This is a genomic window from Cyclobacteriaceae bacterium, assembly GCA_025808415.1.
GTDB lineage: Bacteria > Bacteroidota > Bacteroidia > Cytophagales > Cyclobacteriaceae > UBA2336.
This window is the reverse complement of sequence record CP075525.1, coordinates 346,030-403,700: the sequence shown is the minus strand read 5'-3', so window position 1 is coordinate 403,700 and position 57,671 is coordinate 346,030. Positions and strand designations below refer to the sequence as shown.

59 protein-coding genes and 2 tRNA genes (1 of these 61 running past the window's edge) are annotated in these 57,671 nt (G+C 44.5%); 30 read left to right on the top strand and 31 right to left on the bottom strand.

Translation table 11 applies throughout. The features are described 5' to 3' along the window. Positions 1-780, top strand: the 3' portion of a protein-coding gene (locus KIT51_01825) for an alanine racemase (GenBank protein UYN87041.1). Its footprint begins 321 nt before the window's first position; 780 of the gene's 1,101 nt are visible here — the last part of the coding sequence; the start codon falls outside the window, past its left edge; the stop codon is at positions 778-780. 3 nt (positions 781-783) lie between these two features. Here KIT51_01825 and KIT51_01820 read toward each other — a convergent pair whose 3' ends face one another. From KIT51_01820 to KIT51_01810, 3 genes are read right to left on the bottom strand one after another with little or no spacing between them, the layout of a single operon-like run. Beyond that, the gene (locus KIT51_01820; protein ID UYN87040.1) at positions 784-1,545 is read right to left on the bottom strand and encodes a creatininase family protein; all 762 of its coding nucleotides are present in this window, start codon (positions 1,543-1,545) and stop codon (positions 784-786) included. A 5-nt stretch (positions 1,546-1,550) separates the two neighbouring features. Next, positions 1,551-2,516, bottom strand: a complete 966-nt coding sequence (locus KIT51_01815; protein ID UYN87039.1) for a transglycosylase SLT domain-containing protein — start codon at positions 2,514-2,516, stop codon at positions 1,551-1,553. A 35-nt stretch (positions 2,517-2,551) separates the two neighbouring features. Then, a complete protein-coding gene (locus tag KIT51_01810) occupies positions 2,552-3,313 on the bottom strand; it encodes a TIGR00730 family Rossman fold protein (GenBank protein ID UYN87038.1) in 762 nt (253 codons plus the stop codon). A 191-nt stretch (positions 3,314-3,504) separates the two neighbouring features. On the opposite strand from KIT51_01810, the gene arsB reads away from it, so the two are divergent. After that, positions 3,505-4,533: an ACR3 family arsenite efflux transporter gene (gene arsB / locus KIT51_01805; GenBank protein UYN88468.1), complete on the top strand. Its 1,029-nt coding sequence runs from the start codon at positions 3,505-3,507 to the stop codon at positions 4,531-4,533. A gap of 157 nt (positions 4,534-4,690) precedes the next feature. Here the strand turns inward: arsB and KIT51_01800 are convergent, their stop codons facing one another. Next, complete coding sequence (locus KIT51_01800; protein ID UYN88467.1) at positions 4,691-5,599, bottom strand: TIGR01777 family oxidoreductase; 909 nt, start codon at positions 5,597-5,599, stop codon at positions 4,691-4,693. 41 nt (positions 5,600-5,640) lie between these two features. On the opposite strand from KIT51_01800, the gene KIT51_01795 reads away from it, so the two are divergent. Beyond that, the gene (locus KIT51_01795; GenBank protein UYN87037.1) at positions 5,641-6,339 is read left to right on the top strand and encodes a hypothetical protein; all 699 of its coding nucleotides are present in this window, start codon (positions 5,641-5,643) and stop codon (positions 6,337-6,339) included. 6 nt (positions 6,340-6,345) lie between these two features. On the opposite strand, the gene KIT51_01790 is transcribed toward KIT51_01795, so the two are convergent. The 5 genes from KIT51_01790 to KIT51_01770 form a co-directional block, all read right to left on the bottom strand. Further along, a complete protein-coding gene (locus tag KIT51_01790) occupies positions 6,346-6,969 on the bottom strand; it encodes a hypothetical protein (protein ID UYN87036.1) in 624 nt (207 codons plus the stop codon). 90 nt (positions 6,970-7,059) lie between these two features. Then, positions 7,060-8,727, bottom strand: coding sequence for a hypothetical protein (locus KIT51_01785; GenBank protein ID UYN87035.1), 1,668 nt, complete (start codon positions 8,725-8,727; stop codon positions 7,060-7,062). 171 nt (positions 8,728-8,898) lie between these two features. Next, entirely contained in the window at positions 8,899-11,697 is a 2,799-nt protein-coding gene (locus KIT51_01780) for a TonB-dependent receptor (protein ID UYN87034.1), read from the bottom strand. Positions 11,698-11,897: 200 nt separating this feature from the next. Next, positions 11,898-12,854, bottom strand: coding sequence for a MoxR family ATPase (locus tag KIT51_01775; GenBank protein UYN88466.1), 957 nt, complete (start codon positions 12,852-12,854; stop codon positions 11,898-11,900). 135 nt (positions 12,855-12,989) lie between these two features. Beyond that, on the bottom strand, positions 12,990-13,247 hold the full coding sequence (locus tag KIT51_01770) for a hypothetical protein (GenBank protein ID UYN87033.1): 258 nt from the start codon (positions 13,245-13,247) through the stop codon (positions 12,990-12,992). 15 nt (positions 13,248-13,262) lie between these two features. On the opposite strand from KIT51_01770, the gene KIT51_01765 reads away from it, so the two are divergent. Continuing rightward, the gene (locus KIT51_01765) at positions 13,263-13,964 is read left to right on the top strand and encodes a metallophosphoesterase (protein ID UYN87032.1); all 702 of its coding nucleotides are present in this window, start codon (positions 13,263-13,265) and stop codon (positions 13,962-13,964) included. A gap of 22 nt (positions 13,965-13,986) precedes the next feature. Here the strand turns inward: KIT51_01765 and KIT51_01760 are convergent, their stop codons facing one another. Further along, complete coding sequence (locus KIT51_01760) at positions 13,987-15,357, bottom strand: GIY-YIG nuclease family protein (GenBank protein ID UYN87031.1); 1,371 nt, start codon at positions 15,355-15,357, stop codon at positions 13,987-13,989. Positions 15,358-15,532: 175 nt separating this feature from the next. On the opposite strand from KIT51_01760, the gene KIT51_01755 reads away from it, so the two are divergent. Together KIT51_01755 and KIT51_01750 are read left to right on the top strand one after the other, a co-directional pair. Beyond that, positions 15,533-15,817 (top strand): hypothetical protein, encoded by a 285-nt coding sequence (locus KIT51_01755; protein ID UYN87030.1) that lies wholly within the window; start codon positions 15,533-15,535, stop codon positions 15,815-15,817. A gap of 168 nt (positions 15,818-15,985) precedes the next feature. After that, positions 15,986-16,333 (top strand): phage holin family protein, encoded by a 348-nt coding sequence (locus KIT51_01750; GenBank protein ID UYN87029.1) that lies wholly within the window; start codon positions 15,986-15,988, stop codon positions 16,331-16,333. Between the two features lie 13 nt (positions 16,334-16,346). Here KIT51_01750 and KIT51_01745 read toward each other — a convergent pair whose 3' ends face one another. The 5 genes from KIT51_01745 to KIT51_01725 all read right to left on the bottom strand — a co-directional run bounded on the left by KIT51_01745 (position 16,347) and on the right by KIT51_01725 (position 19,195). Then, on the bottom strand, positions 16,347-16,766 hold the full coding sequence (locus KIT51_01745; protein ID UYN87028.1) for a hypothetical protein: 420 nt from the start codon (positions 16,764-16,766) through the stop codon (positions 16,347-16,349). Positions 16,767-16,794: 28 nt separating this feature from the next. Further along, complete coding sequence (locus tag KIT51_01740) at positions 16,795-17,718, bottom strand: SRPBCC family protein (protein UYN87027.1); 924 nt, start codon at positions 17,716-17,718, stop codon at positions 16,795-16,797. A gap of 76 nt (positions 17,719-17,794) precedes the next feature. Next, positions 17,795-17,880 (bottom strand) — tRNA-Leu (locus KIT51_01735). A gap of 119 nt (positions 17,881-17,999) precedes the next feature. Next, positions 18,000-18,072 (bottom strand) — tRNA-Gly (locus KIT51_01730). Between the two features lie 184 nt (positions 18,073-18,256). Next, positions 18,257-19,195, bottom strand: coding sequence for an acyl-CoA desaturase (locus KIT51_01725; protein ID UYN87026.1), 939 nt, complete (start codon positions 19,193-19,195; stop codon positions 18,257-18,259). A 166-nt stretch (positions 19,196-19,361) separates the two neighbouring features. On the opposite strand from KIT51_01725, the gene KIT51_01720 reads away from it, so the two are divergent. The 4 genes from KIT51_01720 to KIT51_01705 all read left to right on the top strand — a co-directional run bounded on the left by KIT51_01720 (position 19,362) and on the right by KIT51_01705 (position 22,562). Then, positions 19,362-19,997: a sigma-70 family RNA polymerase sigma factor gene (locus KIT51_01720; GenBank protein UYN87025.1), complete on the top strand. Its 636-nt coding sequence runs from the start codon at positions 19,362-19,364 to the stop codon at positions 19,995-19,997. 151 nt (positions 19,998-20,148) lie between these two features. Then, positions 20,149-20,919, top strand: coding sequence for an acyl-CoA desaturase (locus KIT51_01715; protein ID UYN87024.1), 771 nt, complete (start codon positions 20,149-20,151; stop codon positions 20,917-20,919). Positions 20,920-21,062: 143 nt separating this feature from the next. Then, a complete protein-coding gene (locus tag KIT51_01710; GenBank protein UYN87023.1) occupies positions 21,063-21,260 on the top strand; it encodes a cold shock domain-containing protein in 198 nt (65 codons plus the stop codon). Positions 21,261-21,335: 75 nt separating this feature from the next. Next, positions 21,336-22,562: a DEAD/DEAH box helicase gene (locus tag KIT51_01705; GenBank protein UYN87022.1), complete on the top strand. Its 1,227-nt coding sequence runs from the start codon at positions 21,336-21,338 to the stop codon at positions 22,560-22,562. Here the strand turns inward: KIT51_01705 and KIT51_01700 are convergent. Genes KIT51_01700 through KIT51_01690 form a run of 3 tightly spaced genes read right to left on the bottom strand, consistent with a single transcriptional unit; the run spans position 22,552 to position 24,627 of the window. Further along, on the bottom strand, positions 22,552-23,400 hold the full coding sequence (locus KIT51_01700) for a hypothetical protein (protein ID UYN87021.1): 849 nt from the start codon (positions 23,398-23,400) through the stop codon (positions 22,552-22,554). The two genes, KIT51_01705 and KIT51_01700, sit on opposite strands and share 11 nt — an antisense overlap. A 1-nt stretch (position 23,401) precedes the next feature. Continuing rightward, entirely contained in the window at positions 23,402-23,995 is a 594-nt protein-coding gene (locus KIT51_01695) for a YceI family protein (GenBank protein UYN87020.1), read from the bottom strand. A gap of 20 nt (positions 23,996-24,015) precedes the next feature. Further along, a complete protein-coding gene (locus tag KIT51_01690; protein ID UYN87019.1) occupies positions 24,016-24,627 on the bottom strand; it encodes an intradiol ring-cleavage dioxygenase in 612 nt (203 codons plus the stop codon). 135 nt (positions 24,628-24,762) lie between these two features. Here KIT51_01690 and KIT51_01685 point away from each other — a divergent pair, with 135 nt between their 5' ends. Together KIT51_01685 and KIT51_01680 are read left to right on the top strand one after the other, a co-directional pair. Continuing rightward, positions 24,763-25,806, top strand: coding sequence for a histidine kinase (locus tag KIT51_01685; GenBank protein ID UYN87018.1), 1,044 nt, complete (start codon positions 24,763-24,765; stop codon positions 25,804-25,806). Next, positions 25,803-26,525 carry a response regulator transcription factor gene (locus KIT51_01680; GenBank protein UYN87017.1) on the top strand — a complete coding sequence of 241 codons (723 nt, stop codon included), beginning with the start codon at positions 25,803-25,805 and terminating at the stop codon, positions 26,523-26,525. Before KIT51_01685 ends, KIT51_01680 begins: the two co-directional genes overlap by 4 nt. A 58-nt stretch (positions 26,526-26,583) precedes the next feature. On the opposite strand, the gene mutS is transcribed toward KIT51_01680, so the two are convergent. After that, a complete protein-coding gene (gene mutS, locus KIT51_01675) occupies positions 26,584-29,208 on the bottom strand; it encodes a DNA mismatch repair protein MutS (GenBank protein UYN87016.1) in 2,625 nt (874 codons plus the stop codon). Positions 29,209-29,361: 153 nt separating this feature from the next. Between mutS and KIT51_01670 the strand changes: the two genes are divergently transcribed. From KIT51_01670 to KIT51_01630, 9 genes are all read left to right on the top strand, one after another. Next, positions 29,362-29,844, top strand: coding sequence for a sigma-70 family RNA polymerase sigma factor (locus KIT51_01670; GenBank protein ID UYN87015.1), 483 nt, complete (start codon positions 29,362-29,364; stop codon positions 29,842-29,844). 2 nt (positions 29,845-29,846) lie between these two features. Beyond that, entirely contained in the window at positions 29,847-30,461 is a 615-nt protein-coding gene (locus tag KIT51_01665) for a hypothetical protein (protein ID UYN87014.1), read from the top strand. A gap of 23 nt (positions 30,462-30,484) precedes the next feature. Next, positions 30,485-31,018: an RNA methyltransferase gene (locus KIT51_01660; GenBank protein ID UYN87013.1), complete on the top strand. Its 534-nt coding sequence runs from the start codon at positions 30,485-30,487 to the stop codon at positions 31,016-31,018. Next, complete coding sequence (locus KIT51_01655; protein ID UYN87012.1) at positions 30,985-31,491, top strand: hypothetical protein; 507 nt, start codon at positions 30,985-30,987, stop codon at positions 31,489-31,491. The genes KIT51_01660 and KIT51_01655 overlap by 34 nt, the downstream gene beginning before the upstream one ends. Positions 31,492-31,497: 6 nt before the next feature. Further along, positions 31,498-31,725 carry a DUF2132 domain-containing protein gene (locus KIT51_01650; protein UYN88465.1) on the top strand — a complete coding sequence of 76 codons (228 nt, stop codon included), beginning with the start codon at positions 31,498-31,500 and terminating at the stop codon, positions 31,723-31,725. A 38-nt stretch (positions 31,726-31,763) separates the two neighbouring features. After that, positions 31,764-32,927 carry a phosphoribosylformylglycinamidine cyclo-ligase gene (locus tag KIT51_01645; GenBank protein UYN87011.1) on the top strand — a complete coding sequence of 388 codons (1,164 nt, stop codon included), beginning with the start codon at positions 31,764-31,766 and terminating at the stop codon, positions 32,925-32,927. Between the two features lie 125 nt (positions 32,928-33,052). Further along, complete coding sequence (locus KIT51_01640) at positions 33,053-35,515, top strand: ABC transporter permease (protein UYN87010.1); 2,463 nt, start codon at positions 33,053-33,055, stop codon at positions 35,513-35,515. A gap of 54 nt (positions 35,516-35,569) precedes the next feature. Next, complete coding sequence (locus KIT51_01635; GenBank protein ID UYN87009.1) at positions 35,570-36,034, top strand: hypothetical protein; 465 nt, start codon at positions 35,570-35,572, stop codon at positions 36,032-36,034. A gap of 36 nt (positions 36,035-36,070) precedes the next feature. Further along, the gene (locus KIT51_01630; protein UYN87008.1) at positions 36,071-36,493 is read left to right on the top strand and encodes an acyl-CoA thioesterase; all 423 of its coding nucleotides are present in this window, start codon (positions 36,071-36,073) and stop codon (positions 36,491-36,493) included. On the opposite strand, the gene KIT51_01625 is transcribed toward KIT51_01630, so the two are convergent. After that, a complete protein-coding gene (locus KIT51_01625; GenBank protein UYN87007.1) occupies positions 36,494-37,057 on the bottom strand; it encodes a DUF2911 domain-containing protein in 564 nt (187 codons plus the stop codon). It abuts the gene before it with no gap. A 32-nt stretch (positions 37,058-37,089) separates the two neighbouring features. Then, on the bottom strand, positions 37,090-37,614 hold the full coding sequence (locus KIT51_01620) for a hypothetical protein (protein ID UYN87006.1): 525 nt from the start codon (positions 37,612-37,614) through the stop codon (positions 37,090-37,092). A gap of 98 nt (positions 37,615-37,712) precedes the next feature. Between KIT51_01620 and KIT51_01615 the strand changes: the two genes are divergently transcribed. After that, positions 37,713-40,184, top strand: coding sequence for a zinc-dependent metalloprotease (locus KIT51_01615; GenBank protein UYN87005.1), 2,472 nt, complete (start codon positions 37,713-37,715; stop codon positions 40,182-40,184). Positions 40,185-40,196: 12 nt separating this feature from the next. Here the strand turns inward: KIT51_01615 and KIT51_01610 are convergent, their stop codons facing one another. Beyond that, a complete protein-coding gene (locus tag KIT51_01610) occupies positions 40,197-41,081 on the bottom strand; it encodes a hypothetical protein (protein UYN87004.1) in 885 nt (294 codons plus the stop codon). A gap of 228 nt (positions 41,082-41,309) precedes the next feature. Between KIT51_01610 and tpx the strand changes: the two genes are divergently transcribed. Beyond that, complete coding sequence (gene tpx, locus KIT51_01605) at positions 41,310-41,807, top strand: thiol peroxidase (protein UYN87003.1); 498 nt, start codon at positions 41,310-41,312, stop codon at positions 41,805-41,807. Positions 41,808-41,879: 72 nt separating this feature from the next. Here the strand turns inward: tpx and KIT51_01600 are convergent, their stop codons facing one another. Together KIT51_01600 and KIT51_01595 are read right to left on the bottom strand one after the other, a co-directional pair. After that, complete coding sequence (locus KIT51_01600; protein ID UYN87002.1) at positions 41,880-44,414, bottom strand: zinc carboxypeptidase; 2,535 nt, start codon at positions 44,412-44,414, stop codon at positions 41,880-41,882. Between the two features lie 83 nt (positions 44,415-44,497). After that, a complete protein-coding gene (locus KIT51_01595; protein ID UYN87001.1) occupies positions 44,498-45,019 on the bottom strand; it encodes a DinB family protein in 522 nt (173 codons plus the stop codon). 113 nt (positions 45,020-45,132) lie between these two features. Between KIT51_01595 and KIT51_01590 the strand changes: the two genes are divergently transcribed. Beyond that, on the top strand, positions 45,133-45,507 hold the full coding sequence (locus KIT51_01590) for a signal peptidase I (protein UYN87000.1): 375 nt from the start codon (positions 45,133-45,135) through the stop codon (positions 45,505-45,507). Positions 45,508-45,565: 58 nt separating this feature from the next. Here KIT51_01590 and KIT51_01585 read toward each other — a convergent pair whose 3' ends face one another. Together KIT51_01585 and KIT51_01580 are read right to left on the bottom strand one after the other, a co-directional pair. Continuing rightward, positions 45,566-46,531, bottom strand: coding sequence for a YegS/Rv2252/BmrU family lipid kinase (locus KIT51_01585; GenBank protein UYN86999.1), 966 nt, complete (start codon positions 46,529-46,531; stop codon positions 45,566-45,568). Continuing rightward, positions 46,531-47,643, bottom strand: a complete 1,113-nt coding sequence (locus KIT51_01580; GenBank protein UYN86998.1) for a tetratricopeptide repeat protein — start codon at positions 47,641-47,643, stop codon at positions 46,531-46,533. Before KIT51_01580 ends, KIT51_01585 begins: the two co-directional genes overlap by 1 nt. Positions 47,644-47,932: 289 nt before the next feature. On the opposite strand from KIT51_01580, the gene KIT51_01575 reads away from it, so the two are divergent. Further along, positions 47,933-49,051 carry an amidohydrolase family protein gene (locus tag KIT51_01575; GenBank protein UYN86997.1) on the top strand — a complete coding sequence of 373 codons (1,119 nt, stop codon included), beginning with the start codon at positions 47,933-47,935 and terminating at the stop codon, positions 49,049-49,051. A gap of 53 nt (positions 49,052-49,104) precedes the next feature. Here the strand turns inward: KIT51_01575 and KIT51_01570 are convergent, their stop codons facing one another. After that, on the bottom strand, positions 49,105-49,851 hold the full coding sequence (locus tag KIT51_01570) for a hypothetical protein (protein ID UYN86996.1): 747 nt from the start codon (positions 49,849-49,851) through the stop codon (positions 49,105-49,107). Between the two features lie 362 nt (positions 49,852-50,213). On the opposite strand from KIT51_01570, the gene KIT51_01565 reads away from it, so the two are divergent. From KIT51_01565 to KIT51_01555, 3 genes are all read left to right on the top strand, one after another. After that, positions 50,214-51,326 (top strand): hypothetical protein, encoded by a 1,113-nt coding sequence (locus KIT51_01565; GenBank protein ID UYN86995.1) that lies wholly within the window; start codon positions 50,214-50,216, stop codon positions 51,324-51,326. Positions 51,327-51,384: 58 nt separating this feature from the next. Next, positions 51,385-52,002 carry a nitroreductase gene (locus KIT51_01560; protein ID UYN86994.1) on the top strand — a complete coding sequence of 206 codons (618 nt, stop codon included), beginning with the start codon at positions 51,385-51,387 and terminating at the stop codon, positions 52,000-52,002. A 147-nt stretch (positions 52,003-52,149) separates the two neighbouring features. Continuing rightward, positions 52,150-53,820: a PQQ-dependent sugar dehydrogenase gene (locus tag KIT51_01555; protein UYN86993.1), complete on the top strand. Its 1,671-nt coding sequence runs from the start codon at positions 52,150-52,152 to the stop codon at positions 53,818-53,820. A gap of 68 nt (positions 53,821-53,888) precedes the next feature. Here the strand turns inward: KIT51_01555 and KIT51_01550 are convergent, their stop codons facing one another. Both KIT51_01550 and KIT51_01545 read right to left on the bottom strand, forming a co-directional pair. Beyond that, complete coding sequence (locus tag KIT51_01550; protein UYN86992.1) at positions 53,889-54,503, bottom strand: hypothetical protein; 615 nt, start codon at positions 54,501-54,503, stop codon at positions 53,889-53,891. An 18-nt stretch (positions 54,504-54,521) separates the two neighbouring features. Next, on the bottom strand, positions 54,522-55,319 hold the full coding sequence (locus tag KIT51_01545; protein UYN86991.1) for a hypothetical protein: 798 nt from the start codon (positions 55,317-55,319) through the stop codon (positions 54,522-54,524). Between the two features lie 102 nt (positions 55,320-55,421). Between KIT51_01545 and KIT51_01540 the strand changes: the two genes are divergently transcribed. Then, a complete protein-coding gene (locus KIT51_01540; protein ID UYN86990.1) occupies positions 55,422-55,796 on the top strand; it encodes a hypothetical protein in 375 nt (124 codons plus the stop codon). 1 nt (position 55,797) lies between these two features. Here the strand turns inward: KIT51_01540 and KIT51_01535 are convergent, their stop codons facing one another. Beyond that, positions 55,798-56,505, bottom strand: coding sequence for a hypothetical protein (locus KIT51_01535; protein ID UYN86989.1), 708 nt, complete (start codon positions 56,503-56,505; stop codon positions 55,798-55,800). Between the two features lie 105 nt (positions 56,506-56,610). Between KIT51_01535 and KIT51_01530 the strand changes: the two genes are divergently transcribed. Further along, positions 56,611-57,144 (top strand): hypothetical protein, encoded by a 534-nt coding sequence (locus KIT51_01530; GenBank protein UYN86988.1) that lies wholly within the window; start codon positions 56,611-56,613, stop codon positions 57,142-57,144. A 1-nt stretch (position 57,145) separates the two neighbouring features. Here KIT51_01530 and KIT51_01525 read toward each other — a convergent pair whose 3' ends face one another. Beyond that, complete coding sequence (locus KIT51_01525) at positions 57,146-57,622, bottom strand: hypothetical protein (GenBank protein UYN86987.1); 477 nt, start codon at positions 57,620-57,622, stop codon at positions 57,146-57,148. Positions 57,623-57,671 lie beyond the last annotated feature (49 nt).

The window sequence follows — 57,671 nt, the reverse complement described above, 5'->3', positions numbered from 1 at the left end:
GCAGAAACGGTTGATCTGCTTGGAAAAGAAATTCATCATCCGGTCAACCTGTTTATTGAAATGGATACCGGGTATCACCGCACGGGCGTTGCGGCAGAAGACTTTACGTTACTTGATGCTATTCTGAATCGGATAAATGCTTACCCGCACTTATCGTTTAAAGGTTTTTTAACACACGATGGCCACAGCTATAAAATCCGCAACGACAAAAATGCGATTCGCAACATTTGCCAACATACACTGACGATCGCAAAAACACTCAAACAAAAATATTCAAACCATTATCCAGGCTTGATTTTTTCGCTTGGCGACACACCAACCTGCAGCGTTGCTGAATCTTTCGCTGGAGTTGATGAGATTCGACCTGGAAATTTTGTGTTTTATGATTTTATGCAAGTTGCCATTGGTTCTTGCTCATCAGAACAAATTGCTGTGGCCATGGCCTGCCCGGTAGTAGCTGCGTACCCCGAACGAAATGAGGTTGTTGTTCATGGAGGGGCGGTTCATTTTTCAAAAGACAATCTTGTTCTGCCAGATGGCGCCACCTCCTTTGGAAAAGTGGTGCAATTAACGAACGGTGGTTGGAGCACCGAAGATACAGGCATGTATATTAAATCACTTTCACAGGAACATGGAATCATCCATGCGTATAAGAATCAAGCCGAAAACATTAAGGTTGGTGATTGGTTGGGTGTGTTGCCTATACATTCTTGCCTAACGGCTGATGTGATGAAAGCACTCAGACCATTGGAGGAAGAAGCGATTTCCATGATGCGGTAAAGGTTACACATAAAAATCTCCTGGCTTTGTTTCCGCTACTTCAGTAATAAACTGTGAAACTTTTTCAGTTACAGCTTTAAAGTACTTCTCTCCTTTTTCACGCGTTGCTTTCCGCGGATCGCCTACTCCGGTTGATGTCGTAACCTGGGTCCACCTGCGTTCAGCCCATGCCCCGCCCTCGCGAATGGCCGTGAACCTGAACTTTTTCGCTGCACCGTCAGCAGCCTCAGCAAGTGGTAACACCAAATCGGGACGTAAATTCAGCATCAGACTGGTTTCCATTTCACCCGCATGGTTGTCTTTATGCTCAAAGAATTGTTTTTGATCAAGGGTTTGAAACCAGTTGCACATGGTAAGAAACATATTCGGAAAACGCAGTCCGAGCTCACGAATCATGGGCTTAAAATCATTTCCACCATGACTGTTCAGGATAATAAGTTTGTGGATTCCTTGCCGGTTAAGCACGTCTATTACATCACGCAATACAGCAAGTTGTGTGGAAGGATTCATGTTGATATCAAGCTTCACATCAAACTGACCGGTGTTTACGCCAAACGGAATTGCAGGCAACACAATCACTTTTGCACCTTGCTCCCAGGTCAATCGTGCAGCCTCTGCCGCTATGTGTTCGGATTCAATGATGTCGGTTGCATAAGGCAAATGATAGTTATGTGCTTCACAGGCTCCCCACGGAAGTACGGCTACTTCAAAAGAAGCATCCTTTATGTATTTCCAGTTTGATTCGGCCAGAATATAGGGACGCATAGTGTTTATTTATTAACCGGAAGGGCAATTTGGTAAACCTTGCCGCGCTTTACCGTAAGCCGGTCATCGCGCAACCATGGGTTGTGGCGTTTCAACAATTTGTAATTTATTCCCTGCTGCTTGGAAAACTTAATCAGGTCAGGAATGGTTTCTGCTACTTCGACATAGCGGAGTTGTTCCTGCTGGTACAAATGTTTCGGGTTTACATTAAACCCATACTTGATGGGGTTTTCAATAATTTCCTTAATGGCGATAATGCGAAACACATAGCGAGAAGTTTCATCTACCAAATGCAGGTCATAAAAATTATCTACTTGTTGGCTCTCTAAAGCGCGCCCCACACCAGCAATGCCCCGGTTGTAGGATGCCGCCACCAACGTCCAGTTGCCAAATTTTCTATACGCGTTATTCAAATATTTGCAGGCTGCTTCTGTCGCCTTAAGCGGATCATAACGTTCATCAACTTCTTTTTCAATTTCAAGTCCCAGTTCCCGGCCTGAGGTTTTCAAAATCTGCCAGTACCCCACGGCATCTTTAGGTGAAATATCATTTAACAATCCTGATTCAATAAGCGGCAGGTATTTAAAATCATCGGGGATATTATGCTTGCGCAGAATTTCCTGCATTTGCGGAAGCCATCGGTTGGCTCGCTTAATCAGAAAGATGGTGCTGCTGTGCAGATATATGTTAATCTGCAATTCGCGATCAAGCCTCTCCAGCACATCAGGAATTTCGATGGGCACAGGTTCTCCGGCAAAATTCAGGTTCTTGGGCAGATCGTAGGAGATGGCCGGAAAAGGGGGTGCGGCACCCTCCCAATCGGCAGGGGCTAACGTGCCATCCTGCATTTTTTGCGCCTGTTCCTGTTCCGCTATTAATTTTTTTATTCGTTCATTCGAGAACCGTACATAGCCAATGGCTATAGCCAGCGCGAGGAGAGAAATGGCTAAGGGAAAATTTTTTTCTAACATAACCTTAAACACAGAGGGCACAGAGTGGTCCCCGATTAAAAGTTCGGAGCCAGTAAATATTTTGAGTAAAAGTCATCAATGGCCTTCACAGCATCTTCCGGGGTATCCACCAGGCTGAACAAGTCAAGATCCTCCGGGCTGATCATCCCTTCTACAATCAAAACATCCTTCACCCACTTCAGCCAGCCTTGCCAGAATTTTTTTCCTACCATCACAATCGGGAACCGCCCGATTTTTTTCGTTTGAATCAATGTTAACGCTTCGGTCAGTTCATCTAACGTTCCAAAACCGCCCGGCATTACTATAAACCCCTGCGAATATTTTACAAACATCACCTTGCGTACAAAAAAGTAATCGAACGTGATGAGTTTATCCGGATCGATGTACACATTTCCTTTCTGCTCGAACGGTAAAAAAATATTCAATCCTACAGACTTACCGCCCGCCCGGTGCGCGCCTTTGTTACCCGCCTCCATTATACCTGGGCCGCCCCCGGTAATTACACCATAGCCATGTTGTACAAGTTCAAAAGCAATTTCTTCAGCCATCTTATAATAGCTGTTAGCAGGCTTGGTGCGGGCCGATCCAAAAATGGTTACACATGGTCCAATCTTGGCCAGTTTTTCCATGCCTTCCACAAACTCACTCATCACCTTAAAGATCATCCAACTGTTGGCGCCTTTTATCTCTGCCCAATCTTTGTCTTTAAAGGCTTTACGAATGCGGTGCTCTTCTTCTATGGCTTGTTGAATTAATTCCGGATCAGCCTTGGGTTTTGTTTTTCTTTTCGAATTCATTTCGCTACAATTCAGTTATACCCGAAATATACGAGTATCTGTTTAAAATGATGGCCTTTTACATACCCGTATACGCCTCATCGTTACAAACCCAACCATGACATAAATCACGTCTACCTAAAACAAAATTCAGTAGAAATCAAACGGTTTAAATCGTAATATTACGATCAATAAAATTCACCAAAATCATGATGCCGCAGAAAAAAGTCATTGGTTTTTTTGATCGCTACCTTTCCCTGTGGGTTGGGGCATGTATCGTTTTGGGTATTGCTATTGGTAATTATGCCGGTGATACCATGAAAGCTATCAGCCGTATGGAGATTGCCAATGTAAACCTTCCGGTTGCTGTACTTATTTGGCTAATGATTTACCCCATGATGCTGCAAGTGGATTTTACCAGCATCAAAAAAATTGGCGAAAAACCCCGTGGTGTAGTATGGACAGTAATTATCAACTGGCTGATCAAACCATTTACGATGGCTTTCTTTGCCTGGATATTCTTCACCAAACTCTACTCGGCATGGATTGATCCTGCAGTAGCAGGCGAATACATTGCGGGTGCTATACTATTGGGTGCAGCACCGTGCACGGCCATGGTGTTTGTGTGGTCATACCTATCGGACGGTGACCCGAATTACACACTTGTGCAGGTGTCGGTAAACGACCTTATTATTTTAGTGGCTTTTGTGCCGATTGTTGGGTTGCTGCTAGGCATGACTGACGTAGCCATTCCATATGAAACGTTAGTTGCCAGTGTGGTGATTTTCGTAGTAATTCCCCTGGTGGCCGGAGTTATTACGCAACGTATTCTATTGAAAACAAAAGGAGAAGAGTGGTTTAAAAAAGAGTTTCTTCCTAAACTAAAACCCGTCAGTATTATTGCCTTACCCGTAACACTGATTTTCCTGTTTGCCTTTCAGGGTCAGAATATTCTCAACAATCCGCTGATTATTTTACTGGCAGCAGTTCCGTTGGTCATCCAAACCTATTTCATCTTTTTTATTGCCTGGTATGGTGGGAAAAAATTAAATCTGAATTATGCCGTGTGTGCACCGGCAGCGATGATTGGCGCCAGTAACTTTTTTGAACTGTCTGTAGCGGTTGCCATTTCACTGTTTGGTTTACAATCACCAGCTGCCTTGGTAACGGTAGTTGGTGTTTTGGTAGAAGTGCCGGTTATGCTTTCGCTGGTGGCATTTGCAAATAGAAAGAAATACTAGGAACGCGTCTTAAAAATACCTTTTATGTCAGATTGCTCTGCCGACCGGTCAGGCAGTCTGCCGAAATCGGCTTTTAAGGTTGAAATTAGACTTCGACAAGCTCAGGCTGACACGAGTAAATGTTTTTTGCGATTGATTTCTAGTAATAACTTCCTAACTATCTCCTGTAAAACGATTCAATGGCTGCTGTCAGGTCTTCATATTGAAATTTGAATCCAGTCTGCAGAATTTTTTCTGCTGATACCTTACTCCCCAATAAAACCAGGTTAGCCATTTCGCCCAACATAAGTTTCATAACAAAAGAAGGAACTGGTGGAAGGAGCAGGGTGCGATGCAATGCTTTCGCGATGGCTTTCGTTACCTCACGGTTTGTAGACCAGTGGGAGGAAACACCGTTGTATGCACCGATCAGGTTTTCATTCTCAATGGCATACCGAAACATCATACACAGGTCATCTATGTGAATCCAACTCATCGGCTGCTTGCCGCTACCCAGAGGCGCTCCAATACCGTAACGAACAGGCTTGGCTATTTCTTTTAAGGCGCCCCCTTTATCGGCAAGTACAATACCAATTCTGATTTTCACTGTGCGGATGTTAAGTTCCTGAATCTTGTCCACTTCATGTTCCCACGCCTTAACCACATCCGCTAAAAAATCAGTTCCCGCTTCACTGGATTCTGTAAATACCTCATCGCTGCCACCAAAGCCGTAATATCCGATAGCACTGGCTGATATAAAAGATTTTACCTGATGATGGGTGCTTTTAAGTGTTTGATATAACAATGCTGAAGATCGAGTGCGACTTTCTAAAATCTCCTGCTTCCGTCTGGCAGTCCACGGTTTATCAGCAATGCCTGCACCGGCCAAATGAATAATAGTATCGATTCCTTGAAGTGCTCCCTCCTCGATAATTCCTTTATCAACATCCCACGTAAAGGATGGTACGCTGCCGTGGCGTTTCGACCGACCTAAATGAACAACCTGGTAACCTGCTCTAATCAGGTTGGCGGTAAGTTCCGTGCCAACTAGTCCGGAGGCTCCGGTTATGAGTATTCTTTTTGGAATCAATTTTGTAGCATTAGTTTTACATCAATAACCATAACAACATGGAAGCCCGTAAAAAGTTTGTCCTTATTTTTTTCATAGTCCTTAGCCTGTCTGCCACAGGCCAATCGGTAAAAGTAGAGAAAGAATCGCACCGCATAAAAGGCGAAAATGTTGAAGGCTATGCAGTTGAGTTGGAGGGCAAACAGGATGATGTTGCAACCTCGTTCAACAAGTACTTAAGGTCGTTTGCCAAATTGAAGCTTGGGGCGAACCCGCTAACCTTAACCGAAACGGTAATTAATGGAACCTCATACAAAAGCCCGATTTATGCTACCACCAAAGAGCGTACTACTACCGCTGTAGCGTGGATTGGCTTAAAGCCCGGTGAATGGGCCAATACCGATGAGGCAGAAAAAGTACACAAAGAGCTCGAGCGAATCATCTACGATTTCGGTGTTAAATACTACCGCGATAAAATCCAGGTGCAGGTTGATGAGTCAACAAAAGCCTTGCAGGCGGTAGAACGCCAACAACAACGCCTCGTAAATGAACAGAAAAACCTTACGATGAGACTGGAGAACAACGAAAAAGAAAAAGCTCAGTTGGAGAAATCAATAGAAGCCAACAAGCTTGAAAACCTAAGCCTTCAGGCGTTGATTGAAAAGAACAAGAAGAGCCAGGATTCTGTGGCCATTGCCACCGAACAAATAAAGCGCGTGGTGGAAATGCATAAAGAGAAGCAGAAGAAGGTGAATTAGGCCATGTTAATTTATTGAATCCAATCTTCCCGGACCGGCCAGTTCGCGTGCCTCCTGAAGAAATCTCCATTTAGAATTTTCAGTATAGTCCCAACGATTCCGCCTAGTGTCATAATAAATATCCTCGTTTGGAACGTACACAAGGCCTTTATTGCCGATATATTTATCCACATTACCGGAGGTAATCATCTCCTTGAACAACACCTGAGCCTTTGCTTCCAACTCATCGCGGGTGCATCGGGGTGTTTGGTACAATAAATTCAATAGTTCAATTTTTCCATCTTCCGGATTTCGCTTTATATACCCGCCAAAAGTCCGGTAATGTTCGTACAAGCTTGCTTTGTCCTGATACTCGTACGTGAAAAACTCAACCGTGTCTGTCTTTAGGTAATACCGGATCTTCCCGCTGGTAAGGCTTACATAATTCTTATAAAAAGGTCTGCTGGAAAGTTCAAACCGTTCCTTGTAAGCCATCGCGTCAGGCTTCTTTACAACATAAGGTGCTAACTGAATGAGCAGTGAATCGTAATGCTTTTGTGAAAGTACTCGTTCAGCTTCAAATGTTTTGCCCGTTGAGCAACTGAACAATATTGACGAAAGGCCAGCAAGGAGGAAAAACGAATATTTCATATTAACAAAATAGATGTTGAAGTTAAATGCAAAAATAGAAAAGCCCGGATTAACTCCGGGCTTCTCCTGAATGAACTGTAATACTAAAGATTAATAATCAGCATTGTTCGGGTTAAGGTTTATCCAACCCGCGTTGAAGTTCCAACCTGCACCTGGTGAAGTTCCCCAGGCACCGTAGAAAGATTCAGTGGTAAAGAAATTACCCACGTTGCTGGCTGCAGGAATAGCAGGAGCACCTGCAATATAAGGGCTGGTTGCAGCCTGGTTAATGGGTAAGCTGGTGAAGCTATAAACACTACCTGAAGGAAAGGCACCAAAAATAGTGGTAACATTAGCCTCAAAAGTATTACCGGAAGCAAAGTTTGCCGGAACATTAGCACCGGTTGCTGTTTGGCCGCCACCGTTAGCAGCAAAAATGTTGTTGATTACGGTTGAACCTGCCGTAGCAAAATTTGCCGATGTGGGGAAGCCTGTAATGATTGAGTTATAAATTTCAACTTGACTAAACGAGTTAACCTCAACAGCAGCACGATAAAATCCGTCAATTTGGTTTGCAGGCCTGAACAAGAGCGGGCCCCATACCGTTACGTTTGCAAAAATTGGTTTTGACTGTCTGGTTACGCCACCAATGGTTGGTGCAGGGTTATTTGAATTACTGGATGATTCCCATGCCCTTGATCCGGAAATATCAGCGATAGATGCTTCGCGGATAATTGCACCATACTGTACGCGACCAATGTAACCACGATCAGAATCAAAGTCATCATCCAAAGTAGAGTAAGCGATCAAATATTTGTGATCATTCGAACCACCGAACCACTCATAAGCATCATCGTTTGCGAAGCTTACTACAATATGATCAATCTCAGTAGCGGAACCCACAGAACCCATCGTTAGGCTGTTAAGCTCATTATCCTGCGATAAGTCGATACCAGCAAACTCAATGCGGGCATATTTTAGTTTTCCTGAGTCATCATTTGGAATGGCTGCTCCATCGCCAGGGCCATAAAGACCATCTTGCGAACCGGCACCTCCAGCTAAACCTTCAATTAAGGCATTTGCACCGTTGCTATTATAATCGCGACCTAAAAGCACAACCCCGCCCCAATCGCCACGGTTACGGAATCCTTTAGGAGCATTTGAAGTAAACACAATTGGGTTGGCTGCGGTACCTACTGCGTTAAGCTTACCGCCTCTGTTCACGATTAATGTTCCCTCAGTCTCTTTTTCACCGAAAATAATTGTGCCGGGAGCGATGGTTAGTGTAACACCATTGGGAACAACAACTTTGCCCCGTAATAAGTAGCGGTTAGTAGCAACCCAGTTATTGTTAGTTGCCGAAATGTTTCCTTGCACCACTACAACCGGCTTAGGGTCGCCTACTGTGATGGTAACCGTAGCTGGTAGGGAATTTAAACCTGAGTTATCAACCGCTGTAACCACAATAAGTATAGTCGAACCAATAACTGCATTGGCAGGTATGGTATAGTTAACCGTTACAGTCTGTGTGCTTTGGCCGTTGAGCGCCACACTGGCTATGGATACTCCGGAAAAAACAAGTGCCTGACCTCCATTTGGCGCTGTTACTGCAGCTTCAAACGAAACGGATGCACCTGGAATATCTTGCAGTGTTGCAGGTGTAACACTTACCGTAGGGGCAGCACCTAAATCATCATCACTACATGAAGTAATAATGAAATTCAGGGAGGCAAGCATCATCACACTCGCCAATACCGATAGAATAGAATTTCTTTTCATGATTTATAAGTTAAGTTGAAATCGGCTGCAAAGTAGGCCTTCGGGGTAAAGCAGGGGTTACCCGATTGTTAGGTAATTGTTACGAAAGCCTGTTAACCGATCCTGACAGGTTGTAAAAAAATCAGCGACCTTTCTAAAGGCGCTGACTCAGGATATTCTAAAGGGTCAATATCAAAATTTAAAGCCCAAGCCCACGGTAAAGAGTTGGCCATTGCGTGTTCCACGAATTACTTTGTTTGTGTTGGTATCCGAAACATCATTGTTCAAATCGGGGTCTTCACGCAACTCCCAACGAGCATTCAACAGATCACTTATACCAAACCTTACCTCCAGGTTCTTACCTATTGTTTTGGCAATGTTTAAATCAACCAGGTGACGGGGCATCTCCCACCAGGTAGGAAACTGCGTGTTTCCAACAAACGTTATTCGTTTTCCAAAAACATTGTACTGAAGGTTAGCTTGCAATCCCCGATCAGTGTCTTCATAATAATACCCCATATTCAAAATATAAGGTGATTGGCCTTGCATCGGCCTGCGCTGAAGTTCCAAAACATCCGCTAAATCACTCACTTGTATACGGTTGTAAATCAACGAAGCATTGAACACTAAAAATGAGTGATTCAAGAACTGGCTGGCCGAAGAGTATGCCAAAGCCTTTCTAACCTCAACCTCCAAACCCGCGGAATAAGCTTCTTTAGCATTTGTATAAAGCAAGGCAGGGTTGTCAGTCCCGGTTCGGATTACCGTTTCAATAGGGTTTTTAAAGTACTTTCCAAAACCACCTATAGCAACAAACTCTGAAGGGGTGGGATAATATTCCCAACGCAGATCCACATTGTGTATATCCGCTACTTTCAAATTCTGATTTCCAACTATATCAATGGCATATTGAAAATCGTAGTAGCTGAATTCTGCCAACTCGCGGAATTCGGGACGATTTAAGGTTTTGCTATAGGCTAAACGAATAAGGGCTGACGGAGTAAGGTTGTAACTCGCATTAACAAATGGCAGCAAACTGGTAATGGGGTTATCAACTGATGTTTGGCCAACACCGGGCGCTGATTTTAATTGCTGACGATTGTATTCTACACGTAAGCCGGTTATTAACCTGAATTTATCGGAGAAAGGCATGTCTGCACTGACATAACCTGCGGTAAGCAGGTTATCTGCCGTATATGAATCTTGCGGACGTTGGCGCTCATCAATAAAGTGGCCACCATTGTAGGCTACGTTAACGGGGTCAAAAATCCTGTCGAAAGGTAATGAAGCTATGTTCGGATTAAATCCATCGCGCGCCACGTGGGCAATTGTACGTGTTTGAAAACTTCTCTCTTTAAGTTCAACCCAATACCCCATTTTGATTTGGAAAGGATCTTTACCGGATGGGGCATTTAATGAATACTCTATATCTGCTCTGTGGGTTAAGCTCGTTTCATTTAAATCTTGAAAGAAACGCGCTGAGTTTACTGCGCTCACACTTGAATTCACATTCACCACGTAAGGAACATCTTCGGCTGAGCCTTGCAACCTGCCCGTAACCAAACGCCTCCAGTCTGGTTCGTTCCTGTTGATGGTGGTATAACCTCCCAACCAGGTAATATTTAACCTATTAGGTATTAGCTCATGCTTACCCTCTAACTGTCCCAGATATGATGTTCTTCCAATGTAACGGTACGAATAATTCCTGAAGTTTTGCTGACGGAAGAAGTTATCACCGCTACGAATAATGGTTTCGTTTGTACCAATGTTATTAAACAGGTTTCTGAATTCAATTTTATTGCGGCTGTTCAAGGTAAGGGTCCAGTTACTTAACATGCCTGCCCTAACACTATTTACAAGTTGGTTATCCATGTAATTGAAGAAGTTCTCACTGGTAAAATCTTCTTCATAATTAAAATAGCGATTGAAAGAAGCATCGTTGTATTGGTTGGTGTTACTGTACGTTAATCCGTTAATTGTACTCAGCCGCATGCTTCCAAGTTTAAACCCGCGGCCAAAATTCAAATTAAAGCGGACATCCGGTAAAACATTAATGTCTTGAAGGCCCCAGGTATTTTGCCACTTCCTGCTTTCCAATTCAATAAGATTAGGGTTAAAACCTAACGCACCATAATTTGGTGGGGCATTTTTGGGTAGGCTTCTTGAACCACCATCGAATCCCAACCATTCAGTAGATGAACGTTCTTGGCTTTGACGAGTGGTACCTGTTGTATTTCTTCTATAACCAATAGAAAGCGCACCGTTAATAAACGGATCGTTAACTACATTTTTAGTGGTGATCTGCACCACCGCACCGGCATAATCACCAGGCAACCATGCACCACCGGTTTTGTAAACTAAAATCTGGTCAATCAATCCGCTGGGTAAAATATCAAATGAGAATGCACGGCTATCCGATTCTGAACTTGGGGCTGTAACCCCGTTAAGTACTACACTACTGTAGCGTGAACTCAAACCACGAACAACGATAAAACGGTTTTCCTGAATGGTAACACCCGGTACCCTACGCATTACCTGAGCTGCATCGCGATCTTGTGATTTTGAAATCTGTTCGGCAGAAATACCCGTTACAACCAACTTGCTTTCCTTGATGGCTTTCAGTAATGCAAAGTCGCTGTTAATTTCACGTGTTCCTGTTACAATAACTTCTTCCAACTCCTGCGACTCTTCCTGCATGGCCACATTTATAGTTGAAATTTTGTTTGCCTCTACGACAACATCTGGAATAACATGGGTTTTGTAGGTAATGAAGGAGATAACCAGGTTATATGTTCCGGGCTTAACGTTACTAATGGAAAATTTACCCTCAATATCCGTGGGTGCACCTACTTGTGTTCCCTGAATGGACACGTTGGCCCCAATTATTTCTTCGCCTGTTTTAGCGTCTGTTATTTTTCCGCTTATCGTTCCTGTTTGGGCAAAGGCTACTGAACAAACAAAGGAAAAGAAAGCCAGGTATAGATTGCGCATAACTAAAAATTTCTGCAAAGGTGGCGCTACACTATTACCCCATAAGCAAGCCATTGTTACGAAATTGTTAAGGGGCTAAACGGGTTGTAAATGCCTGATTTCCAGAATTATCGTAATATTACGATTAATTGCAGGCCTAACACTTGTTATTTCACTGTTATGCAGTTTAAAAAATCCTTATGGTAATGTTAAGCCTAAGATTATTTGCTGATGGGCACCTTGTTCAAAATAGCTTTAATGATGTCGCTGGTTTTCACATTATCGGCTTCGGCCTCGTAATTCAAAATAATCCGGTGGTTCATCACATCCAATGCCACTTCTTTGATGTCCTCCGGAAGCACGTAATCACGCCCTTCCATATACGCTGTGGCCTTGGCGGCCAGGTTTAAATTAATGCTGGCACGGGGTGAGGCACCAAATTGAATATAAGGTGCTTGTTCATTGAGTTTGTACTCCAGCGGCTTGCGCGTGGCAAATACCAGTTCAATGATATAGCGCTCCAGCGATTCTGAAATTTTTACTTTGTTGATCTGGTCACGGATGTCGTATATATCTTCTTTGGTGAGTAATGCATTTACCGTAAAATCAAACCGCATGTTGGATATCCTGCGCATCACTTCCAATTCCTGATCCTTACTGGGATAATCCACAAAAACTTTCATCATAAAGCGATCCACCTGGGCTTCAGGCAAAGGATAAGTGCCTTCCTGATCCACCGGGTTTTGGGTGGCCAACACCAGAAAAGGCTTGTCGAGCGTAAAAGTAGTCTCCCCAATGGTTACCTGCTTTTCCTGCATGGCTTCCAGCAAAGCGGATTGCACTTTGGCGGGTGAACGGTTGATCTCATCGGCCAGTATAATGTTGGCAAAAATGGGCCCTTTCTTCACTTCAAACTTTCCGTCCTTTTGGTTGTAGATCATGGTGCCCACCAAATCGGCAGGAAGCAAGTCAGGGGTAAATTGAATGCGTTGGAAATCGAGGTGAAGTACTTTGGCAAGCGTGCTTACGGTAAGGGTTTTTGCCAATCCGGGCACACCTTCCAATAGAATATGTCCGTTGGTAAACAGGCCGATAAGCAGGCGGTTAACCATATATTCCTGGCCCACTACCACCTTGCCAACCTCAGCCATTACCTGACTTACTTTTGCTTTGTGCAGATCTTGTTTTTCAGCAATCACAGCTTCCATGCCACAGTCCTTTGGTTTCAAAAATATCGCGCTAAAGTAGCGGAATTATCACGATTTAGGCAGAAAAAAGTGACAAGCCGCAACCTCAATTCTTTAACAGAAGCCTTATTTTTTAAAGGTGAATTTGAAATAGATAAGCATCAGGCTAAGCATGCAAATAATACCGTTGCATATGATAACGGGCCATAGCTTGAGGCCGAAACCGTAAACAAGCCACACAATGGTGCTGGAAAATACGATCAACATCATGGTAAGGCTTAAATCGCCAACACTTTTTGATTGCCAGGCTTTATAAACCTGGGGCATAAAGGTAATGGAACTTAAAAAGGCACCGGTGTGCCCAATGATTTCAAGGGTTGTCATGCTAACTTGGTTCGAATGCACGAAGGTAAAATAATGTCGAGGACTTTTGTAATAGGGGATATACACGGAGCGCATCGGGCGCTTGTTCAATGTTTGCAACGAGCAGGTTTTGATTATGAAAAAGATCACCTGATTTCATTGGGCGATGTGTGCGATGGCTGGCCTGAAACGAAACACGCTATCGATGAATTGATGCGCATTAAAAACCTCACCTACATTTTTGGCAACCACGACTTTTGGACGCTGGAGTGGATGCGCTACGGCCTGATCGATGAGGTATGGTGGAAGCAAGGTGGAGAAGCAACTATAAAATCCTTCACTGGATCAACCCTTGAAAAATATCAGGTTTTCTTTGAGCAGGCTTTACCATACCTTATACTCAACAATAAATTATTCGTTCACGCAGGTATAAATCCGCTGCAACCACTCCATCAACAATCGTTACAGGTGTTTCTGTGGGATAGGGCCTTGTCGCGTATCGCGCTCGATTTCTATCATAAGGGCATTTATGCCAAGCACACAGAATATGATGAGGTTTACCTGGGCCACACGCCTATTCCCTTTGAGCACCCTGTTCAATCAGGTGACATTTGGCTGATGGATACCGGGGCCGGGTGGTCGGGTGTACTTTCCATGATGGACATAAACACGAAAGAAATTTTTAGAAGCGACCCCGTACCCTCGCTTTATCCAGGTGTACAGGGGAGAAGACGATAACCAAGACATCAACCCTGGGTTGTCAAAACCAAACGACCTCAAATCCGCGTGGGTTTTGTAAGTATGAATTGATAAGGTTTTGTACTGTAGCCGTTTCCAGGCCTTTGCGAACAAAAGATTTCGCACCCTCCATATCGTGTAAAGAAACCTCGCGATCAATAAAGCCGAATCCCAGGTATTTCCCTTGTTCAACCAATACCAGCGACTGTTCATGCGCTTTTCGGCCCTTGCCAATAATAGCTACCGACTCGCCCATCCCATTAAACGACTTCATTGCGTTATACACACGCTTATTATACTTCTTCACGTTTTCAATACCCATACAGGCCCCTTTGCAATCCCCAATCTGGTATTGAAAGCATAACCCTTTTGAAACCTGCAACCCACTAAGCTTGGGGCACAAATCAAACTCGCGCACCTTTTCCCACAAAAAATTCCAGGCATCGCCTTTCGAACTGAATTTGATTAGCGGCTTTGAACCGCGTTTCACCATGTTCACGTTAAACCGGTGGTAGCCTGCACGGTCTTCATAATCGTAAATACCCCACTCTTCAATTCTATACTTCTGTGCCATGTTATACTTAGGCCATAACCTCCGTATTTCCTGCGACTCCAGGATAAGGGCAATCAACTCGTTACCTGTAAGTTCATAGGTGATGTGGTGAATTTCATTCCTGATTTTTGAACGGTTCCATTCGCGTGCATCACCGGTAAAGTGTCCGGCAATTCTCTTTTTTATATTGTTGGCTTTGCCCACATAAATCACGTGGCCACGTTCATTCAAAAAGTAATACACGCCCGGCTTGGGCGGCAGTTTGTCAAATTCGTCTTTAGGTAAGTTGGGCGGCAGTATAGTTTCGCCCGAATTGCGTTTTAATGCGCGCAAAATGTACCCATCCTTATCGCGGTTAAGCAACTTTGAAAAAATTTTTGCAGTAGCTTCAGCATCCCCTCCGGCCCGATGCCGGTTTTTGATCCCCACACCTAAACTTTCGGCCAGGCTACCCAGACTATAGGAACGTAACCCCGGAATAATTTTACGACTTAGCCTAACCGTGCATAATTTTTTCGATTGCCAGCTTATGCCTGCCAGTTCAAATTCCTTCTTTAAAAAAGAATAATCGAAATGGGCATTGTGGGCAACAAAGATCCGGTCTTCAAGTAAGCGTAAAATCGACTCAGCCACTTCTTCAAACGGTGGGGCTGTAGCAACCATTTCTGTTGTTATACCGGTAAGCCCTGTGATGTAGTAAGGTATTCTCCTTCCGGGGTTTACGAGTGTGTAAAAATGATCGATGATTTCAATACCATTATGGTGGTAGATGGCAATTTCGGTAATGCGGTGGTTATCCGCGTAGCCCCCGGTCGTCTCAATATCAACAATGGCGTACATGTCTCAAAGTAATATCATTTTCATTATCTTTCGAAGATGATGGTAGAATTCAATATGAATAGAAAGGTAGTCCGGAAATTCCGGCTGGGCGAAGAGCCGAAAGACTATACGTATTGGCTCTCCCAACCTCCGGCTATCAGAGTTGCCGGCATTGAATCACTTAGAAAACGCTATTATGGAGAAGATCCATTTAAGCAAGGATTTCAAAGAGTTTATCGAATTATTGAACAAAAATAACGTTCGGTACATTGTTGTTGGCGCCTACGCTGTTGGCCTACATGGTTATGTAAGGTTTACGGGCGTCCTTGATATCCGGGTAGAGCCTTCTCATGAAAATGCCGCTAATCTGATGAGTTGTATTACAGCATTTGGTTTTGGGTTGCTCAGCGATTTGTCGGCAGAAAGATTTTATGAGGGAAAATACTGTTGTACAGTTTGGCTATCCTCCGCTTCGAATTGATGTTATGACCTCGGTCAGCGGAGTACCGTTTAGCGAGTGTTTTGAAAAGCGGGAGATTACTACAATAGATGGTACCTTAGTGTCCTACCTTGATCTCGCCAATCTGAAAAAAAACAAAGCATCAACAAACCGTAAGAAAGATCAAGACGACCTTGAAAATCTACCGATATGAACGGTGTTATTCGTTTTTTACTTAGCGGCCTGGCTGTATTGCTTACGGCCTACCTCCTGCCGGGTGTTCATGTTGAACATTATGGCTATGCTTTATTGGTGGCGCTGGTACTCTCTGTTGTTAATGCGCTGATTAAGCCTGTGCTGGTTGTGCTCACCATTCCCATCACATTTGTAACGTTTGGATTATTTCTGTTGGTCATCAATGCATTGATGATTCTTCTGGTGGATTGGCTGATCGATAACTTTTACGTAGATGGATTCTGGTGGGCGCTGGCCTTCAGTTTAATCTTGTCGCTGTTCAACAGTTTGTTCAATGATCTTATTAAAGACCGCGCGCGATAAAATGTATTGAGCATTAATTGGTCTTTTTTCCGATGGCTAATTTTCCACCCAGGTAACCCATCGGAAAATAGGCACCGCCCAAATCCAGGATGGTAAACCATAGTGGCGATGGAAGCATAAGCACATTGGTAATGCCGCCCACTAAAAACACACAGCCTATTACTATCGCAAAGGTTATGCGATACGTGATCGCGATTTTAGCAGCAACAAATGCACCCACAAGCGTACCCAGTGCATGAGCCAGAAATGGAAATATAAAATGCCTGGGCTCAAACAGATGGAGCGATTCCTTCAACCCCTCCATGGTGGTAACATCTGCTCCGTCAGGTGGTGGAATGATGGATCCGCTGATCGTGATAATTCCCATATTTACAAGACTGCCTGTTACAATTCCTGCAACAACAGCAATTATGTTTCTGAGGATTGGATTCATACTGACTTTGATTTTGTCCTTTAAGAATTTACTTCACCGGAAAATGAACCTCTGTGATCAGGTTATGGTCGGAAACTTCGCCTGGTAAATTCACATAGGTTTCAAACGGATCAACTCCCTTTTTATACCTATACTCCTTTGCACGTTGCATGGAATAGTGTGTGGTATACGCGTTGCCCAAGAATTTATAGGCGCCCGTGTGCTCAATCGTATATACTTTAAGGGAAGGAATGTTTCCGGCATTAAAACCAACAGGCAAGCTGGTGGGTATTTTCTGTAATGGTAGTGCTGCCGTATATCTTACTTTATTGTTTACGATATCCCATTGATGATAAATGGTGAGCGGACTACCAGCTAATGGAATGGAGTGACTTTCAGACCAGGAAAAAAGTTTTGCAAAATCTTTTTCCATCTGTTTGTCCAGTGTTTCCATTGTGCAAGATGTTATTACGCCAACATAGTTACAGCCTGTATATTCATGAATGCCCTTGAAGTTAAGCGAAGAATGGACTTTTCCGTTTTCTACATAATCCTTCAGCATCATCAATCCTCTGGAATAATCCATACCGATGTAAGCCATCATCATCTTTTTCATCCAGAACATGAAAAAGGGAAGTTTGCTGTCCATGTGCCAGGTTACTTCTGTAGCCACCTCATTGCTGTTGAGTTCAAACCAAACCGGTGAACTGGACTTCCAAGGCTTTAAAAAAGTAACAAGAAGATCCAATCGTTTAGGTGACGTTTCTGAAACCACCTTCATCTCCCCACTTCCGGTGCGGTTGCCTTCCCAACTGTAAAACTTTCCATCGGGTTGTATTTTCACCTTGGCTTCTGGTTCTGTGATCAGCCAAGGTGACCAGGCCGGCCAATGGTTAAAATCGCTGAGGATCTTAAAAATTTTTTCGGCTGAAGCCTGAATGGTAATGGATTTGGAAACGTGTATGGCGGGCATTGTGGTGGGGTTAAGGGAACCGAAGGTAAGAAATGTTGATTCGCCAAATCAGGAATTGACCTGCAAAAATTAGGAGTACCCGGGGCGGGAGTTGAACCCGCACAGCTATTACTAGCCACAGGATTTTAAGTCCTGCGTGTCTACCAATTCCACCACCCGGGCAGACATTTCGTTGTTCGTTACTGGTTATTCGTTGCTCGGCCTTTAACTAAAAAAGTGTGGGATCCGCCACACTTTTTAGGTTCCGAATAACCATTAACCGACAACGATTAACGATTTTGAGCGGGAAACGAGACTCGAACTCGCGACCCCGACCTTGGCAAGGTCGTGCTCTACCAACTGAGCTACTCCCGCTTGTTTTCTCTTTTTCTAAGAGAGCCTTTCTATCAAATTGGGGCTCATTTAACTGAGCTAATGCAGACGAAGGCTCCGCCTTGTCTGCATCCAGACTTGCTTTGCAACGTCTGGACTCCCGCTTGTTCCCAAAAGGGACTGCAAATTTAATAGCTGGATTTAAAATTCCAACACGCCTGAAATCTTAGCCGGTTTTTCGCAAATCACCTTCCATTTCAAGCTTTAATTGCCGTGCATGTTCCTTGTCTTTGGAGTATTTGATGTGCTTCGGAACACCTTTTAAATCCCAAATCAGGCCAGTCCACGATAGGGCTTTTAAAATATACCACGTAATATCAATCTCCCACCAAAAAAAGCCCTGCCGCGAGGCTGTTTCATAATAGTGGTGGTTGTTATGCCAACCTTCGCCCAACGTAAGCAAGGCCAGCCACACGCTGTTGCGTGATTCGTCATTGGTTTTGTAGCGCTGCCGGCCAAACTTGTGCATGATGGAATTTATGGAAAAGGTTCCGTGATAGAGAATGACCGTACTGAGAAAGAACCCGATCAGTAAGGTTGAAAAACCGAACGCGGTAAACATAAGGGTAATGCTGCCTCCGTTCACGATTCCACCAAGTGCAGTTACAACCACAGCCAGAAATACCGGGGGAACCAGGTAATGCTTGTTCAACCATACCAGTTCCGGATACTTGGCGTAATCACCGATAACTTTATAGTCGGTTTCCTTAAAGTCCGGCCCTACAATCCAACCGATGTGTGAATACCAAAATCCATAAATTTTCATGGAATGCGGGTCGGCAGGTGTATCGCTATGGCGATGGTGATGACGGTGATGCGCAGCCCACCACAACGCTCCCTTTTGTGCCGATGTCTGCGCCATAAAAGCAATAACAAACTGAAACCACCGCGAAGTTTTGTAGGATTTATGAGCAAAATACCGGTGGTACCCTCCGGTAATCCAGAACATGCGGAACACGTAAAGAAAAACACATACCATCCAATCAAAAAATGTAGTGCCCGTCCAGATTGCAGCTATTGGAATAAGGTGAACAAGCGCAAAAGCAATCTCTTGTTTAAGAATGGGCTTTCTGCGAACCTCAGGTGTTATTGTTGTTGCTGACATGCGATCTTTATAAAACAAGCTTTACGCGAAAGCGTCAAGCTCAATTTCATCGTTCAAAGGTACGGTTTTCTCCTCATAATAGGTCTTGTCTTCCTTGGTGGCGCTAACGGTTGTATGGTAAAATGATCCTAAAATCGACAATTAATTGCTGTATCTTTGGCACTTTATGAATGCAACACAAACCATAGCACTCTATCAGCCCATGCTCTATGCTATCGCATACAACCTTGTGCGTTGCAAGCAGGATGCAGAAGATATTGTGCAGGAAACTTTTTTGAAATGGTTGAATGCCGAGCAGGAGAAAATCCAAAACCTGAAGGCCTACCTTATAAAAGCAGTAACAAATAACTGCTTAAATCACCTGAATGCACTGAAACGTAAAAAGGAAGAATATCTTGATTCCATTCATTTGCCTGAGTTTATCGTCAAAATCAAGGAATCAAATTTTGCCCACATCGACCTGGACACTTACCTGACAGGGGCTATGAAAGTATTGCACACCCGGCTTGAACCCCTTGAGCGTGCCGTATTTTTACTGAAGGAGGTTTTTGATGTGGATTATGACACATTACACAAAACATTGGATAAGAAAAAGGACCACCTTCGGCAATTGTTAAGCCGGGCAAAAAAGAAATTAGAAGAGGAGAAAGCTAAAATCCATTTCGATCTTCCCTCCACTTCTTCATTATTGGAAAGTTTTAAAAAAGCCTGCCAGGGCGATACGGACGAGCTTATTGAATCATTAAAACGCGACATCTGGTTTCAACCTGAAAATCCAGAGAACACCGGTCATGCTTCGTAAGGCCCGCCATGACAATCATTTTTTAGGGAAAAAATAAACTTTCCTTTCAAATCCTGTCACAAAACCGAAACGGGTTTGTCTTACAGTAAATCGACATAATCCCCCGGGGTTATTTCCGATGGTATTGTTTTACGTAAAACCTAACCTGTTCATGACTATCATTCTTTCCTTTTTTGTAGCGCATTGGTATTTATCGCTGTTTTTTCAAACCTTCTTTCTTCATCGTTATGCTGCCCATAAGGCGTTTACGATGAACAAATTCACCGAAAAAGTATTTTTTGTCCTCACCTGGATATTTCAAGGCTCCAACTATTTAAGTGCCTACGGGTATGGTGTAATGCACCGCATGCACCACGCCTTTGCCGATACGGAAAACGATCCACACTCACCCAAGTATGACGAAACCATTTGGAACATGATGTGGAAAACCAAAACCATTTATTCGGCCATTGCAAACAGGAAAATGGTGGTTGACAAGCGCTTTACTGATGGCGTTCCGCAGTGGGAAGCATTTGATAAATTTGCGCGCTCATGGCCGTCACGCATCTTGTGGGGTGCACTTTACACCCTGGTTTATTGGCAATTTGCCACCGAATGGTGGTTGTGGTTATTGTTGCCTTTACAGTTCCTGATGAGCCCCATACATGGTGCCATTATCAACTGGTTTGCGCACAAATATGGTTACCGCAATTTTGAAGTTGGCGACACCTCCAAAAATTTTCTCCCGGTTGATTTTTTAATGATGGGCGAAAGCTACCATAACAACCACCACAAACACGGATCACGCGCAAACTTTGGCGGTATTCGCTGGCACGAGATTGACCCCACCTACCTGGTGATTAAACTGCTTGATAAAATGGGGGTTATCAAAATAAATAAGACAAAGGAAATTAACCTGATTAACGTTCAAAAGGCAGCTTAAAGGCTCTTTTTAATAATCCTACCACGGTGCTTTCGTGTATGAAGTAGGACTACAGGTTAATTATCACTACCTTTACGGCTTAATAAATTTTTAACACCGGTTAAAGGGCCAAAACCCGTTAACCAAAACAATTAACAAACACAATGAAAGAAGGAACAGTAAAGTTCTTTAACGAAACCAAAGGATTCGGTTTTGTAAAAGAAACAGCAACCAATCAGGAGTATTTCGTACACGTATCCGGTCTGGTAGACCAGATCCGTGAAAACGATGAGATCACTTTTGAGGTTCAGCAAGGAAGAAAAGGATTGAATGCCGTAAATGTACGGTTGGTCAATAATTAATTTTCCACATTCGCACATGCAAAGCCAGGCCCCAGCGTCTGGCTTTGTTTTTTTATTTTTGTACCCTTTCACTCCATGACTTTCCAGGATTTTAATTTCGATCAGAAGCTCAACGAAGGGCTTGATTCCATGGGCTACGAGAAGCCCACCCCCATACAACAACAGGCCATTCCGGTTATCCTTCAAAACAACGATGTGATTGCTTGCGCACAAACCGGTACCGGTAAAACAGCCGCATACATTTTGCCGGTAATCAACAAAATGATACATACCGACCACCGGCATCTCAATACTTTGATTATTGCCCCTACCCGCGAGCTTGCCCAACAAATCGATCAACAAATAGAAGGCTTTGCGTATTTTACCGGCATTAGTTCCATACCTATTTATGGTGGTGGCGATGGCGCCACCTGGGACCAACAAAAACGTGCCCTTGAGCAAGGGGCCGATATTGTTGTCGCTACTCCCGGTAGGTTAATCGCTTTACTGGCCGCGGGAACAACCGTGTTCGATCACCTCAAGCATTTGATTTTGGATGAAGCCGACCGTATGCTTGACATGGGCTTTTACGATGACATCATTAAGATTGTAAACTATCTTCCCAAAGAAAGGCAGACCCTATTGTTTTCGGCAACCATGCCACCAAAAATCCGTGCCTTGGCAGGTAAAATTTTGCGCGATCCGCATGAAATAAATATTGCTATTGCCAAACCTGCGGCAGGCATCGACCAGCAAGCTTATGTTGTTTACGATAGTCAAAAAGAAAAATTGCTGGAGCATATTCTTAAAACGTATACCTGGAACAGCATCATTCTTTTTGCTTCACGGAAGGAAACCGTGAAGAAATTGGATTCGGCTTTTCGAAAGGCTGGTGTTGCTGCAAAGGCCTTCCATTCCGACCTGGAGCAAGTCGAGCGCGAAGAAATACTTCGGGCATTTAAGAACAAACAAATAAACTTCCTGATTGGCACGGATGTACTCTCGCGCGGAATTGATGTAGAAGGCATCAGTATGGTAATCAACTGGGATGTTCCGCCCGACCCGGAAGATTACGTGCACCGCATCGGCCGCACGGCACGTGCTGAAACCACCGGCACAGCCGTCACCTTTGTAAATGAAATTGATCAACGCAGGTTTAAGAGCATTGAAAACCTGATTGGCTACCCCATACCCAAAATGACGTTGCCTGAAGAATTAGGTGAAGGTCCTGCATACACTCCACAGGCAAAGCGAAAAGAAAAATTCAGAAATAACGGACGAGGTTCCCGCAGAAAACGCTTCCGGCCCCATACTAATAGATAATTCTTTGGCCGTCTTTGGTTATCCGCTCCACCCGCACTGCATTGGCCGGTGAGCACTCCAGGATCCACAAATCACCATCGGGTGCGCTTAACACCCCGGTAGGCGACCATGTCATCCCTGTTTCGGCAACCGTAAACACGTTTCCCCCCGGTGTTATTTTTTTCACTTTGCGTGCACCATACACGGCCACATACACATTCGCATTTTTGTCAGTAGTCAATCCCATCAACTGGTGCGGATCGTTTACAAAAAATTGAGTAAAGCTTCGTTCCTGCAATTGTGTGGCTAATGTCTCCACGTGTCCATGCTGGTCAATTTTCTTCAAATCATACGAATCGACCAGGTAAACTGAGCCGGTAGGGGTTGAGGTCATCCATTGAATGTCCTTTAGGCATTGATCGCCCTGTGTACTAATTCTTCCATCAATGTCTTTCCTTGCCAACTTCTGACAAGACCCATCACGATGCGCCCAGTACATGTTACCCTGATGGTCACGCACAAAACTGTAGTTAGTCAAAAATCCTTCCGTGTCAGAAATGATCTTTTCAAATCTCCCGTCCGCAGAATATTTCCATACATAGTGCCCCCATGTATCGAGCCGCTCGCCATTGTACCACAAATGCTCGCCATACAGGTTATCGGCTTCATCCAGGTACAGTTCGTGTGTATGCACGTTTCGAACTGCTACCGATTTTTTTCCATGCACATCAATCCTCCACACCTGTTTCAGGTCGGTATAAAACACATTTCCCTTGCTGTCCATTACAATGCCCACCCCCGGATGTGCCCATGCAGAGCCCGAAATCAACAATAGAGAAATCAGAAAATTTAATTTCATTTTAACTGCTTTTTGCCTTTATCAAAATGCGTAGCTGCACCTCATCGTGAACCAGTTCGTCCTTAATTCCTTTGTACGAAACACCAAATAGCTGCCGGTCGAAGCGAAGGTCTGCCTCACCAATAAACTGCTTGTCCGATTGAATGGTGGGCGTGACTGCTGCTGTAACCAGTCGTGTTGTCTGTTTGATAGTGAGCTTTCCGGATACCAGATACCGGGCCGGGCTAAAGGGATGCGGCCTGACTTCTGTTATTTCAAAACGTGCAACAGGAAACTTCGCAACATTAAAAAAATCGGCTTCCTTCAGGTGGTCCTCCAGTTTCCGTTTAGGTATGGGATCAGATGCGGGAATGTCCGTACAGACAATGGTATTCATATCAACCACTACATAACCTCCGGCCAGGCGGTTTTCCTTCATCACCACATTGCCCTCTTTAATGTTAACCACACCCTGATGATAACCGGTTAGCTTGGTGCCCGTCCAGATAATTTTTGACTCTTTCGTTGAAATCGGCAGTGTTTGCGCCAGGGCGTTCGTCAAAACTGTTGCCAGAAAGGTTGCAAGCCATGCGCTACTGCTGTGTGTTGAGTTCATATGCTTTACGGATTAATCTTCTAAAAACTTAAAACAATATCGCGTGTACCGATCCATACACCATCCGGGCCTTTATCCAGTTTCATGATTCCGGGGCCCCCGCGTTCAGGTTGTCGTGTACGGTGGTGGCCGGTGAGCAGCGGATCATCATCAAACAAATAATCATCAACCCAGTAATATCCCTTACCCGGTTCATAAATAATCGGGTGGATGTGCTGCGGATCGTTCCGGTCCGGATAAGGGCCAGGGCGTATCGTTTCAAATTTATACCGCCCCTGTTCATCGGTTTTCATCCAGCCGCGTAAATGCCCGTGTGCTTTGGCCACGGTTTGATTGGGTGCGGGCGAATAAAGCCCCCGGTTATCGGTTTGATAGATATATAGAATTACGCCCGGTGCCGGAGTTTTTCCATCTTTTTTATAAATCGTTCCACTGATAATAAGCGGTTCGCCAGGCTCATCCGGTCTTGAAATAGTCGTACGCCATGACAACCGTTTCGGCATCCCTTCAAACAGCAACTCACAATCTTCGCACGGACCACCCAGCGCTTCTTCGCGTTGAGTTTTTGTTTGCGTACAGGCAGTTAAAAAGCTTAAACAAATGGCAGTAACCAGTACAGGTTTTTGAATCATACCCGGTAGTTTTTTAACCGAATTAACGAAGCTGATGGTAGCCCGGGCAACCGGTTATGACGATCGGTAGGGTTTTCTTGACGAAATGCAAAAACCGGCTTAGGTCAGACACATTGAAAGATGTAATTTTCAACTATGGAGCGATTCTTCCGGTACAAAATTGACCACCTTATTTTCTGGTCGCTTACGATTTTCTTTCACGGATACACCCGGCTGAATGTGCTGCATGAAGCAGGCCCGGTTCACTTCATGCTGGAGCTACTCATCCGCAACGGGTTACTGGCAATGGCTATTTATTTTACTCTGATCGTTATCGTGCCGCGGTTTACCAGGAAGAAAAATTTGATGGTTAACCTGGGGTTGATGGTGCTGACCCTGGCAGGCTATGTGGCTGGAAAAAATGCCCATGACGTTTACCTGTATGGCGTGGTGTTGAACAACCCCGGGCAATTGCAATTTTTTTATAATACGTTATACAATCTTTCTATAGTGATTTTCTACCTCACATTTGCCGTAACGCTATACCTGAGCAAACAATGGTACCTGCAGCAAACGCTGTTGCGGAAAATTGAACTGGAAAAGTTGAATACCGAACTGGAGTACCTCAAGGCCCAAATCAACCCGCATTTCCTTTTCAACTCGATCAACACCATTTATTTTCTGATCGACAAACAAAACAAAGAAGCCCGCGAAACGCTTGCGGCCTTCTCCGATATGCTGCGCTACCAGTTGTACGAATGCAACGGGGCCGATATCCCGATCGAAAAAGAAATCAGCTACCTGAAAAATTACATCGACTTGCAACGGCTACGCAAAGGTGATAACCATCAAATCGCCTTCCGCTACTCACCTGACGTGAAAAATTTTACTATTGCCCCTTTGCTACTGATTCCGTTTGTTGAAAATGCCTTCAAGCACGTGTCGCACTTTACCGACAAGCCGAATACAATTGATATTGACTTGGATAAAAAAGACAATTCCTTTTACCTGAACATTACCAACACAATCGATGACAAAAAGGCACCAACCGAAGATAGTGGAATCGGGCTACGAAACGTTAAGCGAAGACTTGAATTGCTGTACCCGGGTCGGTATACCCTGCTGATCAATAAAACACCCGAACAATTTGAGGTTAAGCTTGAATTAAACCTGCAGGAAACAATAACCCCGGCCGCATGAGCAGCACTGTAAAACTGAATTGCCTGATTGTTGACGATGAGCCGCTGGCCCGCAAAGGGCTGGAAGAGTATGTAAAAGACATTGATTTTCTTCAGTGGGCCGGCTCTTGCGAAGATGCATTGAAGGCCGGTACCTTCCTGCGGGAAGGAAATATTGATTTAATTCTGCTCGACATTCACATGCCGAAACTTTCGGGCATTGAATTTCTGAAAACCCTGCAACACCCACCGCTGGTAATTTTCACCACGGCCTACCCGGATTACGCGCTTGAAAGTTATGCGCTTGATGTAATGGACTACCTTGTTAAGCCCATTTCCTTCGACCGGTTTCTGAAAGCTGTTCAAAAAGCCTACGACTACCATTTACTGGTTCAGAAACCTTCCGCTGCACCGGATTACTTTTTTATTAAGGTTGATCATAAATACGAAAAAATAAACTACACTGACGTGCTGTATGCCGAGGCCATGCAAAACTACTGCATCATTTATACAGCCAGTAAGAAACTGATTACCTACATTACACTATCCGGCCTGGAGGAGCAGTTACCGAAAGACCGGTTTCTCAAAGTCCATAAATCGTTTATTGTTTCGTTGGAAAAAATCAATGCCGTTGATGGCAGCGAAATCCTGGTGGGTACCGCCCGCATTCCCATCAGCCGGACATTGAAAGATGAGGTGCTGAAGAAAATCATGGGGAACAAACTTTTTAGGAGAAACTAGGATCAGAGCTATCCTTCTGTTAACAATGCAATTGGGTGGTAGGCTAAAACTTTCTTCCCTATTTTTTCAAAACAGAAAGTATCTCGTTCAACTTCAGCAACGCTTCCACCGGGCTGATGGTGTTGATGTCAATTGTTTCCAGCATTTCCTGCACCTGTTTGTATTTCGGATCCATCTCAAACAAACTCATCTGGTGCGTGGCTTTCGGCAACTCCTGAAGTTTTTTCTGAGGTTCGTTTTTACCTGCCCGTCCGTCAGGCGGGTGTTTCTCTTTTTCGAGAAAGTGCAGCACCTCGTTGGCACGTATCACCACCTTGTTGGGGATACCGGCCAGTTGCGCAACATGAATACCGAAACTGTGCTCACTGCCTCCTTCCTTGAGCTTGCGCATGAAGATAATTTTGTCGCCAACCTCCTTTACACTCACGTTAAAATTTTTCACCCGTACAAAATCTTCAGCGAGTTGATTGAGTTCGTGATAGTGTGTGGCAAACAAAGTCTTTGGTCTATAATCCTTATGCTGATGCAGGTATTCCACAATGGCCCAGGCGATGGACACGCCATCGTAGGTGGAAGTTCCCCGTCCGATTTCATCCATTAAAATCAAACTGCGGTTGCTCAGGTTGTTGAGTATGCTGGCGGTTTCAATCATCTCCACCATAAAGGTGGATTCACCCTTTGATAAATTATCCGAAGCCCCTACACGCGTAAAAATCTTATCCACCAAGCCAATGCTGGCGCTTTCGGCTGGCACAAAACTGCCTATTTGTGCCATGAGCACAATCAAGGCTGTTTGCCGTAGAAGCGCTGATTTACCCGCCATATTCGGACCGGTGATGATGAGAATTTGCTGGGTTTCGTTATCGAGATACACATCGTTGGGCACATAGCTTTCACCAATGGGCAACTGTCTTTCAATTACCGGATGGCGACCCGCTTTTATATCAAGGGTTGTGGATTCATTGATTTCCGGACGTGAGTAATTGTTCAATCGTGCCACATGGGTAAATGAAAGCAGGCAATCAACTACGGCCAGTGTTCGTGCATTTTGTTGGATTTGTGTCACAAAATCCCCTGCCTGTTGGACCAGTTCCTGAAATAGCTTTTGCTCAATGGCCACAAGTTTGTCTTCGGCATGTAAAATCTTTTCTTCATAAACTTTCAGCTCTTCGGTAATGTAGCGCTCGGCATTCACCAACGTTTGCTTACGTAACCAGTCGGCAGGAACTTTATCTTTGTTTGCATTGCTTACTTCAAGGTAATACCCGAAAACCTTGTTGTAGGAAATCTTCAGCGAGTTGATTCCGGTACGTTCAATCTCGCGCTTTTGAATTTGCAACAAGTAATCCTTCCCGGAAAAGGCGATATTGCGCAACTCGTCCAATTCGGCATGAATCCCATCTTTAATAATGTTCCCCTGGTGTGTAAGCAGGGGTGCATCCTCGCGCAGTTCTTTTTCAATCTTCTCCACTAAAAATTCACACAGGTTCAGTTGATCGCTAAGTTTCTTTAATTCGGGAGAGGGCTGTTGCAACAGCAAATTTTTAATGGGGCCAGTGCGTTGAAGAGATTTTTTTAATTGCAGCAATTCCCGCGGATTAATCCGGCCAACAGCAACTTTTGAAATCAAGCGTTCCAGATCAGCGATGTGCCGAAGTTCTTCATTGATTTTGTCAGCCAGCTGTTGTTGCTTGAAGAAAAAGTCAACGACCCGCAATCGTTCCTCAATCAACGATTTATCCTTCAGCGGAAGCACCATCCATTTTCGTAGTTGACGTGAGCCCATGGGGGTAACCGTCTGATCAAGAATTTGAATCAGCGGAACGCCACCTTCGAAAGGCGATGAAATAAGTTCCAGGTTTCGAATCGTAAATTTATCGAGCCACACGTACTTGTCTTCATCAATGCGCGAAACGGAAGCAATATGTTGTGTGTCCTTGTGTTCGGTAGCCTCAAGATAATAGAGTATAGCGCCTGCTGCGATAATGGCTTCATTCAAACCATCAATACCAAAGCCTTTCAGTGTGGCGGTTTTAAACTGGTTCAATAATTTTTCTTGTGCAAAATCAAATGCGTAAACCCAATCATCAAGTGCAAAGGTGGCATGATCATCAGCATACTTTTTCTCACATGCCTCGCGTTGGCTCTTAGAGAAAATAATTTCGGCTGGCGCAAAACTTTGAATGAGTTTATTGATGTACGTTTCATTTCCACTGGCCACATAAAATTCACCGGTACTGATGTCGAGAAAGGAAACGCCAAATGTTTGCTTTCCGGCAAATACAGAAGCCAAAAAGTTATTCTGTCTTTTTTCAAGCACGTTATCGTTAAACGAAACTCCGGGTGTTACCAATTCGGTAACCCCGCGCTTTACAATACCCTTTACAAAGCGAGGATCTTCCAGTTGATCGCAAATGGCTACCCGGTTTCCGGCTCTCACCAATTTCGGAAGGTAAGTGTCCAGTGCATGATGCGGGAACCCCGCCAGTTCAATTTCAGAGGCAGAGCCATTTCCGCGCTTGGTCAGGGTTATATCCAGCACGTTGGCAGCCCGGATGGCATCCTCACCAAAGGTTTCATAAAAATCGCCCACCCTAAAAAGCAACAAAGCCCCCGGATATTTCGCCTTGATGGCGTTATACTGTTTCATGAGGGGGGTTTCTACGGATTGCTTTAAAGCCATGTTGGCAAATATAAGAATAGCCTTTGATGGCAAAGTATTAAACCAGGGCTGTAATAGTTGTGCCTGATACGTTACTCATGGTTGGTATCATATTTATTTTGATTTGGGTTAGGCATTTTGTTTTCCCGGTTGTTGTAGTACAAACTTTTGGGAATGACCACAACCGAAAAGGAGTTTACAGCCTTTATGCACGAAAACCGGGGAATCATCTTTAAGGTGATTCGCTTGTATGTGAACCACCCGGAAGATGAGCAGGATTTATTTCAGGAGATACACCTGCAAGCCTGGCGATCGTATGCCCGGTTTAACGGGTTATCAAAATTTTCAACGTGGCTTTACCGGGTTAGCCTGAATACTGTTTTGACTTTTAAACGGAGGCAGGTTTTGGTAAAACCCAGTGAGCACCTTGAAAAATTCGGGGGAACGCACGACCCGCATGGCAGAACAGAGGATAGTGAAGCGCTCTACCTCGCCATACGTGAACTGTCGGAAATTGATAGAATGATTATCACCCTGCACCTGGATGGATACGAAAATGAAGAGGTTGCTGAAATCTCCGGGTTAACAAAAAATAATGTGGCCGTAAAACTGCACCGCATAAAAGAAACCCTTACAAAAAAATTAAAGTTGAATTAAGTATGGACTTGCGTGAGGCGTGGAAAAAACTGGGAGAAGAGCATTTGGAGAAACCTGCCACATGGAAGGCCATTGAGCATCCGGAAAAAGGCCGCTCCAAGCACCCGGTAATCAAATTGAAGAAAAGTCTGGAAACAACCCTGGTCTTTGCCGTTGTCTTCCTGCTCGTGTTCGTGGTGCTGATATTCCTGTTTGATCCATGGCTGGTAAAACTGTTTATCGGCATTGTTATAGGCGCTTATGTATTTTTTACGTGGTACAACTATATCACCTATCTTAACCTCAAGCTGCAGTGGCAAAAAGCCTTTGAGGGTTCTTTAAAAGCTGCCTTGCAAAACATCCATTCCGTTGTTTATAAATCAATCCGCTTTCAGGAGAAAGCCAGCCTTTTCATTTATCCGTTCAGTGCCATTGCCGGTTATATGATGGGGCTTTCCCTACACCAGAATTTCGAAGATGATATCCGCGATACACGGATCATCGTAATCATGTTTATCGCTGCCGCAGTGCTCACACCGCTCTGCTACTACCTGGCCAAATGGATGTACAAGATTTCATACGACAAATACCTGAACCAGCTTCAATCCTTAATCCATGAAATAGACAAGCCGGAGTAAACCCAATTGCATACTTTTGGGGAATGAAGAAGTTGAAACTCGAAGAACTTGGCCGCATTTCGGTAGATCAGTTTAAAGAAGCGGATAAAATTCCTGTGTGTATTGTGCTGGACAATGTGCGCAGCCTGCACAACGTGGGCTCAGCTTTTCGCACAGCCGATGCGTTTCGGGTTAAGAAAATTTACCTGACAGGAATTACGGGCACCCCTCCGCACCGCGAGATTCACAAAACAGCTTTAGGTGCCACAGAATCGGTTGACTGGGAATATTTTGAAAAGCCTGAGGAAGCCGTCAGTAAACTTAAATCGCTTGGGTATACCATCGTTGTAATTGAACAAACCACTACCAGCCAGCCCCTGCACCAATTCAATGTTGCCCCTGGTGAAAAACTTTGCCTGGTTTTTGGAAATGAAGTGAATGGCGTGAGCGAACCGGTAATTGAACTGGCTAATACTGCCATTGAAATACCCCAATCAGGCACCAAGCACTCCTTGAATGTTTCGGTTTGCCTGGGTATTGTTGTATGGGATGTTTTCCAAAAACTCAGGTTAGTATGAACCATGGCTCCTTAAGTGAAATTAAAAACGGACTGCAAACACTGGATGAGGCTACCTTACAAAACCTTTGTCTTCGTTTGGCCAAATACAAAAAAGAAAACAAAGAATTATTAGGCTATCTTTTATTTGACGCCAGCGATGAGCCTGGATACATCCGGAGTATAAAAGGCGAAATAGATTCCCTGTTCGATGAGCTGTCTGACCGGAACTTATACATTGTTAAAAAGATGGTTCGAAAAATTCTGCGTGTTACCAATAAGTACATCCGGTATTCTGGCTTACCGCAAACCGAACTGGAACTCCGCATTTATTTTTGTGAGAAAATCAGGACTGAGCATATTCCCCTCACACCCGGAACTGTATTGTTTAATCTGTATCATCAGCAACTAAAAAAAATCAACAGTGTACTGGATAAACTACCCGAAGATTTTCGTGCAGACTATTCCGTTACTCTTCATGCAATCCGGATATAAACAATGATGAAAGAAGAACAACCCAACAATCCGCTGCACGGCAAAACACTTGAGTTTATCCTTACTTTCTTAGTAGATCACTATGGATGGGAGGAATTAGGGGAGCGTATACCTGTCAACTGTTTTCTAAACAACCCCAGCATTAAATCCAGTCTCTCCTTTTTTAGAAAAACACCTTGGGCAAGAAAGAAAGTTGAAGAACTTTACCTCGATACATTGTGGGAAAATCAATAAAGCATACGTTCACCAAAATTTTTTAACACCTTTGCGGTATGTCCGATCGCTACAACCAACGCGGGGTTTCCGCCAGTAAGGAAGATGTACACCAGGCCATCAGCAAACTGGATAAGGGTTTGTATCCGAAAGCCTTCTGCAAAATTGTAGAAGATCACCTCGGTGGCGATCCGCAGTACTGCACCGTGATGCATGCCGATGGGGCCGGCACGAAATCATCCCTAGCATATATTTATTGGAAAGAAACCGGTGATCTGTCTGTATGGAAAGGCATTGCGCAAGATGCCATCATCATGAACGTGGATGACTTGCTGTGCGTAGGTGCCACTGATAACATTTTACTATCCTCCACCATTGGCCGTAATAAAAACCTTATTCCTGGTGAAGTGATCTCAACTGTCATCAACGGCACAGAAGAGGTGCTTGAGATGTTACGTAGTTATGGCTTAACCATCCGCAGCACCGGAGGCGAAACAGCCGATGTAGGTGATTTGGTGCGCACCATCATTGTCGACAGCACGGTGACCGCCCGCATGAAACGCAGCGATGTGATTGATAACAGCCGCATTAAGGCTGGCGATGTAATTGTGGGGTTGGCTTCGTTTGGTCAGGCCACTTATGAAAACGAATACAACAGCGGCATGGGTAGCAACGGACTTACCTCTGCCCGCCACGATGTGTTTGCGAAAGCATACGCCACGAAATATCCGGAGTCATACGATAAAGATGTGCCGACAGATTTGGTTTACACCGGGACGCATAACGTTACCGATGAATTACCTGGCACACCCTTGAATGTGGGTAAACTTGTGCTCTCTCCTACGCGTACCTATGCTCCTATAATGATTGAGGTGTTCAGTAAACTTCGTCAGCACATTCACGGACTGGTGCATTGCAGCGGAGGCGCCCAAACCAAAGTGTTGCACTTCATTGATAACCTTCATGTGATAAAGGATAACCTGTTTGATGTACCTCCATTGTTTAAACTTATTCACGAGGTGAGCGGCACCGATCTGAAAGAAATGTACAAAGTGTTCAACATGGGCCACCGCATGGAAGTGTACCTGGATGAAAAATTTGCGCAGCAAGTAGTTGATATTTCCAAAAGCTTTGGTGTTGAAGCGAAGGTAATTGGGCGGGTGGAGCATTCGGATACCAAAAAGGTAACGCTGAAAACAGCGCAAGGAACTTTTGAATATTAGCGTCCCAATTCCGCACAGCTCATCACGTTTGTGAACGGTCTCCAAAACCAAATTCTTTCAAAACAGCCTGAATAGCGTGGTGGTATGGCTTTGGCAAAGCAATCCTGAAATCATAAGCCTGAACCATGTTCAAATACACACTCCTCCTTTTCTTCCGTAACCTGAAGCGCCAAAAACTATTTTCTGCCATTAACCTGCTGGGCTTAACGGTAAGCATAGCGGCAACACTTCTCATTTACATTTATGTTGATCATGAATTCAGCTATGACCGGTTTCATCATGACGTTGACCGCATTTACAGGGTAAACCAAACATTCATCTGGGGAGAGAATAACAATAGTCAATTTGCCTCAACAGGCCCTGGTGTAGCCTACGCCCTTAAGGAAGAGTTGCCGGAAATCGATCTGATTACCAGCATTCACACTACCGGTAATTTTTTTATCTCCTACGTGGCAGGCAACAATGATGTGATCACCTTTGAAGAAACCCGCGTACTGGCAGCCGACTCCAATTTTTTCAGGGTGTTTAATTTTCCTTTGATCAAAGGGAATATAGAATCGGTATTCGAGCAGGCCAACAACGTGTTGATGACGGTGTCCACCGCAAAAAAGTATTTTGGCGATGAAGACCCGATTGGAAAGCTGGTGCGTATTGAGGGGCCCGATGGCGAACCAAAAACATACGAAGTAACGGGTATTGCTGAAGATACGCCCGACAATTCATACATCCGGTTTGATGTATTGATTTCCATGAAGAGCTTCCCGGCTGTATTGAGAACGTGGAGTTGGGTGTGGACACAGTTGGAAACATACATTAAACTTAGCCCTGCTGCCGATGTTAACCAGGTGCGTGCCAAACTTGAAAAAATTCCACAGAAGCATGCCGGACAGACGCTGAAGAACGCGTTCAATACAACATGGAATGAGTACATCGCTGCCGGTAAAAAGTGGGAATTGTTTCTGCAGCCGATGACAAAAATTCACTTGCCCGATAAAGAAGTGATCAACAGGTTGAGTAACTCTGGCAACCGTACGGTAATTTACTCTTTCATTGGCGCTGCTGTTTTTATTGTACTCCTTTCCTGCATCAATTTTATGAACCTGTCCACCGCGCAGTTTACACGCAGGCTCAAAGAAGCCGGAGTCAGAAAAATTCTGGGACTTGGTAAAAAGGAGTTAAGCCTCGGATACTTCTTGGAAGCGTGTATATTTTGCTTTATAGCATTGGTGGCTGGAATTGCCCTTGTGCAAATGTTTCTTCCGGGATTCAACCTGATCACAGAGAAGTCACTTCAATTAAACCTATTGGATGGTAATCTGATGCTTGTTGCTGCAGGACTTGTATTGCTGATGGCCATCGTGTCAGGCAGTTACCCGGCCATTTTTTTAAGCACTTTCCACCCCGTGGAAGCCATGAAGGGAAAAGTAAAAACAGGACGCGAAGGGAAAACATTTCGCAACGCGTTGGTTGTCTTTCAATTCAGTGTTTCCATCATCCTCATTATATGTACAGCCGTTGTATTTCAGCAATTGAAATTTGTTGCCGACAAAGACATCGGGTTTAACCGCGAGAACCTGCTAGTACTCCGGCATGTAGAAACGCTTAAAAGCGGTGAAAGCATTACACATGCTGCATTGAGCGTTCCGGGTGTGAGCAACGTTACGTTGTGTACTTCTGTTCCGCCCCGCATTTGGGGAGGAGATTCCTTCGGAGTTGAAGAAAACAGCGAAATCATGTTTCCGCTGAACTTCACCACAGCCGATGAACGCTACCTTCCCACGTTGGGTGTGCAACTGAAAATCGGCCGGAATTTTTCGATTGATAATCCCGGTGACGTTGGGCGGGTAATCGTGAATGAATCAACCATCAAAAAAATAGGTTGGAATGTGGATGAATCGGTGATTGGTAAAAAGCTGACCTACGAGGAAAATTCCTTTGAGATTATGGGTGTAATGGCCGACTTCAATTATTGGCCGTTGTCTACTCCCATTGAACCCATGGCTGTTTTCCATGTGAACACCCGCAACCTTTATGCTGAAGTAAGGCAATACCTTGCGCTGCGCATAGAGCCACAGTCGGGTGAGGCCTGGAAAAAAACTTTTTCGGAACTTGAACAGGTATGGAAACAACATTCTGGTGATACACCTTTTGATTATTACTTTGTCGATAAAGCTTTTGCCGAATCATTCAAATCCCAGCAGCAGTTTGGAAGTGTGCTCACGGTAATGGCTGTACTTGCCATCATGATTGCAGCCTTGGGTTTATTGGGCATGATTGTATATGCGCTTGAACAACGCACCAAGGAAATCGGGATACGCAAAGTGTCCGGAGCATCCGTGTGGGATATTCTCAAACTCATCTCGAAAGGGTATACCTGGCTAATACTTGTTGCATTCGTAATTGGTGCGCCATTCTCGTATTGGCTCATGCAACAGTGGTTACAGGACTTCGCTTATCGCATAACCCCGTCCATCTGGATTTTTGTTGTAACCGGCTTAAGTACGTTGGTCGTAGCCGTGCTTATCACCAGCTATCACTCAGTAAAAGCCGCATTAACCAACCCGGTGGAGGTATTGAGGGATGAGTAGTGGTTTCTGGATTTAAGAAAATCATTAGCTTCACACTTTCTATTCATTGAAGCTATGATTGATATCAGGTTTGGTTTGCTGCTTCCCTGGACGTTTCGACTATTAGCTGCTTGTGCCATGATTCTTGGATTAAGTGCCTGGCAAACAAATCCCTGGGTAACCGTTGTAATCGGGGTAGTCGGATTTTTTGCTTTGGTGGCCCATGAAGGCACCGAAATCAATCCGGCTACTAAGACCTACCGCGAGTATACCTCTTTCTTCTTTTTCAAAACCGGAAGATTTAAATCCTACACTGAGATTGAATTGATTTTCATTAATAGGGCAATGGAGAGTCAACAAATGTATACAGCGCATACTACTCACTCATCAACATTCGAGAATATGGTATACAATGCCTATTTGAAATTCAGCAACGGAGAAAAAATTCATCTTCAAAAAATCAAAAATAAAGAAAAGCTGATGGCTGTACTCAAGCCACTAAGTGAAGCGGTTCAGGTTGAGGTTACAGACAACACCTGATTGAAGGTTATTCAATTGGTTGGTTATCTTTACCGCATGCAACCCTTCAAACACAAAGTCCCCATTCAACTTCGCTTTAAGGACATTGATAAAATGGGGCACGTAAACAACGCCAATTACCTTACCTACATTGAAATTGCCCGTGTAAAATATTTTGAAGATGTGGTGGGCACCGATAAAAAGTGGAGCCAGCAGGTGGGCATCATTCTCGCACGCATTGAAATTGATTACAAAGCCCCCGTGTTTTTACACGATACAATTTTTGTATACACACGTTGTTCCCGTATTGGCAACAAAAGCCTCACCCTCGATTGGGCTATTATTCGCGAAAAATCAGGAGACGAAGAAATTGTTGCGCAAGGCAATGCTGTACTGGTGTGTTATGACTACGCCCACGAAAAAACCATTCCCATCCCGGAAGAGCAACGAAAAGCGATTGAACGATTCGAGAACAGTTAATTACTGCACCCGCTGTATAGACAACGAGGCTCGTGTTGTGGCCCAGTAAAAATGCATGTTAACTCCACCTTCAGCAGGCGTCAAAGAGATAGTGAATTGCTCAATCTCCGGTAAGTCATTGCGCACCGAGGCGGGTACACGCATTACATCCATGCTTTCTTCAAACGGGTCTCCGCCAAGTTTTGCACCCCAGTACCCAAGCTTGCTGTTAAACACAACCGTCCAGGTCGAGTCGTAGGGAATCGTATAGAGTGAATATCGTCCAGCTTTCAATAACCTGCCATCCAGCATCACATCGTTACTAAAACTTATTTCGGTGGCTTCATTGGCTCCGGTGCGCCATTTCATTCCGTATGGAACAAGCGCACCTTCTGATGCTTCGCCAAAAATTACCCTGCCTTTCTTGAACGGTTGACAGTAATTAACCTGAATGAGGAACTCACCATCTTTAAATTCCGCTACGGCAGCGGGACTGTGATTTTTGGTGGTGAACATCATATAACCAACATAGCCGGCCACAATAAGTACCAGCACGCCAATGCCGAGGAGTATCTTTTTTAACATAGTCGTTAGGTTTACATCAAAGGTACAAGGTTTCAGACAGGAAAGTTCAATTCAAACCATTTCTGTTGCGAGGTGGTCTTCTGCTCGGAGACAACACGCTGCTCCAGTTTCTGCTGGGCGCGTTTAATGGATGATGTGATCATGCTGTGCCCCATAATTTCATGCTCATCCATACCCATGCGTCTCATCATTTCCTGCAAACGCTCGCCACCGAAAAAATTGAATAGCGGCTCGTCCAACGCGGAAAGTACGTTCACTTCGGCAAGGTTGAGCCTTTTGTAAAGTTCATCTTCCGTTTTTCTAAGGGGATAATGCTCAGCAAAAACTACCATTCGGTTTTGCACCTGTTGAATCTCAACATCGCCAGCCAGAATAACGGCATCTTCAGGCACAACCTCCTTCAATGCGACCGCGCTTTCTTCAAACCACACCAAAAACAGGCACTGCGGATTGGCCCCATACATGGCGCGGCATGCCTGTAACCTGGCTGCACGGGTCATCCATACCTTGTCCACCACCTTTACGTTACTATCCGATGATTTAAAGAAGCTGAACATATCTGCCAAGGTATAAAAAAACCTTATGCCCACTGCTGTAACATGGTTTTGGAGTGCCTGTAATTCTTAGTAGTTTTCTAAGGTCTTAAAACTCCATCATGAAAAAATTACTGCTTTTCCCTTTTGTTTTTGTTCTCTCCGTAGCCTTTGCCCAGAAAAAGAAAAACGAAACACAACCTGCTCCTACGCCACAAGCCACCGGCATTGCCGCCAAAGTATCAGGTATGAAGCACAACCCGGGCTACTTCGATTTTTACTACGATGAAAAGCAGGATAAAATCTTTTTAGTCATTGATAAGTTTGATACCGAATTCCTGTACGTAAACTCGCTACCAGCCGGCATAGGCTCAAACGACATTGGGCTGGATCGCGGCCAACTTGGCGATGAACGCATTGTAAAGTTCGAACGCAGGGGACCAAAAGTTTTAATGATTCAACCCAACTATCGCTTTCGCGCGATCACTGCTAATGTGGATGAACGCAACGCAGTAGAACAAGCCTTTGCACAATCCGTATTGTGGGGCTTTCCGGTTACCGCAGAAGAAAAAGACAAGGTGCTGGTTGATGCAACAGACTTTTATTTACAGGATGCTCACGATGTAATCGGAAGACTGCGAAGTCAACAACAAGGAAATTATTCGTTGGACAAATCGCGGTCAGCATTTTATCTACCCCGCACAAAAAATTTTCCACAAAACACCGAAGTTGAAGTAACGCTCACCTTCACCGGTCAGGCTACCGGTGGTTACATTCGCAGTGTAACACCCACACCCAACAGCGTTACCGTGCGGCAACATCACTCGTTTGTGCAGTTACCCGATAGCAACTACAAGCCACGCAAATTCGATCCGCGGGCAGGATACTTCGGCACTTCTTTTTATGACTACGCCACGCCCATCCATGAGCCGATTGAAAAGCGTTTCATCAACCGTCACCGGCTGGAAAAGAAAGACCCTTCGGCCACCATCAGCGATCCGGTTAAGCCCATTGTATACTACCTCGATCGTGGCACACCTGAACCTATTCGCTCAGCGTTGCTGGATGGCGCCCGTTGGTGGAACCAGGCGTTTGAAGCGGCCGGGTTCATTAATGCTTTTCGGGTTGAAATGATGCCCGAAGATGCCGACCCGATGGATGTGCGCTACAATGTTATTCAATGGGTGCACCGCTCCACACGAGGCTGGTCGTATGGCGCATCCGTGAGCGATCCGCGCACCGGTGAAATCATTAAAGGCCATGTGTCGCTGGGTTCACTTCGCGTGCGTCAGGATTTCTTGATTGCCGAAGGACTGCTGGCTCCCTATGCCGATGGCCGCACCGTTCCGCCTGAGATGCAGCAAATGGCGCTGGCCCGCCTGCGCCAGCTTTCTGCCCATGAAGTTGGTCACACCATTGGTATTGCCCATAGCTATGCCTCCAGCACCGAAAACCTTGCTTCGGTAATGGACTATCCGCATCCTATTGCCACCCTTAAAGATGGTAAGATTGATTTGAGCAAAGCTTACGATGATAAAATCGGGGCATGGGATAAAGTGGCCGTGATGTATGGTTATTCGCATTTCCCGGAAGGGACGGATGAAGAGGCTGCACTGGAAAAAATTATCCAGGATGGGCTAAAGCAGGGGCTTACTTTTTTATCCGATCAGGATGCACGGCCAACCGGTGGTGCCCACCCGTTTGCACATTTGTGGGATAATGGAAAAGATGCAGCCGATGAATTAAACCGGGTGATGCAGGTGCGAACGCTGGCACTCAAAAACTTTGGCGAGAAAAATATACGCGAAGGAACACCGATGGCCTTATTGGAAGAAGCGCTTGTCCCCATCTACTTTTTTCACCGCTATCAAACAGAAGCCACCTCAAAAATTATTGGAGGATTAAATTATCGCTATGCACTGCGCGGAGATGGACAACCGGTAACCGAAATGGTTTCTCCGGCACAGCAACAAAAAGCATTGGACGCATTACTTAATACTGTCGCACCGCAAGCCCTTTCGCTACCGGCAGATTTAATCAAAAACATCCCTCCTCATCCAACAGGCTACCCACGAACACGGGAAGTAATGCGCACCCGCACCGATCTAGTGTTTGATCCGTTGGCCTATGCAGAGAGTGCTTCCGACATGGTGTTTGGATTGATCTTTCATCCCGCCCGTGCAACACGATTAGTTCAACATAATGCCCTGTACAATCAGCAGCCCTCATTGGAAAATGTGATTGATAAAATCATCAACACCACCTTTAAGAGCGCAAACAAATCCGGCTACGAGGGCTTGTTGCAAATGACGGTTAACCATAGTGTGCTGAATAATCTGATCAAACTCAACAATAATCAAAATGCCTCGGCACAGGCGAGGGCCATTGCTTCCTTAAAAATCGATCAGTTAAAAACATGGCTAACGGAAAAAGTAAAAGCTACATCCAACGAAAGTTGGAAAGCGCATTATGCCTATGCATTAAGCTTAATTCAGGTGTTTCGTGAAAATCCGGAGAAGTACGAAGCCGAAAATTTACTAACACCACCACCGGGGCAGCCCATAGGGCAGCAGGAAGATTATTGCCGTTGGTAAGCTAAGAAACCGTCAGTTCCGTTTTGCTTTAAATTTTTCGCGGGCTTGGCGTATTTCCTTTGCGCGGCTGCCCGTTAGCGGAACGTCAATGGGCGAAAAGTTGATAAAGTTTGTCCCGGCCTTTTCAAATACCTGAACGATGTAAAATTCATCGGTATCCTCCCAGGGGTTTATGTTAGCCAACGTGTATATGGCTGTATAAAATGCGCGGTTTGAGGTACCATTAATATTTCCACCGAAGGACCTGAAATCTGCACGAACAGCCAGGTTGTTAGAAGTGCCCTCGTAATAATTATACCCCAATCCGTATATGCCGTTCGGGTAAAGGGTGTTGTTATTGGACGGTAAAAAAATCTCTTCAAAAGTAGTCCCAATGGAAAAGGCACCATCAACAAATTCAAAGTCATCGGAACCCGGTGAGGTCTCGTACCACAGGAATAAATCCATGTCTACATTGCCCGGTGAGCCACCACCGGCATTCCACGACAGGTTGATTTTCAGGCCCGGACTGGCCGTGTGATCTATATCGTTAATGGTAATGGTGTGCACCGCTTTTGTGCCTACTGCCGCGTTGCCGTCAAAACCTGTAAGGGTTACAATAATTGTCTCGGAAGGATCGTAAAACTGATCGTCAAGAATGGTAAAGGAAATTCCGGTTGAACTTATCGTAAAAGTATAATCTGTTCCCTGGGTCGCTGTTCCGCCTAACGTAATATTAGGCACAATGCCACTGGGCACGGAAGAGCTGAACTGCACTGTTGAAGTGGCCCCTTCGGTTACCGTTGAAGTTTCTGATTGAAAATCAATCTTGGGGGTATTCTCATCATCACCACAACCAGTTAGAAATAGCGATGAAAAAATAAGCATGGTAAATAAGGCACTCAACAACTTTTTCATAAGAAACGATGGAAGGTGAGCTTTGAAAATACAAGTAATCTGCCAGTTTTGAAAATTGTTCCTCTTCTACCAATCATGATCACTTTAATCGATCCCGTACGATTAGCAGAGAACCTGTTGGTCAAAAAACTAATGTTAACTATGTTTAAGTCTTGTTTAACTATCGGAAGAAACTATTGTTAGAGGAAGGTAATTATTAATAACATTTAACTTATTAAACCCCTGATTATGGCACAGACCAAGCTTGGCGAAAATGTAGTAAACACCGCAGGTGATTTACCTAAAGTAGGATCTGCCGCTCCGGATTTTATACTTACCGGCAGCGATATGAAAGAAGTAACCTTAAATCAGTTTTCCGGAAAAAATCTTGTCCTTAACATTTTTCCATCCATCGACACGGGAGTGTGTGCAAATTCTGTTCGTGAGTTCAACAAGCGCGCGGCCGGTTTGCACAACACCACAGTATTGTGCGTGTCAAAAGACCTGCCCTTTGCCATGAAGCGCTTTTGTGGTGCTGAAGGCATTACCAATGTATTAACCGCTACGGATTTCAGGAACCGCGGCTTTTCTACGGCTTACGGTGTGGAACTGATTGACGGAGGTTTTGCGGGCCTTCTCGCCCGTGCCGTAATAGTAATCGACAGCACGGGTAAAGTAAAATATACAGAACTGGTTCCTGCAATAGGCCAGGAACCCAATTATGACGCAGCATTGGCAGCGCTTTGATTTTTTAATTCAAGATTCAAAATTCAAGATTGGTATTTCCTTATCTTAAATTTTGAATCTTGATTTTAGAATCTATTGCCCCACCATAAACACCGCATTCGCGAATAACATCTTACCATTCTCCCAGAAATTACGGAACAGCGGATCATCAACAAAGTAAACAATCTGTCCGCGGCCTTTATCTTCCACACCAAACACAAAACTGTTGTCCATTTTCTTGTTGATTTTGTGGCCGGCAAATCCCTGCACCGGTTTTGCTTTGCCTTTTATTACGCCAACGTTCCAGCCGCCTTGTAAATAGTCAAAGTACAACTCGTTTGTTTTAAGGGTGTAATATGTATCTCCCAACCCAAAGGCTAGCGGATGGGTTTTATCCAGTGTGATCTTGTAAATAGCCCCTGAAATAGATTGTGATATGGCCTTGCGTTCTGCGGCATCGTATGGCATCAATACATCTTTGGTTTGCTCTTCCTTGTCCTTCTTTTCAGCTTCTTTTTTTGCCTCTTCGGTGGCATACTTCTTCAACGCAAAACCATTTTTATCGGCAAAAGCATTTAGTGCCCCGGAAACAAGAATCAATCGTCCGCCATTGGAAACCCAATCCTGCACCGACTTTAATGTTTCTTCATTAAACATCCGGTAACGGCCTTCCGGCACCAGCAACACATCATAATTTCTAAGTTCTATCGAATTAAAATAATCGGTACCGATTTGCGTGATGGGATATTTTAACTCCTGCTCAAAGAAATGCCACGTAGCGCCAGCCGATAACGATGAGGTTTGATCGCCCACCAATGCCGCTATGCGGGGGGCTTTCAAATAATTTACATAGCCTGATCCGAAATCTTTTCCGCTATCGACAAAGCCTGTGCTTGCCGCAAACCACTTTCTGTTTTTTGCGCGCGCAAGCGACTGAACAAGCTGATCGAAATTTGGAATTCCTTCATTGTTTCGCTGCGTAACAACGAGCGAGCCCGCGTCAAAACTCTCACCGTTTACTTTGAAAGGCTTTAACGATGAACGCACCTTAACTCCGTTATTCATCAGGGCACATAAAAATTCAACATCGGCCAGACTCTGGTAGCGGAAGATATAGGCATACGGTTTTTGATTGACTGGCGTATTGGCCGCCTCTTTCGCCACATAATTTTTTCCGGGATTGATGCGTTCATTCAGTGCATATCCTTTCAACCCGTAAGCGTACATTAAATTCCACGCAGTAATATCGTATGTTACGGAGTCAGGGAGTTTGGATTGTGGTTCAAACAACGTGGTAATAAATCTTGACTTCGGTTGAAAGATATTAATTACAATATCCTCCGTGCTTACGTTGAAACTTTGGGTGGCCTGTGAAGTGTAATCAAAACCTCGTGTTGCCTTTCCGGCAGATGGATGACCGTACTTAATGCCATGGGCATCCATCCATGAAGCAAGGCGTTGAATTTTATCAGGATTATTATCGCCTTTGATCACATAGGTTTTATAGGGCGATGATGGACTGGAATTGTTCTCCCTGAAATATTTTTCAAATTCATCCACCACGCGGGTAGCATTAACAGACGTTACTTCAACCGTGGAGATTCCGGTAGTGTGATGATGCGTGAGCCTGTCTTTTAAGGTTAACGGATCACCCTCGCGGGTGGTAATGGATAATCCGCCAAAACCACCTCCGGCTTGCTCATAGGTCATGCCTATGGCCCCATTGTACGTAGGGTAGGTATCGCCATAACTAGGGTAATACAAGTCAAACACTTCTTTGGTAAAATACAGCCAACCTTGCTGATCGAAATACTTTGCATGGTTTTTACCGATGGTAACCTGGAATTCGCGCTGCCACGGGGTAATCACTTCATGATAGGGTTCTGCAGCAGGCGCAAAGTAATACGGGTTGTTATATCCTTGTTCGTGAAAATCAACATGCACATGGGGCATCCATTGATTATAAATTTTTACACGCTGCTGCGATTCAATCTGCGTAAGCCATGCCCAATCGCGGTTTAAGTCGAACCAGTAATGATTGCTTCGTCCACCGGGCCACGGCTCGCGGTGTTCGCGTGCATCGCCACTGGAATTAGCCGGACGATTACCGTATTGGTTATAAAAGTTTGCATACCGGTCGCGCCCATCGGGATTGATGCACGGGTCGATGATTACCACTGTATTCTTTAACCACTCTCTTGATTTTGCATTGTTCGGGTCGGCCAACTCATACAATGTTTGCATGCAAGCTTCCAACGAGCTGGCCTCATTACCATGAACGTTATAGCTCAGCCACACAATGGCTACTTTGGTGGAAGGCGTACCTTCAGCTAACCCGGTTCGTCTCAGGTTGTCCAGCCGGATTTGTTCCAGCCGGGCATAATTTTCGGTTGATGCAATAACGGCATACACCAGTGGGCGGTATTCATATGTTTCGCCATACTTATACAATTCAATAGTAGGAACGGCACTGGCAACGTGTTGAAAATACTCTACTACGCGGTGATGACGGGTAAAGCGCTCGCCAAGTTCATATCCCAAAAACTGATTAGGTGGTAGCAACTGTTGCTGGGCAACGGCTACCAGGCAGGAAACAAGAAGTAAGGCCAGGACAAAATGCTTTTTCATAAGTGAGAATAGTTAATGCGAAAAGATAGAAAAGTATATCAACATAATGCGCAGGATTTATACCAACGCAACTTACCAACGTGTTAGAGCTGACGTTTGATCTGGGGTGTATGATGAATAATATGCTCGCGAAAGAAGATCATGGTTTGCCGAACATCCAGCCGGCCCGCTAAGGGGTGCTTGTAAATTACCTTGCGAACATGTTTATCCTCCATGTTCTCCAAAAACTGTTTAAGCTCATTACGAACAATCGACCATTCTTCAATAAGCTTGGGTAAAGGCATGGCCGGAGGTGTATTATCAACCATTACTTTTGGTGCTTTATACTTTAGCGGTATGCGTTGCGAGATGATCAACAACCACAGTCGCAAAGTTTCTACAAGGCCAGAGTTTTTAACCGCATCAATCCCCTGCGCTTTCTTTTTAATATAAGCCAATGAAAGTTTTTCAGAGGTGAGCAGATGTGTTAGTATCTGGCTGATGGACCACTTGCCCGGAAAGGCTGATGTATTATACTTTTCCTCCGGAAGATTTTTTACCAAAGAAAGAAGTGCTTCGAGCTGTTGCTCCAACTCCTGAAAAACTGACTTGACCGATGCGTTCATCTGCTTAAATTTTACTCAAGGTAGGGGTTGATACCGAGGAAGAAAAGGTTTTAGGACAGTGGTGCCTTTTGGTTTTTTATTATATTTAACACACAAACCAAACCCTATCAATTATGGACGCTTATGACAACGGTGCCGCCTCCGGAATATTCGGGATGATCGGTATTATTTACATTGCCGTATTTATTTTCTTCATGGTATGCTACTGGAAGATTTTTGAAAAAGCTGGTAAGCCCGGCTGGGCTGCCATTATTCCGATCTACAATTTTATTGTCTTTCTCGAAATAGTAGGAAAGCCCGTTTGGTGGATCATTTTAATCTTCATACCCATTGTTAACTTTTTCGTTTTGATTTACCTGGTACATCTGTTCGCAAAATCATTCGGTAAAGACATCGGTTGGACAATTTTCCTTCTTCTTTTAGGATTCATTGCATTACCAATACTTGCTTTTGGTGATGCCAAATATGTTGGTCCGCCTAAAGGTTAAGATAAAAACTGTTCTGCTAAATAGGGAAGCCTCCGTCAAAATCGGAGGCTTTCTTTTTCTAACACAAAAACTTTAGTCGCTTCGGTAACATGGTGATGTGTACAGGCAGTTTTCCAACTAATTCTCCGTCCGCCTCAATGGGTAACACCTTCTTAGCAGTAATAGTTACCTCGTTGGCTTCGCGGTATTCGATATCATCATGAATGGCCCGCTTGCCACTGCGCAACCTTCCGTTTTGAATAATAAAATCCAGCACCGAAACCTTGCCGGCAATGAAGCACGAAAATTTCCCATCATCCACCACGGCATCGGGAGCAATGCCAATACCGTTGCCAAAAAATTTGCCGTTGGCTACCGCTACCGAGCGTATTGCGCCACTCCATTTCCATAATGGGGTTTGTAGGGTAATTTCTTCGGGACTATACGTGAAAAAGGTTTTAACGATGGCAGCGTAATAGGCTATCAACGATCCGAAAGCCCTTCCGCTGTTGAGCAACCGCTCCACTACAATGGGGCCCATGCCCACATCAGCTATGTTGATAAAGTAGCGAGGAGGAAGTTCGGACTTATCAGGAAATGTAATCTTTCCAATGTCAATTGACTTACCTGAAAACCGTTTTAGTATTTCTTCTAGAGCTTCAGGCCTGTTTGAAATATTCATAGTCCTTGCAAAATCATTACCCGATCCCAAGGGAATTAATCCCAGCAACGGAAGATCCTTTGTGGTTTCGTGATGTAGCAGCATACCATTCAACACCTGGTGTAAGGTGCCATCTCCACCGGCTGCAAGGATGGCATCGTAGTGTTGATGCAACGCCTTGCCGGCCAACTGCACAGCATCATTCTTAGAACGCGTTTCGTGTACCTCCACATTCGCTACCTTTTTTAAGGCAGGAAGTATTTTAGAATAGAAATATTTCTTCTTGAGGGAGATGCCGTTGAGAATGATGCATACTGACTTTGCTCCCTCCTTATCCTCCTTGGAAAGAGAATCAGAAGAAGTGTCTGCACCACCTGTTGCCATTACTTACAATTCTTCTTTATGGCTGCACGTGCATCGGGCGAACCTAAATCTTCAGCGGTTTTAAAATCCAGGCAGGCATCATACTTATTGCCCATCTGCAACTTCACTAACCCACGCTGGTAAAACGTTTCCGGATCGGTGGGATACAATTCAATAGATGAAGTATAATCTTCTATGGCTCCTGTGTAATCTGCTTTTTCGGTGCGACTCAACGCCCGGTTATCATAATATACCGGATTAGTAGGGTCAAGCGCAATGGCTTTGGTGTAATCTTCAATGGCACCATCGTTTTCATCCATGCTGAATTTCACTACCCCACGAAGGTTATAGGTTTCAGGATCATCAGGGTTAAGTTCTATGGCTTTGTTATAATCTTCCAGGGCGCCTTTAAAATCTTCCTTAGCACTTTTTGCCAAGGCCCGGTTCTCGTACTTCAATGGATCTTTCGCGTCAAGCTTAATGGCCATGTCGTAATCAGCAATGGCTTTGTTAAAATCGGTGATGTTATAGTAAGCTACACCCCGATAATTATAAAGGGCGGCATCAGTCTTATCCAGTTCAATGGCCTTGGTGTAGTCGTCAATAGCGCTTATGAATTCACCCAGTTCCGCTTTAACAACACCCCGGTTAAAAAACTTGTCGGCATCGGGCGGGCCCAGTTCCAGCGCTTTTGAAAAATCAAAATAGGCACCGGTCAAATCCTCCAGGTTGTACTTGGCAAAGCCACGGTTGGTGTACGCACTAATGTACTTTGCATTGAATTTTATGGCCTTATCAAAATCGCGTATGGCGCTTTCATCATCACCCAGCGCCACCTTGGCTTCACCCCTGTAGTTGTAAGCCTCGGCATAGGTTGAATCAATTTCCAACGCAAAGGTGAGGTCGGCAATGGCTCCATAAAAATCTTCCAGTCCCATGCGGGCTTCTCCGCGTAGCCGGAACGCTATTTTGTTTTTGGGTTGGGCATCCAGCAGTTTGGAGAGATCAGCTTTCGCACCGGTGTAATCTTTAGCCGATAGTTTTTTCCTGGCGCTCTCCAGTTGCGCATCCTGCGCTGATACCGAAAAGGAAATCAAAAAGGTAAAGAGGATACTGTATACAGAAAATTTCATAGGCATACATTAAGATTTAGGCTTACGCACCAAAGCTTTAGTTGAAACCATTTTGTGAATTTTTAGTGCTTTTGTGGCCTACGTTGCTGCCACTAAAACCCGAAGACACAAAACTTCACGAAAGTGCGTAAGTCCGGTTAAGTTCACAAGTTAGGAAAATTTGATTTCACCGCTGAACCATCCTCGTCCTGGTTTAAATCCATCCGTTCATATACCCATCCATCCGCAAAGGATAATTTTTGAAAACGATGTATTAAATAGTGCTTACTTTGATGCAAACATTCCCCTTATGATCAAACATTGGTTATTGCTTTTTGGATTGTCCCTGATCGTTAACCCGCTGTGGGCACAGGAAAAACCAGCCGTGTTAAAAATGGATTTTGAGGCATATGATCCGCCTTCAACATTGGTGGTTCCAGAACACCCAGTGACACGGGCTAAATTTCCATTTATTGATATTCACAATCACCAACCCTACATGACGTCACCCGGTACGCTTAAAAAACTGGTGGCCGAAATGGACAAGCTGAATATGGGTGTCATGATTAACCTGAGTGGGCGAGGTTTCCGCAGTAGCGCGGATCATCTGCAGCGATCGATGGACACCATCAATGCATTTTATCCCAAGCGTTTTATCGTGTTCACCAATGTTGATTTCTCCAATATTGATAATCCCGAATGGCAGGCGCGTGCTGTGAAGCAACTTGAGGAAGATGTGAAGCGTGGAGCCATGGGGTTGAAAATTTACAAGAGCCTGGGCATGAGTACCCGCGACAGTAAGGGCAACCGCATTGCTGTTGACGATCCACGCATTGATCCGATTTGGGCTAAGTGCGGTGAGTTGGGCATACCGGTTTTAATTCACACGGCAGATCCAAAATCATTTTGGGATCCGATGGACGAAACCAATGAACGATGGCTTGAACTTAAAACGCATGCCGGCCGAAAGCGCAGCGATACCGACCCGGCACCGTGGGAACAATTGATACAGGAGCAGCACAACGTTTTCAGGAAACATCCAAAAACAAAGTTTATCAATGCCCACATGGGATGGTACCCGAATGATTTAAAAAAACTTAGTGGATTGCTGGATGCTATGCCCAATATGTATGTAGAAATCGGGGCGGTTATTGCTGAGCTTGGTCGCCAACCACGCACGGCACGGGACTTTATGATTAAATATCAGGACAGGGTTCTGTTTGGAAAAGATTCGTGGGTACCGGAAGAATACGCCACGTACTTCCGTGTATTGGAAACAGCCGATGAATACTTTCCGTACCACAAACGCTACCATGCCTTTTGGCGGATGTATGGCCTGGACCTTCCGGATGAGGTATTAAAGAAGGTATACTATAAAAATGCCTTGAAACTCTTGCCCAAAGTGGATGCGAGCCAGTTTCCGAAGTAGATAATGATCGCTTTAGCGCCACTAAAACACCAAAGCACAAAATTAACTCCTCATTATTCCATCTTGTTTGGCTGAAGTTTAAACCCCAACGAAACGGAACAACTCCAGGGATATAAGTGCAGATAGTCACCACTATTGGACTGGATAAAGGAAAAATTAAAACCGGCTTGTGATGTTAGCATGATTCTTCTTTGGCTAAAATAAATCCGGTATGCTGCGGTGGGTTCAAAATAGCCATTGGTCTTGGCGAATGAAATGGAATTATAGTAAGTCGATTCAATGTTCGCCTTCGAATAATTGACCACCGTAAACCTTCCGGTAAAAATCCAGTCCCAATTCTTATTTCGGATGGCCACAGTGGGTTGCAGAAAGTAGCGTTGAAAGCGGGCCGAAGTGGTGAGTGTATCAACCGGAAAGAGGTTTCGCGCATAATATCCTGAACTTCTTCCAACCCCTGCGCCTGTCCAAAGTTCGAAAGTAAACGTATTGCGTAAACCGGTTTCAATAACTGTAGGCCTGATGTACCCTATACCGAACTCACCAAAACTACTTCGGTTTTTATACTTGTTGTCAGTATCCACGTCAAAATTTCCCGGCCTTGAAACATAAGCGTAGTTAGTCATGAGACCAATGTTTTTGGTGGCTGCATAAGCTACCTGTACATCATAGCTGGTACCGAGGCCTGCCGAGGCCTGAAACTCACCCGGGGTGTCAAACAAAGCAATGTTGCGGGCATTTGGAATATACACAGGCGCACAACCTGAAATAAGACAGCAAAACAGGATAATATTTCGAACCATACTTTACTTGATTCTACGAATAACGCCCTTATTTCAATATTCTGGTGCCTTCGCAGCCGGAAGAACTTTCTTGCCATCAAAGCTCAAAAAATATCCTGAGAATCCGTTTTAAGTCCTAAATAGAACTAAAATCTCCTCGGTCTGTGTCCCACAGACCGAACGTGTGAATAATGACGCGGTTCGTGAGGACACGAACCATGGGGATTTGAGTTTAGGAGCTGAAGCGGACTCACAAAAAATATTGTGCGCAACCGAGTTACAAATCTACTCGTACCCGCATTAAAACCAGCCCCCCACAAAAATCGTTGGTCAACATCTAAAGAATTAAATATTCGCTAACTTTGAATAGCCTAGTACCAACCATGAAGAAACTCCTTTGGATATTTTTAGCAGGCTCCATTTTTTCCTGCCAGGTGCAGGAAACCGAACTGCCACTTAAAGAAGAAGAGCCCTTTGCCTTTGAATTTGAAGAGGATGACGATTCTTCGCGCAAACGGCCGGATGGTGATGGCGGGCCAACCGTAATCCCAACAGGTGTAAAACCCTGTGCCGTTACTACGTATGATTTATTTGCCGGCCAGAAAAACGATGTGGGCAGCGTAACAATTGCGAATGATGCTGACTACTTATACGTTACCTACTTTACCACCAAAAGTTTCAACAAACTGCATCTGTGGTTTGGCCACAGCTTAAGCGATATGCCAAAAAACCCGGCAGGCATACCCGTTATCGGTCATTTCTTTCTAAAGGCTGATGCCAAAGGGAAAAATCAGTACACATTTAAGGTTTCATTCGCTGACCTGGAGAAAAGAAAAATCAAATGCGGTAACAAACTGATTTTTGTTGCCCATGCCGAAGTAGCGCGGGAGTCAGCGTTTGGCGGCCCTACTCAAATACCGGGCAGTAACCGTTGGGCATATTACATGACGCACACATTAAGTTGCTGCGATGACGGTGGAGGTGATGATAATCATCCCGATCCCGGACCTGGTTTGCAGGTAGCTTATGCAAAAGGTGGTTGGGTATTTGTTGCCGATGGCTGTAATGCCGTTAACCCTGAATGCTTGCCCGGACTTGGTATTGCCAATACACGATGGGGCTGGGCCATAAATGTTACCGGAACAATCGGAGCGTTTTATGATATCTGGGCTTCGGCTGATGGAAATAATACTGCTAACGGAACGAAGATCGGCAGGCTAACGGTGGAATACACCACCTGGCCAATCAACGGCATACCAACGGCTATAGGCTCCATCACATACCAATTAAACGATGGATGGGTGATGCAATCTTTAAACCTTTACACAGGCGACTTGCGGCCTGCGTCATCAAATCCGGAAGATTACGGCAAGAATGTTTCTTTCCCAAGCGGATCGTTCACATATTCGCACAACATCAATTTTGTTAACTACGATGAAGCCAATGATGGTGTTTGGTTTATTGCCCATGCCATCGTGCGGCCGGTAAATCCGTAACAAATATTTTAACCTTATTGAAAAGCCGCCTCACCAGCGGCTTTTTGCTTTTCAGCTTATGGCGTACTTTCACCAGATTAAACTCCTATCCATGATAGCAGAAGATGTAAACACCCTCATCCGTACCAGGCGATCTGTTTTTCCGAAAGATTATACCGGGGACCCCGTTAGCGATTCGGTTATAAGCACTATGCTGGAAAATGCCAACTGGGCACCTACGCACAAACTCACTGAGCCATGGCGATTTATTATTTATTCGGGTGATGGTCGTAAAAAGCTGGCACAACTTCAATCGGAAGTTTATAAAACCGTAACACAAGCTGATGGAACATTTCGCGAAGAGCGTTACGAAAATCTGAAAAAGAAACCGCTGGAATCTTCGCACATCATACTGGTGTACATGAAACGGGATGAAAAAAAATCTGTTCCTGAAATTGAGGAGGCAGGTGCAGTCTTCTGTGCCGTTCAAAATATGTATTTAACGGCTACTGCCAATGGTGCTGGGTGTTACCTCAGTACCGGGGGCGTTACCTATTTTCCTGAAGCAAAAGCTGCATTCGGTTTATCGGAGGAAGATAAAATCATCGGGTTTTTACATGTAGGTGTACCTCAACACAACCACCAAACCAGTAAGCGGATACCGGTAGATACAAAGGTTGTATGGATTAAGGAGTAGTGTAAATCAAACCACAGCCGATTCCTCCTTATCAGGGGGGGTGTTTACAGACTGCTTCACCTTCCCGGCTGTCCTTACTTTCTCTGACGTCCAGTCCATTCATCGAAAAACACATGCAGTACCCTCATCGAATTTATATCTTGGGGTATGCTTCGATATGCATTTATTCGTTTGGCATTTATTACATGGGGCTCTTCATCCTTTGCACAGCCTACCTATTCGGAAGCATTTCCCGGCATTACATTCACCGCACCCATTGAATTGTTATCGCCACCTGATCAGTCTAAACGTCTTTTCCTGGTTCAGCAAAATGGTCTCATTAAAGTATTTCCGAACAAAAGGAATTTAGTGCAGGCCGAGGTTAAAGATTTTCTGAATATATCTTCGTTGATTGTTTCCGGTGGTGAGCGTGGATTATTGGGCATGGCTTTCCATCCTGATTTTAAAAACAACGGCTACTTCTATTTGAACTATACACGGTCAGGGCCACTAACGTCAGTAATCTCCCGGTTTTCTGTCAAGGCTGATAACCCCAACGAAGCCGATCCTTCCAGCGAATTGATCTTGCTCACTCAAAGTCAGCCTTTCGATAATCACAATGGCGGCAAACTGGCTTTTGGTAACGATGGTTACTTGTATGTTTCGATTGGCGATGGTGGCAGTGGTGGCGATCCGCAGAACAACGCACAAAACCTGACCAACCTGTTGGGAAAAATTCTGCGCATTGACGTGAATGCTTCGGAAAATGGCCTGCCGTATGCGATACCTAATACCAATCCCTACAAAGGAAACACACAAGGCTATCGCGAAGAAATTTTTGCGTATGGGTTGCGAAACGTTTGGAAGTTTGCTGTTGATCAGGTGACCGGGAACATTTGGGCAGCGGATGTAGGACAAGGTGCACGCGAGGAAATTAACTTGATAACAGGGGGAAAAAATTATGGCTGGCGGTTAATGGAAGGAACGCAATGCTACAATCCCGCAACGAATTGTAATCCGGGCGATCTGGTGCTGCCCATCTTTGAGTACCCTCACCAAAACAATAACCGCTCCATTACCGGTGGCTTCGTTTATCGCGGAGTGCAAATTCCTGAATGGAACGGACAATACCTCTACGGAGATTACATTAGCGGAAGGATATGGAAACTAAACTATTCGAACAACCTTGCAACCAATGAATTTCTGCTCACATCCGGTGGGTTAATCTCCGCATTTGGCGAGGACCATAACGGGGAGCCTTACATACTGCACTATAGCTCGGGCAACTCCGGAAGAATCTATAGGTTTTCCCCAACTGCCCCGCAAGCCCCATCGGCACTTATGCTTCAGCGTAACACGGCATCCAACCAACTTACCTGGACTGATGAATCGAATAATGAATTAGGGTTTGTTATTGAACGCAGCCTGGCAAACGAAACCATTTTTGAAACTATCGATACAGTAGCGTACAATACTACCGGATACACCGATGCTTTAAATAATGCTGATGAATATACCTACCGGGTAAAAGCGTACAACAATGGGGGTGAGTCGGATTATGCTTATGCAGAAAATGTGGTTGGATTATATGAAGTAGTGCATGACGAGATTAACATTTACCCTAATCCAACAAACGGAATAGTACACATTACCTTATTGTCAACATGCAATGAACCAACGCACATTCGTGTTTTTAATACTATTGGTAAAGTCATGCAATCAACTACTACAGCCGACAAGCACATTACCTTAAACCTGGAAAATCTTTTACCTGGGGTTTACGTATTTAGGGCAACTAATCGTTTTGGAACAAATACACGAAAAATTGTTATTCGTTGAATTTGTGTTAAAACAAAAAAGACCGCCAGGGTTTAGCAGTCTTTTTATGTATGCTTAAAAATTAAGTTCTACTGTGCCAGCTTAATGATCCTCTCAAGGGGTAAACTGTTTGCTAGTTTTAATACTTCGGCTTCAGAAATATTGCCGTTGTAATCTAACGTAAGCATGGAATTGCCAAACGGTGTTTGCACCTGGTAGCCTGTGGTCAGGTTATTCTCATCGTATTCGCGGGTAAGCAACGACTTGTAGCCTTGCACCTTCACTACCTTTTGATTGCTGTCGCCTGAGTTCATGATCATTGGCATTGCTAATATGGCATTGATACCGGCCATCAACGGTGAATCACTTATGATGTCAAGGGTAGCACTTTTCGTTTCAGTGTTTCCGTAAACGCGGTGCACATATAAGCCACCCACCAAACCGCCCGACATGCCGGTAACCTGATCATTTTTGACATCACTGTTCATCCCGCCTAATGTGGTGGGCAGTACTTTCAATATTTCGCGGCCAATGGCTGCATCAATTTCACGTAAAGCGTTCTCCAGGTTGAATCTCGCATCTTCAAGGTTACCCGAATTGTAGGATGCTTTAGCGCTGGCCAGGCTCTTGTCAAACTCCTGTGCTTCGGCCATCATGGTAATGCACAAGCCTATGGTTACAAGGGATAAGAATATATTTTTCATGGTTGTTCGCTTTTAAAATTACTTCTCGCCCAGTTTATTTTTAATACCATCAAGGTCAAACACGTTGGCAGCATTCATCATATCTTGTTCGCTGGCAAAGTTTATGCCTTCCCAAACAATTATGGATGATTGGCCTATGGGTACACTCAGTTTATAGCCTGAACTTTGATTATATTCAATAATGCCGCGATAACCTTTCACTTTTGTTTGCTTCCAGTTTTGCTCACCTCCTGTAGCGGCATAGTTGGTATTGCTCAAATACATATTAGCCGCTGAAATCCAGGCTGAATTATTGGCAACGGTAACATTTAACTGCTTGTTACCCGATGCATACGCACGATGAATGGTGAGACCTACCCAGCCATAGCCCATACTGGTCACCTGGTCGGCATCAGCTTTTTTACTTAGGCCCACCACACTCTCGGGCAACGACTTTAAAACTTTGTTGCCGATTTCCATTTCAACGCCCAGCATAGCTTGCTTTAAGGCATAACGCGCATCGGAATAACGACCGGCTTTATACGAACTTTCGGCCTCGGCCATATTTTCCCTTACGTTGGGCGGGGTTACTACAAGGCCGCCCCCACTGGTGTTGGCCGGGCTACCGCTGCCACCCGGTCCATTGCCAGGCAAGTTGCCTCCGGGTGGGTTGGTACCAGACTGGTTACCGCCAACTTTTTCGTTAATTTTTTTGTCTACTGCGCGATCGGCTGCTTGCTCTGCTTTTTGTTTTAGCTTGCCCACCACGCCTTGCGCAATGCCGGTAAATGAAATACTTGCCAGCAACATGGCTGTCAGTAAAATCTTGCTTTTCATCAGCTTAAGGTTTGTGTGTAAATGAAAGAAAGCGTGAACGAATCCAAAGATACAATAAAATAGAATGAGCAATTATTCCGATTATCAAGCAACTTTGTGAAAATGAAAAAGCCCATTGCCTTTTCTTTTGTATTGGATGAGCTTTTCTCCATCCATCCAACGGTTAAACCCATGTTTGGTTGCCATGCCATCTATCATGGTGAAAAAATTGTGCTCATTACCCGTAATAAACCTGAACATGCTTATGATAACGGAGTATGGGTGGCCACTACGCCCGAACATCATGACAGTTTAAAAAGCGAATTCCCATCCTTGCGCTCCATTAACCTTTTTGGAAGCAAAGAGACTGCCTGGCAAAATATCCCGGCCGAGGCCGATGATTTTGAGGAGGCCGTTTTAAAAGCCTGTGCCCATATCTGCAAGGGTGATAAGCGAATTGGCAAAATACCGAAAGCAAAAAAGCGAAAGAAAAGTTAACCTAGTTTGCCTGATTGAACAGAATATCAATAGCTGTGTAGTAAACCGTAGTCTTGCCCTCAAAACCAGAGTCCGTTCCCACCAATATCCACACTTCGCCTTGGCTGTTCGTAGTAACACGAAAAGGATTGGCTGAACTATTGTTCCTGAAAATTTCAGTAAACTGCGTTGTAGTGGGTGCAACGCCAATGTTTCCGATAACCAAAACATCAGCTCCTGCTTGCGATTGACTGCCAATGTCTGCATTCATCCTATAGAAGCCCTCAACCAAAACTTTCTCAGGTTTCGCAACTACTGCCCCGGCTTTTACAAAAACACTTTCACCGGGTGCCCCGCCCACCCCTGCACTGCCGGTTGGTGCGTTCGATGAAATCCTGACGTTGAACAGTACGCTGTATTCGGTATTTGGTTTTAAGCCGGTTAATTTTTTTCGGATAAACATAAACAGATCATCGCTGTGGTTTTTTCCGGAACTCATAAGGGCTTTGCGGTTTCCGTTTGTGCGCGGAAGGGTATCGTACTTAAATTTTAGTTCATAATAAACAGAGTCACCTTCGGGGTAATCGGCAAAATCACCATCCCAGCCATGATCTGAAACAGCGAAATCGTACGAAAAGGCAAATACCCTTATGTTGTCACTGTTCAACTCGCAAGCCGATGCAACCAACAGCACCGTTACCGAAATGATTAATCCTGTCAATCCCTTCATCTTACAAAAATACCCTTCTGATCGATTTAGACACAGTTGTTTTTAAAAGCGTTGTACCTGCACCTTCTTATTTCGAAATGATGGCAATATGACTAACTTCAACGCATGAAAATCTTTGCGACAGCCGTTTGTTTAGGGATTTGTGTTATATACCTGGCCTCGTGTTCTGAAATTTCGTATAAGGAACCCCAGCCAAAAGGCATTAAAAGCCTCGCACAAGTTCCTGCCAAACTTCAGGGAAAATACCTGATTATGGAAGAAGGTGAGTTGGCCGACACATTAATTGTCATGCCAGGCGGCTACAAACTTGGTAAAGATGAACTGGCTATGCTGAGCGACAGCCTGGTGATGAAACACTACAAGGGTTACTACTTCATTAACCTGCGAAATGAATTTTCATGGTACCTGCGTGTAGTGAAACAACAAAAAAATGGCGACCTGCTTTATTTAAGCATGCCTGAAGTTTCGCATGAATACCAAGGGAAAAAATTCAGGGACCAGCTCGCACAAGAGGTTACCATTGTTGAAACGGAAGTTGATGGAAAAACTTTTTACCTGATTGATCCTTCACCAAAAAAACTAATCCAACTTATTCAAAAAGGGTACTTTAATGAACAGACTTTCCAAAAAGTAAAATGATTTACTTTTTTGAAATCGATAAAACAACCTGCTTTTTTGACATTCGAATATTCCAGGTTCCTTTCACTTCCACAACGCCATCGGGCAGATCAACCACCACCGGTTTTGTATATAACAGTGAGTCGGTGCCCAGCCGTTGCACGTTATCGGCCAATTCTGCCCCCAACACCATACTATTGAGGTAAGCATCAATAACCTGTCGTTCAATTTCAGAGCCGGCACTTGAGCCGGTTTGCAACCACCGAATGGCTACCTTTCGGCTAAGCTCCAGCGAATCCTGGTCAAGCCCGGCTTCTACCTTTTCCATAATGTCCCTTCCAAATGCAAAGGCAGCCTCCATAATTTCAACATCACTTACTTTTTTAATACTGTTAAGCTCGCGGGCTTCGCGCATTTGCTTGCGTTGCTCATCATTTAGGGAGCCACCACAGCCCATTAGAAAAATGAGTGTAATCGTGTACCAGTTAATCAAGCGCATGGCCAAAGGTAATGTTCGGCTACAAATCTTGCGAATGCCACGTTTTACT

Coding starts and splice junctions, on each gene's coding strand:
- KIT51_01760 (UYN87031.1), bottom strand. CDS start 15,357: ATGTACGCCATTGTTGATATTGAGACGACCGGGGGCTACGCGGATAAC.
- KIT51_01530 (UYN86988.1), top strand. CDS start 56,611: ATGAAAATCTTTGCGACAGCCGTTTGTTTAGGGATTTGTGTTATATAC.
- KIT51_01670 (UYN87015.1), top strand. CDS start 29,362: ATGACCACAACCGAAAAGGAGTTTACAGCCTTTATGCACGAAAACCGG.
- KIT51_01750 (UYN87029.1), top strand. CDS start 15,986: ATGAACGGTGTTATTCGTTTTTTACTTAGCGGCCTGGCTGTATTGCTT.
- KIT51_01765 (UYN87032.1), top strand. CDS start 13,263: ATGCACGAAGGTAAAATAATGTCGAGGACTTTTGTAATAGGGGATATA.
- KIT51_01570 (UYN86996.1), bottom strand. CDS start 49,851: ATGGTTCGAAATATTATCCTGTTTTGCTGTCTTATTTCAGGTTGTGCG.
- KIT51_01780 (UYN87034.1), bottom strand. CDS start 11,697: ATGCGCAATCTATACCTGGCTTTCTTTTCCTTTGTTTGTTCAGTAGCC.
- KIT51_01745 (UYN87028.1), bottom strand. CDS start 16,766: ATGAATCCAATCCTCAGAAACATAATTGCTGTTGTTGCAGGAATTGTA.
- KIT51_01700 (UYN87021.1), bottom strand. CDS start 23,400: ATGAAATTAAATTTTCTGATTTCTCTATTGTTGATTTCGGGCTCTGCA.
- KIT51_01575 (UYN86997.1), top strand. CDS start 47,933: ATGATCAAACATTGGTTATTGCTTTTTGGATTGTCCCTGATCGTTAAC.
- KIT51_01720 (UYN87025.1), top strand. CDS start 19,362: ATGAATGCAACACAAACCATAGCACTCTATCAGCCCATGCTCTATGCT.
- KIT51_01705 (UYN87022.1), top strand. CDS start 21,336: ATGACTTTCCAGGATTTTAATTTCGATCAGAAGCTCAACGAAGGGCTT.
- KIT51_01690 (UYN87019.1), bottom strand. CDS start 24,627: ATGATTCAAAAACCTGTACTGGTTACTGCCATTTGTTTAAGCTTTTTA.
- KIT51_01695 (UYN87020.1), bottom strand. CDS start 23,995: ATGAACTCAACACACAGCAGTAGCGCATGGCTTGCAACCTTTCTGGCA.
- KIT51_01685 (UYN87018.1), top strand. CDS start 24,763: ATGGAGCGATTCTTCCGGTACAAAATTGACCACCTTATTTTCTGGTCG.
- KIT51_01565 (UYN86995.1), top strand. CDS start 50,214: ATGAAGAAACTCCTTTGGATATTTTTAGCAGGCTCCATTTTTTCCTGC.
- KIT51_01715 (UYN87024.1), top strand. CDS start 20,149: ATGACTATCATTCTTTCCTTTTTTGTAGCGCATTGGTATTTATCGCTG.
- mutS (UYN87016.1), bottom strand. CDS start 29,208: ATGGCTTTAAAGCAATCCGTAGAAACCCCCCTCATGAAACAGTATAAC.
- KIT51_01755 (UYN87030.1), top strand. CDS start 15,533: ATGGAGAAGATCCATTTAAGCAAGGATTTCAAAGAGTTTATCGAATTA.
- KIT51_01740 (UYN87027.1), bottom strand. CDS start 17,718: ATGCCCGCCATACACGTTTCCAAATCCATTACCATTCAGGCTTCAGCC.
- KIT51_01655 (UYN87012.1), top strand. CDS start 30,985: ATGGGATGTTTTCCAAAAACTCAGGTTAGTATGAACCATGGCTCCTTA.
- tpx (UYN87003.1), top strand. CDS start 41,310: ATGGCACAGACCAAGCTTGGCGAAAATGTAGTAAACACCGCAGGTGAT.
- KIT51_01540 (UYN86990.1), top strand. CDS start 55,422: ATGAAAAAGCCCATTGCCTTTTCTTTTGTATTGGATGAGCTTTTCTCC.
- KIT51_01790 (UYN87036.1), bottom strand. CDS start 6,969: ATGAAATATTCGTTTTTCCTCCTTGCTGGCCTTTCGTCAATATTGTTC.
- KIT51_01725 (UYN87026.1), bottom strand. CDS start 19,195: ATGTCAGCAACAACAATAACACCTGAGGTTCGCAGAAAGCCCATTCTT.
- KIT51_01665 (UYN87014.1), top strand. CDS start 29,847: ATGGACTTGCGTGAGGCGTGGAAAAAACTGGGAGAAGAGCATTTGGAG.
- KIT51_01615 (UYN87005.1), top strand. CDS start 37,713: ATGAAAAAATTACTGCTTTTCCCTTTTGTTTTTGTTCTCTCCGTAGCC.
- KIT51_01810 (UYN87038.1), bottom strand. CDS start 3,313: ATGAATTCGAAAAGAAAAACAAAACCCAAGGCTGATCCGGAATTAATT.
- KIT51_01590 (UYN87000.1), top strand. CDS start 45,133: ATGGACGCTTATGACAACGGTGCCGCCTCCGGAATATTCGGGATGATC.
- KIT51_01600 (UYN87002.1), bottom strand. CDS start 44,414: ATGAAAAAGCATTTTGTCCTGGCCTTACTTCTTGTTTCCTGCCTGGTA.
- KIT51_01550 (UYN86992.1), bottom strand. CDS start 54,503: ATGAAAAATATATTCTTATCCCTTGTAACCATAGGCTTGTGCATTACC.
- KIT51_01560 (UYN86994.1), top strand. CDS start 51,385: ATGGCGTACTTTCACCAGATTAAACTCCTATCCATGATAGCAGAAGAT.
- KIT51_01625 (UYN87007.1), bottom strand. CDS start 37,057: ATGTTAAAAAAGATACTCCTCGGCATTGGCGTGCTGGTACTTATTGTG.
- KIT51_01630 (UYN87008.1), top strand. CDS start 36,071: ATGCAACCCTTCAAACACAAAGTCCCCATTCAACTTCGCTTTAAGGAC.
- KIT51_01785 (UYN87035.1), bottom strand. CDS start 8,727: ATGAAAAGAAATTCTATTCTATCGGTATTGGCGAGTGTGATGATGCTT.
- KIT51_01710 (UYN87023.1), top strand. CDS start 21,063: ATGAAAGAAGGAACAGTAAAGTTCTTTAACGAAACCAAAGGATTCGGT.
- KIT51_01610 (UYN87004.1), bottom strand. CDS start 41,081: ATGAAAAAGTTGTTGAGTGCCTTATTTACCATGCTTATTTTTTCATCG.
- KIT51_01555 (UYN86993.1), top strand. CDS start 52,150: ATGCTTCGATATGCATTTATTCGTTTGGCATTTATTACATGGGGCTCT.
- KIT51_01645 (UYN87011.1), top strand. CDS start 31,764: ATGTCCGATCGCTACAACCAACGCGGGGTTTCCGCCAGTAAGGAAGAT.
- KIT51_01620 (UYN87006.1), bottom strand. CDS start 37,614: ATGTTCAGCTTCTTTAAATCATCGGATAGTAACGTAAAGGTGGTGGAC.
- KIT51_01635 (UYN87009.1), top strand. CDS start 35,570: ATGATTGATATCAGGTTTGGTTTGCTGCTTCCCTGGACGTTTCGACTA.
- KIT51_01820 (UYN87040.1), bottom strand. CDS start 1,545: ATGCGTCCCTATATTCTGGCCGAATCAAACTGGAAATACATAAAGGAT.
- KIT51_01580 (UYN86998.1), bottom strand. CDS start 47,643: ATGAAATTTTCTGTATACAGTATCCTCTTTACCTTTTTGATTTCCTTT.
- arsB (UYN88468.1), top strand. CDS start 3,505: ATGCCGCAGAAAAAAGTCATTGGTTTTTTTGATCGCTACCTTTCCCTG.
- KIT51_01770 (UYN87033.1), bottom strand. CDS start 13,247: ATGACAACCCTTGAAATCATTGGGCACACCGGTGCCTTTTTAAGTTCC.
- KIT51_01525 (UYN86987.1), bottom strand. CDS start 57,622: ATGCGCTTGATTAACTGGTACACGATTACACTCATTTTTCTAATGGGC.
- KIT51_01640 (UYN87010.1), top strand. CDS start 33,053: ATGTTCAAATACACACTCCTCCTTTTCTTCCGTAACCTGAAGCGCCAA.
- KIT51_01680 (UYN87017.1), top strand. CDS start 25,803: ATGAGCAGCACTGTAAAACTGAATTGCCTGATTGTTGACGATGAGCCG.
- KIT51_01545 (UYN86991.1), bottom strand. CDS start 55,319: ATGAAAAGCAAGATTTTACTGACAGCCATGTTGCTGGCAAGTATTTCA.
- KIT51_01595 (UYN87001.1), bottom strand. CDS start 45,019: ATGAACGCATCGGTCAAGTCAGTTTTTCAGGAGTTGGAGCAACAGCTC.
- KIT51_01650 (UYN88465.1), top strand. CDS start 31,498: ATGAAAGAAGAACAACCCAACAATCCGCTGCACGGCAAAACACTTGAG.
- KIT51_01660 (UYN87013.1), top strand. CDS start 30,485: ATGAAGAAGTTGAAACTCGAAGAACTTGGCCGCATTTCGGTAGATCAG.
- KIT51_01815 (UYN87039.1), bottom strand. CDS start 2,516: ATGTTAGAAAAAAATTTTCCCTTAGCCATTTCTCTCCTCGCGCTGGCT.
- KIT51_01795 (UYN87037.1), top strand. CDS start 5,641: ATGGAAGCCCGTAAAAAGTTTGTCCTTATTTTTTTCATAGTCCTTAGC.
- KIT51_01535 (UYN86989.1), bottom strand. CDS start 56,505: ATGAAGGGATTGACAGGATTAATCATTTCGGTAACGGTGCTGTTGGTT.
- KIT51_01585 (UYN86999.1), bottom strand. CDS start 46,531: ATGGCAACAGGTGGTGCAGACACTTCTTCTGATTCTCTTTCCAAGGAG.